Consider the following 56,486-nt stretch of genomic DNA (forward strand, 5'->3'; position numbering starts at 1 on the left):
ACGTGGTCGGGATCTTCCCCACCCGAGAAGCCATCACCAGGCTGGTCGGTGCCGTGCTGGCCGAGCAGAACGATGAATGGGCTGAAGGCCGCCGATACCTCGGCCTCGAGGTCCTGGCCCGCTGCCAGACCGCTACGGAGCACGACGACCACCACCACGACCTTCCCGAACTCGAAGCCGCATAACCATCCAGCAACTCGGAGAACCAGTTACACCACTACACGGGACTTGACCGCAAGATCACCTTTGAGCCTGTAGTTCACCCGTGTCGGGTCCCCAGGGGTACGGGTGAGGAAGTCCCACGCCTCCACCATCTGGTTACGGATCGTGCCCAGCAGGTCCTGCCATCCCTTCTGCGCGCCTACGGTGGCGAAGCGGATCTCGTACTCGGCCTTCTTCAGAGGGCGAGGGACCGGCTGCCTTCTCTTAGCCGCTGCCATGCTCAGGGACGCTCCACCGGGGCAGCATCGTCCTCGTCCAGCCATTCAGGCTCGATGTCGCCCAGACCAGCGGCAATCGCCGTGGCCGTCTCCTTCCAGCTCATCAGCTCGGAGAGCACCAGATGTGGCTGATCGGTGGAGAACGAAGCCCTGGCAGCATCGACGAGATCCTGGGCACAGGTCTGTCGATCATCTGGGGAGAGCGCCAGCATCCAGGGGAAAGCCTTGGCCATACGGGTGCTCAGAGACCCTTCGCCATCGAGAGTCACAGTGATCAGCTGTGCTGCGAAGTTCAGGAGCTCTCTGCGGCCCTCGGCCTCACGCTGGGACATCAGCACAAGGGCCTCGCCGTCACGGCGGGTGACCGTGACGGGATGATCCTCAGCCTCAGCGAAGACCTTGGCCGGGTTCCTGTTGAGCTCCGAGGAACGCAGCTTCTTCAGGCCCCCAGTGACGCGGCGCGTGGGGGAATCAGCGGTGAGCGGCATGTCTTCATGCTATTCGGATCGTGTTCTGAAGTCTAGAGGATCTCTGTCACTCGAGCCGATCCCCCACGGATCGATGAGGGGCACATCAAGAGCCTCGAAGTCGCAGACATTGCGCGTGACCACGGTGAGCTGGTGGACCATGACCGTGGCCGCAATCAGAGCATCGCGTAAGGGCCGCTGATCGGGGGCATGAATCACGGCAGATGATGCTAAAGCGTGCCCCGCCAGGTACTGGACAATCTCCAGAATGGGTCTACTGTGACGTTCAGAGAGTGCGCTGGCCCAGGCATTCATCGATTGTTCTTCCCAAAGATAGGAACAAGGGCATGCCTGGATCGACCTCACCACTGAGCGTGACCACCGCAGCGGGCCTCGCTGTGGCCATGGTGTTCACTGTGGGATTCTCACCGGCCCCGCCATCATCCGCGGACGGTGCCATCGAGGGCGGAGAAGTGATCCTCGACGAAGGTCTCACGGCTCCGGCCGAGGAGGCCGAGTCCATCAGCGAGGAGATCGCGTTCCTCGACGAGTCACCGGACCTGCCGGTCCTCACCGTCTATGACGTACGGCACCTGGAGGAATCCATCCCTGGTGAGCTGCAGGAACTCGACACAGCCACCGCGGCGTTCCCCTACCCCGAGGGCTGCGCCATGGTCGCCGAGACGGTCTTGGACTGTGACAGCGCCCGGATTCTCCTCGAAGGTGCCATCGTTGATGCCTACGGGCAGCTTCAGCCTGGCAGTCTCAGTGCCGCCTCCGGGGAGATTCTTCTCAGCACAGAGACCACCGCGCAGACCGCCTACCCCCTGACGTTCACGATGTTCCTCGCCGATGCCGAGGGCGCTGAGCTTGTCGAAGACGCCATCGAGGCCACCGCCTGGATGATCGCCACGGCAGATGAAGACCTCCCCGTGGCAGAGCTCGACGAAGAGGAACGGCTGCTCAACGAAGGGGTCGACGACGAGGATCTCGACCAGGAGCCCCACGAGGAACAGCCCCGGAGCGGATCTGCATCAGCACCGGTCGATGATGTGTCATCAGCCTCCTTGGGACTGCTGGGGCAGCCTGGCTTCGCCCTGATCGTGCCGGCCGGTTTCACCCGACCCTCGAAGGTGAGCATCCCCAGCGGCTATCGATACTGCCCGAACACCTGCAAGCCGAAGGCATTACACGACTACTGCACGTATTCTCCGGACTACTTCTACAAGGCCTCCTTCAAAGGCCCCTGTGCACGTCACGATATGAAGATCGACCAGATCAGGAAGAAGAACATCAGTCTCGCGTCGAAGAGGAGCCAGAGAGCTTCGGCCGACACCACGTTCAAGTCCCAGATGCGGCAGAACTGCGGCAATGCCTACTACCGCCGCGCCGAGACCCCCGACCGGAAGACCTGCTACAGCCGAGCCTCTGTCTACTACTCCATCGTCGACCTCAAGACGAAAGCCTGGAAGGGCAACTAGATGACACCAACAGGCTACCTACTGACCACCGTGGCGGGGCTGCTCTCCATGGGCCGCTACCTCTGGTTCTTGCTCGTCGTCGAGATTCTCAACGAGACGGAACCCGTCCTGTGGGACTTCTGGCTCTTCCTTCCGGATCTGATCATCTTCACCCTGGTCATCCTGGCTCTGGTGATCAACGGGGCGCGGATCGCTCTGCGGGTCGTCATCGGGGCGCTCTCAGCAGTGGCCGTGGGGCTCGCAGCCTTCGGGTACTTCTCCTCGACAGTCTCGATCGGCGGCGGGTTCGCAATGCTGCTGTCCTTTCCGGCGCATTTCATCGTCGGAGCGCTGCTCGTCGTCACGATCTTCATCACCCGGAAAGCCGCGGCTCAGAGGACTGCGAGTCCGCAGAGCGCCGCAGGCTCTTGAGTCGTCTCGCTCCTGGGGGCACAACAGCTTATTCCTGAAGCAGGCGATTCGACAGCAGACAAGGAAGCACCCGTGCTCGCAACTCGTCGTGCCGGACTCGCCCTGTGTGAGCTGGCAGTCCTTTTCAACCTCGGCGTCCTCGTCTTCGCCTGGGATTTCTTCGGCCTGTTCCACAGCGCCATGCCACCGGTGCTGGGCATCGCGGTCGTCACGATCTCGCTGCTGGCTCTGATCACCACCCTGGGTGCTGCGAGCCGACCTCGTGGCAGACCCTGGCTGCGAGGCAGCATCACTGCGCTCACCTGCATCGGGACATGGCTGACTGTCATAGGGGAACTGGTCCTACTGAGCAGTGAAGACGGCTATTTCGGTGGCGGGCTGCTACTTGTCGCAGGAGTGTTCCTTCACCTACTGGCCGCACTGCTGCTTGTCGCGCTGAGTCTGGCCTACCTCGAATCGAACCTGCCCACACGCCACAAACTGTGAGCAGACACCGCGCACACCTGCAGGATGTCACGCCACCTGAACGCGGACATCACCGACCACGTATTCGATCGCCATGTCGCCACCGACCGCTTGGCTGTAACCATGAACCGTTCCGATCCTGGCATTGTCGAGGTCCCCCTGTTCGGTCTTGGAGACCTGACGCTGGCCGACGCCGATGCGTGCAGCGAGCTCAGCCTGGGTCAGACCGGCCTGCTCGCGCAGCTCACGGAGACGATAGGCACGCACCTCGGCGAGCATGCGCTCCTTGTGGGCCTCGACGCGATCCCGATCCACGGGGTACTCAGCGATGAAGTGCTTGATTTTCATAGCCACGACGATCAGTCTCCTCTCAGCCTGCGCAGGTGGTGCTCGAACCGCTCGTCCGCCTCTGGGATGCTCTTTTGCACCAGCGTGTCCAGTTCGCGCGCTTGTCACCGGTGCGCAGCAGGATCGCGGGGCGATCCGGGTCGAAGGCGAACAGGGTGCGCACTATTGCCATTCCATCGATTGAGGCCGCTATCGCCGCGGGAAGAGATCAGCGCCCGAACTCTTCCTCCGGCGAACCTGCAGGGATTCCGTCAGCCGGGTCAACCCACTCGACGACCACATCCGTACGAGCCACCTCCGGGGGAGCGGGAACGATCTCGTAGTCGCTCATGTCGATGTAGGTCGCCTCCGTCGAGGGAGGGAGCAACGAGTGCGCCGCGTATGCCCCGAGTCCCGCCAAGGCCAGACCTCCGAGGATGCTGAATGCTGCGAGTTTGATCATGGGTCTGTGTCCTTTCGTCTGACGCCTGCGACGCACGTCGAACAGGCGTGCGGTCTGCGTCCAGCGGACGGACGCTGAGCGGCGGAGGATGCCGACAAGAAGGTCACCGCGCGTGAGGTTCAGCTCATTCGCGTGATCGAGATCGTGCGCCCACTCCTCGCGATAGCGCTCACGCGTCGCACGAGGCGCGGTCACGCTCGCGAGACTGAGAAGCATACGGATCCAGACTCCGTACTGAGCGACCCGATGCTGAGCAGGGGCCCTCATCGTCACGCAGGCCCCAGTTCGGGCGAACGTCGCCCCACCGCGTGCTGCCTCTTCTCGGCTTTGGCGACGTAGTGGCGCGCCGGCGTACGAGCTTCGGCAGCCAACAGGTAGAGACGTCTCCGCGGACCCCGACGCTTCTCATCGCTTTCCCAGTGGGACTCAACCCATCCCGCTGACTCCAGCTTCTCCAGGATCGGATACACGCTCCCGGCAGGACGGCCGGTCAGCTGAATGACCTTCAGGCCCCACAGCTCCTCCCCCAGCTGTTCTAGAAGCACGCGCAACACATCAGCCGTAGCCGGGGTGACCCTTCCAATATCCTCCATGCACTGAATCCTAGCTATATAGATTTATGGCGGCAATACAACAACCTCGCATGACGGTCACGATCGGATCACACCGGGCTGGAGGAAGAACTTCGCACTCTGCCACCCAGCGCAGCTCAGTCAGCGACCCCTTGAGGACCTACCCTTCGCGAGGGATGTGCTGATACAGGAGCCGCTGCCGCTTCTCCGCCGAGGAAACCGAAACGGCGCGGCACTCGGCAGGCCTACCCCAACCTCTAGGGTGGAAGCGGCTGCCGCTGACTCATTGCATGTGAAACTCGATCGCCAACCACACGGCGTCGGTTTCGGCCTTGTACTGATGCCATGGGAAGACTAGCCCGTCGTCCTGGCATCGCCCGAAGATGCTGGGCTGAGTCTGCCCCGGGGCAAGAGCCATGTCCTCGAACAAGCTGTGGTGGGTATGGTCTGAGAACTTCTGCATTCGGCCGATGCCCGCGACCTGTGTGTGCGTTTCGATGAACGCATGCTCACGATGAATGCCGCAGTCTGTGCCCGCAGGGCTGAACCACAGGTTCGTCTTGACGGCGTATCGCTACTTGCCCTGGGGAGCAGCAGGATCCTGGAGTGTCGGCCCGATATCGAGGTCAACGAGGCCGGCCACGGCCTGAAGATGGGAGAGCTCTACTGGCATGAGAATCCCACCGTCACCGCCAGTTTCGAAGGCCCCTGACCAGGGATTTCTGGTCGGGGGCCTTTGCTTTGTGGGGAGAACCGCCGCTGCGTCGGGAGAGTGCCCCGAGGCCCAGGACTGCGGCGCGGTCAGCCGAGTGCGAAGAAGCCGTCCTGGGTGTCGAAGAAGCCGACGCGGGCGCGGATCAGCCCCTGACCGTCGTCGGGGACTGCGATTGCGATGTTCCCTTCAGCAGTGCCGCCGGTGTAGAGCTCCTGCCAGGTATCCAGCTCATCGGGCGGGATCGCGATCGTGTCATAGCTGCTGTAGGTCTCCCCCGAATCGCTGACATAGGCGAAGTCCACGCCCATCATAATCATCTCCGAATCGGCACCCTCATAGGTCACCGACGCGTCGATGAGCAGGTAGGAAGTCCCTTCCGGCGCCGGATCGTTGAATTGATTCTCGGCAGCGATGAGGTCGTCGGCCTCCGGTGTGACGCCGTTGATAGTGACCTCCCAGTCGCCGTAGCCGAACGAGTCCCCCACGGAGAACGGATCGTCACGGCTGCCGGCAGGACCGTCAGGCTCGGCGCCACCGTCGCTCTCCGGCTCATCATCCGGATCCTCGTCTGCCTCCGCTTCGGAGTCTTCTTCTTCATCCTCACCTTCAGCGTCCTCACCTTCAGCGTCCTCGTCGAGGTCCTCATCAGGTCTTCCCTCGGGTTCATCATCGGGCCCATTGTGGCGCTCGTCATCGGCCGCGTCGTCGACCTGATCCTGGGCGTCGTCATCTCCAGGGTCGGCGGCCTCCTGCGAGACCTCCGGGGACGTCTCCGGCGGTGCTGTTTCTGACTCCTCCTCCGCGCTGCGCGGCTCTCCGAGCGTGACGCATCCTGTCAGGCCCACAGCGAGCATGGTGCAGGCGGCGGCCACTCCTGAACGGGTCCGGCGTGAAAGCATGGGTCCTCCTCGAGTGCGGCAGACCCACCCGCGCGGCAGGGCCGGAACCCTGCACCAGTCGGTCTGGAACGGTCCGCTCAGCGTATCTCCGAGGTGTGACACACGTCTCTGACGCGGGGCCGGTCCGGGGCGCCCCTGGCTCGGGGCCTGCTCCTGCCCTGGCCCTTCACTCCGGACGCCAGGACAGCCCCTTCTCCGCGAGCGCCTCGGTGAGGATCCGGACGGCCTTCGGCCCGAGGCCGTGGATGGCCAGCAGCTCCTTTGGGGTGTGCGCGGCGGCCTCGGCGAGGCTGCGCACGCCGTGATGCGACAGCTCGCGTGCGGCGGTCTTGCCGATGCTGTCCGGCAGGTCGCCGACGGGCCTGATGTCAGGTGTCGCCATGGGTCATCCCTCCGTGTCAGGTTCCTCTGCGTCAGGTATCGCGCAGTCGGGTGTCGTATAGAAGACGGTGGTGCGTCGGGCGGCGGCCTGGGCCATCTCCGGCGATGTTCCCGCGGCCTCGGAGGCCCGACCCCACGCATCGCTGCTGCCCGCGATGAACTCCGCCGCGGCCGGCGTGGTCACCCACAGGGACTGCTCGGCCGGCACCGTACTTCCGGTGCGCAGGTGATGAGCCAGACCCAGCAGGGCCAGATCCCACCCGACGCCACCGGCTCCAGGCCCGTAGGCTCGCCAGAAATCTAGGGTCACGATCCCACGATGCTCCAGCACCAGACGCGATGCCTGAGGAGGGCCGGCCCCGTCGGCTGACCCGGCGTCGCCGGCGCTCTCCGGCGCCCCCTCGCAGCGCAGCTCCACCTGGGAGACGTCCTCACCGAACTCCCAGCTCAGCTGCAGCTCGCCCGCGGCGCCGGCGCCAGGCGGCGCGCACCGCTCCACCGTGCCGGAGGCGTTGCCCTCCACGCTGAACCGTCCGCCCAGCCGAAGGTCTCCGCCCACGACACCGAACCATCGGCTCAGACGATCGGCCTCCGTACAGCACCGCCACAGCTCGCCGACCGGGACGGGGAACCCCTGGACCAGTCGCATGGCGGCCAGGATTCCGTCGTCGCACTGCCGGACGTCGAGCTCCCGGAAGACGGCGTCGAGCTGCCCGGCAGGCTCGATGATGACTTCCCCGGAGGCCCCCGCTGTGCTGTCGCTCATGAGGTCATTCATCCAGATTCCCAGCCGTCGAGGCAACCGATGAGTGCCCGATGACAGACCAGGTTCACCGGCAGGTCTGTCCCTGTTCGCCGAGATCTGTTTGGATGGACAACGATCCAAGCATCTGATTCGAGGGAGCCTCCATGCGCACAGCTGCGCCCACAGACCCCCAGGACCCACACCCGACGCGTGATCGCCGGCGCGGCAGATTCGCCGCCGGACTCGCGGCTGGCCTCGCCTCGGGCCTGGCGGCGACCCTCCTCACTCCGGCAGCCGCGAGCGCCGCACCCGACGCGTCGACCGATGAGGTCGACGCCGAGGCCAGCGCCGAGGCCGGCGGCGACGTCGTCGAGCTGAGCATCGTCGGGGTAAACGACTTCCACGGCCGCCTGGAGGCCTCCGGCAGCGTCCCGGGCGCCGCGGCGCTGGCCTGCGCCGTGGAGCAGGTCCGCGGGGAGAATCCCCACACTCTCTTCGTCTCCGCCGGTGACAACATCGGCGCCACCACCTTCACCTCCTTCATCCAACAGGACCAGCCCACCCTGGATGCCATGAGCACCATGGACCTGGAGGTCTCGGTGCTGGGCAACCACGAGTTCGACGCCGGCGCCGCCGACGTCGACGATCGGGTCATCCCGGAGGCCGGATTCCCCCACATCGGGGCCAACATCCGCGATGCCGACGGTGAGCACCTCTACGAGCCGTACCACCTCACCGAGGTGGGCGGAATCACCGTGGGCTTCATCGGCGTCATCACCGAAGACATGCCCGGGCTGGTCAACCCCGCCGGGATCGAGGGCATCGAGTGGACCTCCATGTCTGAGGAGGTGGACCGCTATGCCGAGCAGCTGACCAACGGCGACCCGGAGGACGGAGAGGCCGACGTCGTCGTCGTGCTCGCCCATGACGGCCTGCCGGGCACCGACCCGGGCAGCGCGCAGGGCCGCCCGTTCGGGGACCTGGTGGCCGATCCGCATCCCGCAGTGGACGCCGTCTTCAGCGGCCACACGCACCAGTCCTACGCGCACGACATGGACGGCCTGCAGCTGGTCCAGGGCGGTGAGTACGGCGAGCAGCTCTCCCGGGTGGACCTCTCTGTGGACACCTCCACCGGTGAGGTCGTCGAGGCCTCCTCCGAGACGATCGATCTCGTCGTGGACGACGCGCCGATCTGCGAGCCGGACGCTGAGGTGGCCGGGATCGTGGACGACGCCGTCGAGGTGGCCGACGAGCTCGGCTCGGAGGTGGTCGCGGAAACTGCCGGCGAGGTGCCGTTCCGGCGGGCGGAGAACGGTGACGGCTCGGAGGACCGCGGCGCTTCGTCCACCCTCGGCGAGCTGGTGGCCGACGCCCAGCTGTGGGCGGTCCGCCAGACTCGCCCCGAGGTGGACTTCGCGATCACCAACTCCGGCGGCCTGCGCGCCGATCTTCCCTCGGGCGAACTGACCTACCGAGACCTCGCCGACGTGCAGCCCTTCGCCAACACCCTGACCACTGTGGAGCTCAGCGGCACCCAGGTCCACGAGCTCTTCGAGCAGCAGTGGCGGGAGGACGGCCGGTTCTCCAAGCACGCCCAATCCGCCGAGGTCAGCTACACCTTCGACCCCCAGGCCGAGATCGGCCAGCGGATCACCGAGGTCCGGATCGACGGAGAGCCGGTGGACCCGGAGGGCAGCTACGAGGTGGCCATGAACTCCTATATGGCCACAGGAGGCGGCGGGGTCGACGTCGCCCTCGAGTCCGGCAGGACCCTGGACACCGGGATGAACGACCTCGAGGCGTTCGTCTCCTACGCCCAGGATCGGGGATCCCTGGACGCTGATCTCGAACGCCGCGCGGTCGCGGTGACCTGGGACGGGGACCCGGAACAGACCTACGGGCCCGGGGAGGAGATCTCGCTGCAGGTGGCCGGACTGGCCTACAGCTCCTCTGAGGTGCCGGCCGGGGATGTCGTGGAGGTCGAGCTGGGCGGGGTCGAGCTGGGTGAGTTCCCGCTGGACACCGGGATCGTGAACCACCAGGACCTCCGGGGCCAGGCCGAGATCGTCGCGGAGGTCCCCGACGGCGTGGAGACCGCCGACGGGATCGCCGAGCTGCTGCTCACGGAGCCGGTCACCGGAACCGACGTGGCCGTTCCCGTCCGGGTCACCGAAGATGTCGCAGAAGATGTCGCCGAGAAGGAGGAGGGCCCAGGCGATCGGGACGGCACCGATGAGGACGACAGGACCGGCGTCGTGGACCTGAACATCCTCTCCATCAACGACTTCCACGGTCGGCTCGAGCGCAGCGGTCCGGTGGCGGGCGCCGCGGTGCTGGCCTGCACCGTGGAGGAGATCCGCGCCGAGAACCCGAACACGCTGTTCGTCTCCGCCGGCGACGACGTCGGCGCCTCCACCTTCACCTCCTTCATCCAGGACGACGAGCCCACCCTGGAGGCGCTGAACCTGATGGGCCTGGATGTGGCTGCGCTCGGCAACCACGAATTCGACGGCGGCGCGGCCGACGTCGACGACCGCATCATCCCCACCACGGACTTCCCACATCTCGGGGCCAACATCCATGACACGGACGGCGAACCCCTCTATGACCCGTATTGGATCACCGAGGTCGACGGCGTGCGGGTCGGCTTCATCGGGGTGATCACCGAGGACATGCCCTCTCTGGTGAGCCCCTCCGGCATCGAAGGCATCGAATGGGCCGACATGTCTGAGGCCGCCAACCGGTACGCCGAGGAGCTGACCTCCCAGGACCTGGCCGACGTCGTCGTCGTGCTGGCCCACGACGGCATCGGCGGCACCACGCTGGAGGACGCCGAGGGGCCGTTCGGCACGCTCGTGGAAGAGGCCCACCCGGGGATCGACGCGATCATCTCCGGCCACACCCACCAGGAGTACCTGCTGCAGACGGACAGCGGCATGTGGGTCACTCAGGCTGGCCAGTACGGCGAGGCGCTGGGCCAGCTGGAGCTCAGCTACGACCTCGATGCCGACGAGCTGGTGGCCTCCGAGGCCTCTCTGCTGCGGCCCATCGACCCGGAGGACCCGGAGTCTGCCCGCTGCCAGGGTGACCCGGAGATCCAGCAGATCGTGGACGACGCCGTGGAGATCGCCGACGAGCTGGGCGCCGAGGTCATCGGCGAGGTCGACGGCGACGTGCCGTTCGTCCGGGCCACCGACGGCGACGGCGGCCAGAACCGCAGCGCCGACTCCACTCTGGGAGGCCTGGTGGCCGACGCCCAGGCATGGTCCGCGCGGCAGACCGCCCCGGAAGTGGACTTCGCGCTGATGAACCCGGGTGGCCTGCGTGATGACCTCAGCCTCGGCACCATCACCTACAGAGAACTGGCCACTGTCCAGCCCTTCGCCAACACACTGGTGGTCCTGGAGCTCGACGGCGCCCAGATCCGCGAGGTGCTGGAGCAGCAGTGGCGCAAGGACGGGGACATCAGGCTCTCCGGATCCACCGAACTGCGCTACACCTATGATCCTGCCGCGCCGCTGGGAGAACGCCTCCTGGAGGTGCTCATCGACGGCGTGCCGCTGGAGGACGCGGAGACCTATCAGGTCACGGCCAACAGCTTCCTGGCCGGCGGTGGAGACGGGTTCACCGCCTTCACCGAGGCGCAGTCCGCCACCGACACCGGCATGACCGACCTGGTCGGCATCATGGACTACGTCCGCGAGCACACTCCCCTGGCGCCCGAGCTGGCCCGCCGCACAGTGGCAGTCACCTGGGAGTCCGATCCTGGTGCGGTCTACGCCCCAGGAGACCAGGTGGCGCTGCAGCTGGGCGGCCTGGCGCACAGCCACCCGGACGTTCCTGCCGGTGAGACGGTGCAGACCCGGCTGGGCGCCGTCGACACCGGCGACTTCCCGCTGGATCTGGACTTTGTGCCGGGAGGTGATGAGCGGGGACGCGCCGACGTGGTGATCGAGGTGCCGGACACGCTGGAGACCGCGGAGCCCGGCGAGGCGCCGCTGGTCATCCACGAGCCGGTGACCGGCACGGAGCTGACCCTTCCGCTGACGGTGGAAGCCGGCGTGGGGGACGGGGCCGGACCAGACGGCTCTGGCGCCACCACTGACGGCGGTACGGATGGCAACCCGGACGGCGGCGGTGCCGGGAGCGATCCCGGCAGCGACGACGCCAGCGACAGCCCGCGCGCATCCGATGGCGACGGAACCGCCGATCCGGGCAGTCCGGAGGCCGGGAACGTCCGCTCCCCCGCGCATGAGGGGGCGCTGGCGAGCACCGGCGTCTCCTGGGCGCTGTGGCTCGGCCTGGGCACGCTCGTGTTACTGACCCTGGGCGCCGTGCTGGTCCTGCGTGCTCGGCGAGGAGGGAACGGATGAGTTCGACGGGACGGCCCAGGCGTTCGCGGCCCCGTGTCATAGGCCCGCCCTAGGCTTCCCCCACAGACCCGACCACCACCGATCCCTGCACGAACTGAGGATGAGGACACCACTGCCCCATGCACACACCAGGTGACACCACACCCCGATCACGCCGACCCCGCATGATCGCCGGTCTGGCCGCCGCGGGACTTGCCGTCTCGCTCATCGGCCCCGCCCCGGCCTCCGCCACGACCACCTCCGCCGACGCGTCCGAGGCCTCCGACGGCGAGCACGTCGTCATCAGCGAGGTCTACACCACCGGAGCCGGCGCCGACGCCGCGTTCAACGAGCGGTTCATCGAGCTGCACAACCCCGGTGACGAGGCCGTGGACCTCGACGGCTGGTCGGTCTCCTACCGGCCCGCCTCCCGCGGCGAGGAGAACCTCACGCCGTCGGGACATGTGGCCCTCTCAGGCACCATCGAGCCGGGTGGCCACTACCTGATCGCCAACCCCGGGCTCAGCGCGGGCGACGGCGCCGACCTCCCGGATCCCGACGCCCGCCTCTCGGGCGGCACGGCCATCCGCGACGGCGTGATCTGGCTGTCCTCCACTGAGGAACGTCTGGACGTCCCTCTCGGCGATGTGCAGGACCATGAGGACGTCGTCGACCTGATCGGCTACGGCGGAGCGAACACCTACGAGACGGCAGCCGCGCCGTCGCCGTCGAACGGGTCCGATGTGCGCTCCATCGCCCGGGCGGACGAGGCCGTGGACACCGACGACAACTCCGCCGACTTCGCGCTCTCGGAGACCATCACCCCCACCAACAGCGCCGGCGAGCAGGCCGTCCACGAGCCGGAGGAGAGCGAGCGCCAGGACCCGGCGGAGCTGGAGATCAATGAGATCCCGCGCAGCGTGGACCCGGCCGAGAACGAGCTGCTGGAGCAGCCGGTGACTGTGCGCGGCGTCGTGACCGCCGCCTACCCGACCGGCGGCTTCGACGGCTTCACCCTGCAGACCGAGGGCACCGGCGGCGACCTCGATCTGGACGCCCACGAGGCCTCCGACGGCATCTTCGTGTACTCCCCGTGGCGCGCGGACGACGTGGAGGTCGGCGACTTCGTGGAGATCACCGCCGATGTGACCACCTACTCCGGTCAGGTGCAGCTCTCCCTCTACCCGGGCTCCTCACAGACCCCCGAGCACGAGTTCGCGCTGATCGCCGACGAGCCCCACGAAGAGGTCAAGCCCGCCGTCGTCGAGATCCCCGAGACCGACGCCGAGCGGGAGTCCCTGTTGGGCATGCTGATCGACCCGCAGGGCACCTACACGGTCACCGACCACTACACGCTCAACCAGTTCGGTGAGATCGGGATCGTCCTCGGCGACGAGCCGCTGATCAACCCGACCTCCGCACACCGTCCCGGGCCTGAGGCGGACGCCCACGCAGAGGAGAACGCGCAGCGGATCATCTACCTCGACGACGCCGCGACCACGAACTTCAACCGGTCCCCGGGCTGGGATGAGGAGCTGCCGTACCTGACGGCCGAGGACCCGGTGCGCGTGGGGGCCGAGATGCTGTGGGAGAACACCGTCGTCATGGACCGTCGCTTCGATCAGTGGCGGCTGCAGCCCACCGGTCACCTGACCCCGGAGACCGCCGACGCCGTCCAGCCCGCCAGGTTCGAGGACACCCGTGTGGGTCGCGAGACTCCGATGGAGCGGGACGGTGATCTGCGCATCGCCGGGTTCAACGTGCTGAACTACTTCGTCACCCTCGGCGAGGATGAGGAGGACTGCGAGTACTACACCGACCGGCACGGCGAGCCCACCACCGCCGACTGGTGCGAGGTGCGCGGTGCCTGGTCCACCGAGTCCTTCGAACGCCAACAGGCGAAGATCGTGGACGCGATCAACGCCATGGACGCCGACGTCGTCGCCCTGCAGGAGATGGAGAACTCGGTGCACTTCACCGACGACGCCGACCGCGACCTCGCCCACGAGCGGCTCGTCGGGGCGTTGAACGACGACCTGGGCACCGGGTCCTGGGAGTTCGTCGCCAGCCCGGAGGCGACCCCCACCCCCGAGGACGAGGACGTGATCCGCAACGGATTCATCTACCGGGCGGACGCCGTCGAGCCGGTGGACGAGTCGGTGATCCTCTTCGAGGAAGGCGTCGCCGAGATCATGACTCCTGAGCTGGAGTCCTTCGACCTTGCCCAGGTCTACTCCAACGCCAGAGAACCGCTGGCCCAGCAGTTCCAGCCGGTGGACGGCGAGGATGAGGATCGGTTCATCGCCATCGTCAACCACTTCAAGTCCAAGGGCTCAGCCCCCGACGGCGGCCCCAACGCGGACTCCGGCGACGGCCAGGGAGCGTGGAACGCCGACCGCGTGGAGCAGGCCCGCGCCCTGGTGGCCTTCGCCGATGCCCTGACGGAGGACACCGGCACGGACAGCATCTTCCTGATGGGCGACTTCAACTCCTACGAGAAGGAGGACCCGCTGCAGGAGATCCTCGACGCCGGTTTCAGCAACATCTCGGCCGAGACCGGCCAGCACAGCTACATGTTCGACGGCCAGGTGGGCTCCCTGGACCATCTCTTCGCCTCGGAGGCGGCCGCCGAGTCCGTCTCGCAGGCCGAGATCTGGAACATCAACGCCGTGGAACCGATCGCCCTGGAGTACAGCCGCTACAACGGCAATGCCTCGGACCTGTTCCGGGCCGACCTGTGGCGCTCCTCCGACCATGACCCGATCGTGGCGGACCTGCGTCTCAGCGGCGCGGACGATCCCGAGGGCGGCGAGGACGGCTCCGGAGACGACGGCTCAGCCGGTCCTCCCCGGGGGCCTGGGAACTCCAACGGACAGGGCCACGGCCCCGGTGAGGGCCGGGGGCACGAACGGGTGGACCACCCCGGCAACGGCCCTGGGCAGAACAACGGGAACGGCAACGGCCGCCACAGCTGACCGTCCCAGGCGCTGAGTTGGTCCGGAGTGTGCGGTACTCAGCTCGATCGAGTCGAGTACCGCAGACTCCGGACCAACTGAACCAACTCGACCAGCTGGTCTAGGCAGGGCAGGCCCTCAGCGGGACTGCTGGCCCAGCGGGGAGACGATCGCGTCCACCCGCTGGAAGGACTTCAGGTCCGAGTAGCCCGTGGCGGCCATCGCGCGGCGCAGGCCGCCCATGAGGTTCGAAGAGCCGTCGGTGTGGTGGCTGGGACCCCAGAGGACCTCCTCCAGCGGACCGACAGTGCCCACCCGGGTGCGGTGACCGCGCGGGAAGTCCGGGTGCACCGCTTCCTGGCCCCAGTGCCAGCCGCGGCCCGGGGCCTCTTCGGCTCGGGCCAGCGTGGTCCCCAGCATGACGGCGTCGGCGCCCATGGCCAGCGCCTTGACGATGTCCCCGGAGGAGCCGAGGCCCCCGTCGGCGATCACGTGCACGTAGCGCCCGCCGGACTCGTCCAGGTAGTCACGCCGGGCGGCGGCGACGTCGGAGATGGCAGTCGCCATGGGCACCCGGATGCCCATGGCCCGGCGCGTGGTGGTCGAGGATCCCCCGCCGAAGCCCACCAGCACGCCAGCCGCACCGGTGCGCATCAGGTGCAGCGCGGGGGTGTAGCCCGCCGCCCCTCCCACGATCACCGGCACGTCGAGCTCGTAGATGAACTCCTTGAGGTTCAGCGGGTCTCCGTTCTGGGACACGTGTTCGGCCGACACCGTGGTGCCGCGGATGACGAACATGTCCACCCCGGCCTCCACCACAGTCTGGTAGAACTCCTGGGTGCGCTGCGGCGTCAGCGAGCCGGAGACCACGACGCCGGCCTCCCGGATCTCCGCCAGGCGGGCCTTGATCAGCTCCGCCTTGATCGGCTCGGAGTAGAGCTGCTGCAGGCGGCGCGTGTTCTCCGGGGACACCTCGTCATCGGCCAGGCGGGAGATCTCCTCCAGCACCGGCTGCGGGTCCTCGTAGCGGGTCCACAGGCCCTCCAGGTTGAGCACCCCGAGCCCGCCCAGCCGGCCCAGCTCGATCGCGGTCTCCGGAGACATCACGGAGTCCATGGGCGCCCCGATCACCGGGGTCTTGAACGTGTACGCATCGATCTGCCAGTCCAGGCTCACGTCCTGCGGGCTCCGGGTGCGGCGGCTCGGCACGACGGCGACGTCGTCCAGCGCCCAGGCGCGCCGTCCGCTCTTGGCCAGACCGATCGGGATCTCGTTGCTCAACTGGTGCTCCTTGCTCTCGCAGGGGTTGTCGGGTCGTGGTCGGCAGGACCGGGACGGTCCCAGAAATTCACAGGGCCTCCTGAGGCACGGGCTTCGTCCGTCAGCGGACCGCGCTCGTCAGCCGCGTGGCTCACAGGGCGTTCAGGCCCGCGCCCCCGAGGGCGGGGTGGCCCAGGACTCGCGGACATGCGCCGCCGCCCAGAAGCGGTGCTCATAGACGCAGCCCCGCTCGAAGGCGGCCATCATGCGGGCGCGGACGCCTGCGTCGGATGCGTCGACGAGCTCCTCGAAGATCCCGATCGCCTCCTCCACTGCGCGGTCGAAGGCCGGATCCGAGTACACCTCCACCCAGCTGCGGTACGGGTGCCGGTCCATGCCTTCCCCGATGCTCTCCACCAGGTGACGGCCCACCTCGGCGTACACCCAGAAGCAGGGCAGCACCGCGGCCACGGCCACCGCATGGTCATCGACGGCGGCGGTGGCCACCAGCCAGGAGGTGTAGCCCTGCGTGGTCGGCGAGGGACGCGGTGCGCCGTCGTCGTCCGCCATGCGGCGGGCCAGTGCGGAGAACTCCTCCGAGCCCATGAGCTCCGCCTGCATGGACTGCTCCTCAGCGATGGTGTCCGAGGTCGCCCGAGCCCAGAATCGGCGGTGCTCGGCCGACGGCGCGCGGGCCGCCAGCAGGGTCATCGCCTGGCCGTAGCCGGCCAGGTAGGCCGAGTCCTGCAGCAGATAGTGCACGAAGGTCTCCGCGGGAAGCGTGCCGTCGGCCAGCTCGGCCAGGAACTCGAGCTCGGAGATCGCGGCCAGGGCCTGCCGGGAACCGCGCCAGGCGGCCAGCCCGTGCTCCCCGGCCCGCAGTGCCGGAGAGTCCACGTACGAGGCCAGGCCTACGGCGGCGCCGGAGTGGGAGTCGGTGGTGCTCATCGCGTCCGCCGGTCAGCGACGCCGGTAGTTCGGCGATTCGACGGTCATCATCACGTCATGCGGGTGCGATTCCTTCAGCCCCGCCGAGGTGATGCGGACGAACCGACCCTTGGCCTTGAGCTCGCCGATGGTGTGCGCGCCGACGTAGAACATGGTCTGCCGCAGGCCGCCGGTGAGCTGGTGGACCACCGCGGAGAGCGGCCCGCGGTAGGGCACCTGGCCCTCGATGCCCTCCGGAATGAGCTTCTCGTCATCGGGGACGTCGGCCTGGAAGTAGCGGTCCTTGGAATAGGAGGTGTTCTTCCCGCGGGTCTGCATCGCGCCCAGCGAGCCCATGCCGCGGTAGGCCTTGAACTGCTTGCCGTTGTAGAACACCAGGTCGCCCGGGGACTCGGCGGCGCCGGCCAGCAGCGAGCCGAGCATCACTGAGCTCGCGCCGGCCACCAGCGCCTTGCCGATGTCTCCGGAGTGCTGCAGCCCACCGTCGGCGATCAGCGGCACACCCGCCGGGATGGCGGCCTTCGCCGCCTCATGGATGGCGGTGATCTGCGGGACGCCGACCCCGGCGACCACGCGGGTGGTGCAGATGGATCCGGGCCCGACTCCGACCTTCACGGCGTCCGCCCCGGCGTCGATGATCGCCTGGGCGCCTTCCCGGGTGGCCGCCTGGCCGCCGATGACGTCCACTCCTGCGGCGCGCGGCTCGGCCTTGAGCTTGCCGATCATGTCCAGGACCCCACGGGTGTGGCCGTTGGCGGTGTCGACCACGAGCACGTCCACACCGGCGTCGATCAGCGTCATGGCCCGCTCGAAGCCCTCGCCGAAGAACCCGACGGCCGCCCCGACGCGCAGCCGCCCCTCGGAGTCCTTGGTCGCCTGCGGGTACTTGTCCGCCTTGTCGAAGTCCTTGATGGTGATCAGCCCGGTGAGCCGGCCGTCGTCGTCCACCAGCGGCAGCTTCTCCACCCGGTGCTCCGAGAACAGTCGGATGACGTCCTCGCGCGCGATGCCCTCCTGGGCGGTGATCAGCGGCTGCGGGGTCATCTTCTCGTAGACCTTGGTGGTCAGGAAGTCCTCGGGCGCGACGAAGCGGGTGTCGCGATTGGTGATGATGCCCAGCAGCTTCTTCTCGGAGTCGACCACCGGCAGGCCGGAGACCCGGTAGTGGGCACAGAGGTCGTCCAGGTCCTTCAGGGTGGCGTCCGGGGTGATGGTCACCGGGTCGGAGATCATCCCGGACTCGGAGCGCTTGACCTGGTCCACCTGCTTGGCCTGATCGTCGATGGAGAGGTTGCGATGCAGGATGCCGACGCCGCCGAGCCGGGCGAGCGCGATCGCCATCGGCGCCTCAGTGACGGTGTCCATGGCGGCCGAAGCCACCGGCGTGTTCAGCGTGATGTTCCGGGTGAACTGCGTGGAGGTGTCGGCGTCGGACGGGATCACGTCGGTGGCGCCGGGCAGCAGGAGGACGTCGTCGTAGGTCAGCCCTACGAAGCCGAAGGGGTCGTGTTCCTCTGCGGTGGTCTCTGTCACGGGTGTCGCCTCTCCAGGGTGTCGTCGATGCGGGTCGCTTGAGGACCGGCGGCTGCGGCGTCGTCGGTGTTCGGGCCACAACAAGTCTACTGCCGCGAGGATTCCTGTGCGTCGCGGCCGGTTCCGCGGGATGACGCGGCCGCACGGACCCCACGGTGGCCCGCCGGCGTCCCTCAATGTGACAACGTATGAACTTATCTGTTCATATTTCTGAAGATATCCCGCATAGTGGTGTCAGGCACTTCTGCACCGGAAGCAGCACCACACAGACTCTCAAGCACCGCACAGACCCGCAGCGAAAGGCATCAGCACATCATGAGCACCGATGAGGCACCCTCCCCCGAGCAGACGTCGAGCTCCGGCCGACGATCCAGCGGCAAGCTGGCCATCGCCTTCGTGGCCGTGGCCGCCCTGGCCGCCACCGCCGGGGGCGTGGTCACCAACAGCATCAGCGGCGGAGACGACGGCGCCGCCACCAGCACCGACTCCGGCTCCGGGGGCGGCGAGCAGGCCACCACGGTGGCGAATGTTCAGGTTGCGGGTGAGCACCGCGGCTACGACGAGGTCCACCAGGGCGGCGACGAGGACCTGGAGAACGTCCTGGTCTCCACCGACTGGCTGGCCGACCGCCTCGACGAGGGCGACCTCGCCGAGCAGGGCATCGTCCTGATCGACGTCTCCGAGGAGCTTCCCACCTCCGAGCTGACCCCCTACTCCGAGGCCCACATCCCCCAGGCGCAGTACGTGAACTGGTCCACCGAGTTCACCCAGCCCAACACCCGCGAGTTCATCTCCCAGGACGAGTTCACCGAGCTGGCCCAGTCCCTGGGCATCGACGACGGCGACACCGTCGTGCTCTACGGCGACTCCAACAACTGGTTCGCCGCCTACGCCGCCTGGGTGTTCAAGCTCTACGGCGCCGAGGACGTCCGCCTGCTCGACGGCGGCCTGCACAAGTGGGAGGTCTACGACGAGCGCGAGCTGACCGAGGAGGTCCCCGACGTCGCCGAGGGCACCTGGGAGGCCCAGCCGCAGAACCTCGACATCCGGGCCCTGCAGCCGGAGGTCCTCGAGGTGGCCGAGGAGAACGTCGACGGCGAGTCCGCGACCACGCTGGTGGACATCCGCTCCGCCGACGAGCACGACGGCGCGATCGGCGTGGACCCGGAGATCTTTGAGGGCGAGTCCACCTCCATCTGGGGCCACATCCCCGGTTCGGTCAACGTCTCCTGGGGCACCATCGTGGACGAGGAGACCGGCCAGTTCCTGCCGGCCGACGAGATCCGGGCCATCTACGAGGACGCCGGCGTCGACCTCGACAGCCCGATCATCACCTACTGCCGCATCGGGGAGCGTGCCTCCCACACCTGGTTCGCCCTGAGCCAGATCCTGGGCGCCGACACCCAGGTCTACGACGGCTCCTGGACCGAATGGGGCAACTCGGTGGGCGTGCCGGTGGCCAACAACACCGACCAGCGTGCCGGCCTGTGGGGCAGCGGCGGCTCGTGAGCACCACCGCTGAGACCACCTCGACGGAGCCCGTCCGCCACTCCGGCGGACCGGGCTCCGTCTCGGTCCGTGCCGACCGTCCCCTGGGCTGGACCCGGGCGGACACGGTGCGCACGTCCGTCGCACTCGCCGTGGCCGCGCTGCTGCTCGGACTGGCCGGCTGGCTGACCATCACCGACGGCGAGGGCCTGGGCGGATCGAACGCCGCCTTCGCCCTGCTGATCGGTGCCGGCCTCGGCATCCTGTTCGAACGCGGCCGCTACTGCTTCTTCTGTGTGTTCCGTGACTTCTTCGAGAAGGGAGACTCGCGCGGGCTCTACGCCGTGCTGGTCTCCATCGCCGTGGGGATGATCGGTTACGCCGTCGTCTTCTCCATGCGTGTGTCCAACCCCACCGGGGGCACCATTCCCTCGGACGCCCACATCGCTCCGGTCTCCCTGGCGCTGGTGATCGCCGGCTTGGCCTTCGGACTCGGGATGGTGATCTCCGGGGGCTGCATCGCCGGGCACCTGTATCGGCTCCCGGAAGGGCACCTGCGCTCCCTGCCGGCGCTGGTCGGCGTCGTGCTGGGCTTCGGTGCGGGATTCCTCTCCTGGGACACCATGTACTCCGGGTTCATCGCCGGGGCGCCGGTCCCCTGGCTGCCCGCCGGCAGCGGCTACACCACCGCGGTCGTGCTGCAGCTGGGCGTGCTGGTCGGACTCGGGATCTGGCTGTTGCGGTGGAACCCGCCGGTGACGGGCCGCGGGGACCGCGTGGTCGACGCCACCGAGGTCCGCCGCCTCGTGTTCTTCAAGCGCTGGCCGGCGCTGGCCACCGGTGCCGCCGTCGGGATCCTGGCCGTGCTGGCCTACTACAAGGACCAGCCGCTGGGCGTGACCAGCCAGATCTCCTCACTGACCCGCACCGGCATGGACGCCGCCGGGCTGCTGCCGAACTTCATGCCAGGCCTGGACGAGCGCCTCGCCGGCTGCGTGGCGGTGGTGGTGCACACCATCACCACCAACGGGTGGCTGATCGCCGGCATCGTGCTGGCCTCGCTGGCCGCCGCGCTGCCGGGGCGCCGGGTCAAGGTGGAGCCGCTGACCGGCTGGAATTCGCTCACCGCGGTGATCGGCGGAGTCCTGCTGGGCTGGGGTTCGATGATCGGGCTGGGCTGCACCATCGGCGTACTGCTCTCCGGGACCCAGGCGATGGCGCTCTCCGGCTGGGTCTTCGGCGCGGCCGTGGTCGTCGCCGCCGGCGTCGGGTTCAAGCTTGGGCTGCATCGCCGCGCCAACCCTGGGGTGTACCGCTGAGCAGGTCCCTCAGGGAAGGCCACGGACCCGCAGTCCGGCACGTCACAGGGACGGCCTTAGCACTCTGCTTGACCGAGTGCTAAGGCCGTCCTAAAGTTTGTGTTGGCACTCGAGGCCATCGAGTGCTGATGCGGCGTCGGCGTCACCGGCGCCGAAGGCCTGAAGGGGCGCCGTCCGGCACCGCGACGACGGATCGGTCACTCCCAAGGCGCGCAACAACCCCGGCCTGGGGCACGGCGTCGGCGTCACACGACGCGCGGCCCGGGCCTGTGAACAGACCCGATTCGACATCACGCAAAGGAGAGTACTGACGTGTCAGTCTCCATCAAGCCCCTCGAGGATCGTATTGTTGTCCGCCCCCTGGAAGCTGAGCAGACCACCGCTTCCGGTCTGGTGATCCCGGACACCGCCAAGGAGAAGCCCCAGGAGGGCGAGGTCGTGGCCGTGGGCCCGGGCCGTGTCGACGACAAGGGCAACCGCGTGCCGGTCGACGTCGCCGAGGGCGACGTCGTCATCTACTCCAAGTTCGGCGGCACCGAGGTCAAGGTCGGCGGCGACGAGTTCCTCGTCCTCAACGCCCGCGACGTCCTGGCTGTCGTCGAGAAGTGATCGCGGATCCTCCGCACACCTCTCGAGACCCGCATCTGACTCGCAAAGGAAGCAACTCATATGGCAAAGCAGCTTGAGTTCGACGATGCCGCCCGGAAGGCACTCGAAGCCGGCATCGACAAGCTCGCCGACACCGTCAAGGTGACGCTGGGCCCCAAGGGCCGCAACGTCGTCCTGGACAAGTCCTGGGGCGCACCGACCATCACCAACGACGGCGTCACGATCGCCCGCGAGATCGAGGTCGAGGACTCCTACGAGAACCTCGGCGCTCAGCTCGCCAAGGAGGTCGCCACCAAGACCAACGACGTCGCCGGCGACGGCACCACCACCGCCACCGTGCTCGCCCAGGCCCTGGTCAAGGAAGGCCTGCGCAACGTGGCCGCCGGTGCCGCTCCGGGTGAGATCAAGCGCGGCATCGAGACCGCCGTCACCGCGGTGACCGAGCGTCTGAAGACCAACGCCCGCGACGTCGAGGGCCCCCAGGTGGCCCACGTCGCCGCGATCTCCGCCCAGAACGACGAGGTCGGCGAGCTCATCGCCCGCGCCTTCGACGCAGTGGGCACCGAGGGCGTGATCACCATCGAGGAGTCCTCCACGACGTCGACGGAGCTCGACATCACCGAGGGCATGCAGTTCGACAAGGGCTACCTCTCCCCGCACTTCGTCACTGACGCAGACCGTCAGGAGGCCGTGCTGGAGGACGCCCAGATCCTCATCCACCAGGGCAAGATCTCCAACATGCAGGAGTTCCTGCCGCTGCTGGAGAAGGTGCTGCAGTCCAAGAAGCCGCTGTTCATCATCGCCGAGGACGTCGAGGGCGAGGCGCTCTCCACCCTGGTGGTGAACAAGATCCGCGGCACCCTGAACGCTGTGGCTGTCAAGGCTCCGGGCTTCGGCGACCGCCGCAAGGCCATGCTGGAGGACATCGCGATCCTCACCGGCGCCCAGGTGGTCTCCCCCGACCTCGGTCTGAAGCTGGACCAGGTGGGCACCGAGGTGCTCGGCTCCGCACGCCGCGTGACCGTCACCAAGGACAACACCACCATCGTCGACGGCGCCGGCTCGAAGGAGGACGTCGAGGCCCGTGCCGCCACGATCAAGGCGCAGGCTGACGCGACCGACTCCGAGTGGGACCGTGAGAAGCTGCAGGAGCGGCTGGCCAAGCTGGCCGGCGGCATCGGCGTCATCAAGGTCGGTGCGGCCACCGAGGTGGAGCTCAAGGAGCGCAAGCACCGCATCGAGGACGCCGTGTCCTCCACGCGTGCCGCGCTCGAGGAGGGCATCGTCGCCGGCGGTGGCACCGCGCTGATCAACGCGCTGTCCGCCCTGGACGAGGACGCGAACGTCCAGGCGCTCGAGGGCGACGCCGCCGCTGCGGTGGGCATCGTCCGCCGGGCGCTGGTGCAGCCGCTGCGCTGGATCGCCCAGAACGCCGGCGAGGACGGCTTCGTCGTCGCCTCCAAGGTCGCGGACCTGGAGCCGAACCACGGCTTCAACGCCAAGACCGGCGTCTACGGCGACCTGATCGCCGACGGCGTCATCGACCCGGTCAAGGTCACCCGCTCTGCCCTGCAGAACGCCGCCTCCATCGCGGCGCTGGTGCTGACCACCGAGACGCTCGTCGTCGAGAAGAAGGACGACGAGGAGGAGTGATCTCCGCACGCTGAGATCCCTCTGCCGAGACAGGGGCCCTGGCCACGTCACCCGACGGGCCAGGGCCCCTGTCTCTGTCCACGGGCTCTCTGCGCTGAGTTGGTCTGGAGTTTTGGGTACTCGACTCGATCGAGTCGAGTACCCAAAACTCCAGACCAACTCACGGGAGAGTGGAGCGGCTCCTCCACAACCGCGCAGCCCACGACGACTCCGCGCCGCCCTCTCCACAGGACGCCCCTACCCCTACTCGTCTCCTGGACCTGCGCGGCATCCTCTGAGCATGCGCCCACCATCACCCCTTCCGGAGGAGCTCAGAGGCCGCACGTTCAGTCGCGCGGAAGCACGCGCCCTGGGAGTCCCCGACCACAGACTCCGCGCCCGCGACGTCGAGCATCGCAGTCGGGGCATCTACCGTCACCGTCCCGACCTCGGCCCAGGCGCCCTCTCGCCCCGCGCACCGGTCCCGCAATCGGTCCGTCGGCTGTTCCCACCGGGTTCCCCACCCGGCCGCCCGCAGGATCCGCACGCCCTCGACATAGACCTGTGTCGAGCCGCCTGCTCCCGGTCACGCGTGCTGTGGATCAGTCATCACTCCGCAGCCCGGTTCTACCGACTGCCGCTGCCAGCGAGGTCGGCACGGGATGCACGTCTGCACATCAGCGGACTGACCCGTCATGTGGCTCTCGATGCCGACGTCGACGTCGCCCATCACTGGCCGTGCCCCGCGGCGGGCGAGGTCGTGGAGACCCTCGGGATCCGTGTCTCGTCCCCAGAGCGTGTGTTCATCGACATGATGTCGAGTCTTGGTCGCGAGGAGCTCGTCGCCCTCGGCGACAGTCTGGTGCGCCACCCCCGGCCCCAGTACGAGGGCCGCGAGGAGCCATGGACCACGGTGCCCCGACTGCGGCGGACGGTGGACCAGCACAAGGGCGCCCGGGGTGTCGTCGTCGCGCGCGAGGCGCTCGAACTCATCCGCGTCGGATCGGATTCGCCAGCCGAGACGCGCATGAGATTGGCGCTCACGGAGGCCGGGCTGCCGGAGCCCGAGCTGCAGATCAGGCTCGATCCGACGGACCCGGACTCCCCCTCAGGGGATATGGGATATCGCAACGCCCGCATCCTGCTGCAGTACGAAGGGGCGCACCACTTCTCGGCTGAGCAGCAGCACCATGATCAGTACCGCGATGGCGCCTTCCGCGCGGAGGGATGGACGGTGCTGTCCGCCAACCGACTCGACCTCGCCGAGGGCTTCCGTGGCCTGTCGGGACGGGTCAGGGATCTGCTGATCGCCCCGTGAATGCGTCTGGAGTTGTGGAAACTCGACTCGATCGAGTGGAGTTTCCACAACTCCAGACCAACTCAGCGGAGGGGAGGGAGGGAGGGAGGGAGGGCGGGCTGGCCTCAGCGCACGGGCACCGGGGCCGGCTCGCCGCCGTCGCCGGGCTGCGGACCGGCGTCCGGGTGGGTGCCGTTCGCCATGGCGTCGGCCCGCTCCTCCCAGAACTCGGCGTTGCGCACGCCCACGGTCCGCGGGTCGAACTGCGGGTCCTTGCCGGCCTTCATCTGGGCCCGGTAGTCCTTCAGGGCCTTGAACGCCGGCTGCTGGATGAGCAGGATGCCCACGATGTTCAGCCAGGCCATGATGCCCACACCGATGTCGCCGATGGACCAGGCCCGGCCCTCGGCGCCCATGGCACCGTAGAAGACCACGATCAGGATGACCACCTGCAGCACGGCCAGCAGCGCCCGCTGGACGCTGATGCTGCGCACGTTGCGCATGGCGTAGGTCAGGTTCGTCTCCGCCATGTAGTAGTAGTACACCAGCGTGGAGAAGGCGAAGAAGGTCAGCGCGATGGCCACGAAGATCGTGCCCGCCCCGGCGAACACCGTGTCCAGGGCGAACTGGGTGTACGGAGCTCCAGCCTCGACACCGTCCGGCAGGTTGGAGGCGTGCTCGATCAGGCCGTCCTCGGTCTCCACCTGGAACATCCCGGTGGAGAGGATCAGGAACGCGGTGGCCGAGCAGACGATCAGCGTGTCGATGTAGACGGCGAAGGCCTGGACCAGACCCTGCTTGGCCGGGTGGGAGACCTCCGTGGCGGCGGCCGCGTGCGGCCCCGTGCCCTGACCGGCCTCGTTGGAGTAGATGCCGCGGCGCACACCCTGGTCCACGGCGTAGCCCAGGATGCCGCCGAAGACGGCGTGAGCCCCGAAGGCGGACTCGAAGATCAGGCGCAGCATGGCCGGGATCTCAGAGGCGTTGGCCAACAGCACGATGAGCGCGATGATGATGTAGCCGATCGCCATGATCGGCACCACCGTGGCGGTGAAGTGGGCGATGCGCTTCACACCGCCGATGATGATGATCCCCAGCACGATGGCCAGGAAGACGCCGATCATCCACCGGTCCAGTGCGGGGAAGGCACTGGTGAGCGCACCCGACATCGTGTCGGTCTGGATGCCGGGCAGGAACACGCCCAGCGCCACCACCGAGACGACGGCGAAGATCCAGGCGTAGATCTTCAGCGGGATGCCCGCCCACGTGTGCCGGTAGGCCCGCTCGAAGTAGAAGGCGGGACCGCCGCGGTACTCTCCGGTGCGTGGGTCGCGCTCCTTGAAGATCTGGCCGAGGGTGGACTCCACGAAGGAGGTGGCCGCACCGAGCAGCGCCACGATCCACATCCACATCACTGCACCGGGCCCGCCGGAGGCGATGGCCACGGCCACACCGGCGATGTTGCCGGCGCCCACGCGGCCCGACAGGGACATGGTCAGCGCCTGGAAGGAGGAGATCCCGTCCTTCGAGCTGCCTCCCCTCACCAGGGCTCGGATCATGTCCGGGATCCTCGTGAACTGCACCAGCTTGGCGCGGATGGTGAACAGCAAACCGGCGCCGAGGCACAGCCACACTAGATAGGGGCTCCAGACGACGTTGTCTGCCCATTCGATGAAAGCGTCCATGGGTTTCCTTCCCTCATCATCACACTCGTCGCAGCGGCGCACGGGGTGGTGTGGCCGGGCGCGGACCGTCGGCTCGGCGCGAGCACGGGTGTCACGGACGGTCTGTGAGTGTCGGAGCTCACGTCGAGCTCCGATCGCAAAGAGTAGCACCGTCCTGTTTCGACGGTATGTCTGCCAGGACGGCGCGGCGTGATGCCGCTCACATCATGCCACAGCGGCAGTGAGGTCGCCGCATCCGGTGCGCGCTCTCCGTCCTCCTGCCGGGCTGACCATGCCGGGCTGACTATGCTGTGCTGGGTGATCAGCCCGACTCCCCCGGCTCAGCCCTCCCCTGGCCCGCCCGCCCGCGTCCCCTCCCGCCGCTTCCTGGCCTGGGAGGTCGTCCTCGTGCTGGGCGTCTCGCTGGGGCGCAGCGCCGTCTACGCGATTCTGCAGCTGGCCGAGCGGCTGGCGGAGGCCCCGTTGGCGGAGCAGACGGCCACCGTCCACTCCAGCCGGTCCCGCCACGAGCTCTTCGACCTGACCTACCAGGTGCTGGACAGCATCTTCGCCCTCGTGCCGGTGGCACTGGTGCTCTACCTGATGTTCCTGCACGGGGTGAATCCGTTCCGTCGCTTCGGCTTGGACCTGCGCCGCCCCCGCCGAGACCTGGCCCTGGGGGCAGGCCTGTTCCTGCTGATCGGGGCGGGCACTCTGGTGGTCTATGTGGGCGGCCGCACCGCCGGGGTGACCATGGAGATCATCCCCGCCGACGTCACCGCGCACTGGTGGACCACTCCGACGCTGCTGATCGCCGCAGTCCGCCATGCCCTGGTGGAGGAGGTCATCATGGTCGCCTATCTGCTGGACCGGGCACGGAGGATCTGGCCGGGGCTGACGCCGTCGTGGGTCCGCCCCGAGAGCTCCCTGCAGGCCGCCCCCGCCCCGGCCGGCCACCGGGCCGAGCCCCGGGACGCCGCCCCGGCCGGACTGCCGCGGTTGGGCAGACTCTGGTGGGTGGTGGTGGCCGCGGCGCTCCTGCGCGGGGCCTACCACCTCTACCAGGGCTTCGGTCCAGGCCTGGGGAACGCGCTCATGGGCGTGGTCTTCGGCGCCGTCTACCTGCGGTACGGTCGCGTGATGCCACTGGTGATCGCCCACTTCCTGCTGGATGCGGTGGCGTTTCTGGCCTTCCCCCTGGTGCTGCGCCTGACCGGGGTGTCCGCACTCATCGGCGGGTGACTTCGGCCAGCACCTCGATCGGACCGATGATCTGCTGGAAGGACTCGTCGTAGACGTCGTCGGGCAGCATGTAGGGGTCCACGACGTCATCGTCCGGCCCCGGGCGTCCGGCATCCTGGCGCGCCCGGTCCAGCAGGGGCACGACGGCGGCGATCCGGTCCCGCTGCGTGGCCCCCTCCCCCACGACGTCGCGCAGCTGCGCGCGGACGGCCTCCCGTCCGAGGTGCTCCGCCAGCCGACCGAGCTCCCGGATGGTGAAGGTCCGCGCCCGCGCCCCCGGAACCTCGGCCGTGACGTCCTCCAGGTGCTCTCGGGTGGCGGTGAGGATGAGGTCAGCCTCCTCCACCATCGCGGCGGTGACCTGTCTGGCGGTGAAGTCGGCGGCGTCGGCGCCGTAGTCCGCGACCCGCTGCTTCATCGGCGGCTGCATGTCCTCGCCGTCGTGGGCGTAGGTGCCGCCCGAGTGCACCCGCAGACCCTCCTCGGCGGCGTCGGCGAACACGTGGACGAACAGCCGCTCCATGGCGGGTGAGCGGCAGATGTTGCCGGTGCAGACGGTCAGCACGGTGAAGTCCTGGGTCATGGTCCCCTCCTGACGAGGATTCGCGGGTCGGTCCTGCACAGGATCCTCTCACAGGGCCAGGGTCGCCTCGCAGCAGCGCAGGGTGGCGGCCGCGTAGCCGTCCCCGAAGAGCACCCAATGCCCCAGCAGGTAGAACAGCTGATGAACCGGCACACGTTCCTCCCACCCCGGCGCGAGAGGCCACTGGGCCTGATAGCCCGCCACCACGGCGTCCAGGTGGGGCAGGCCGAACAGCTGCATCATCGCCAGATCCGATTCCCGGTGGCCGGCGTGGGCGAAGGGATCGATGAGCACACCCTCGACGTCGGCGTCGCGGCCCGGTGAGCCTGCGGCGGCGGGCTCCTCCGGGAAGACGCGCCTCCACAGCAGGTTCCCGGACCAGAGGTCACCATGGAGGCGCGACGGCGGCTCCACAGGGTCCGTGGCCTGGCCAGTTCCGCGTGCGCCGCCTGCGTCACCGGTGCCACCGGTGCCACCGGTGCCACATGTCCCGCCGCCGTCGAGGTCGCCGGAGGAGATGCGGTCCCGGGCGGCGCGCAGCACCGGCGGGACTGCCGTCAGGCGCTCCAGCAACGGGTCCAGTCGCTCAGCGGCGAGGAAGGAGCCCCAACTGGGATGAGTCCCCGAGCCCATGGGGAGCAGCTGGCCGGCCGGGCCGAACAGGGGCGGCTCCCCGGGCGGGTGCCCCGGGGGCAGGGCGCCGAAGGCCGTGCCGGCAGGTAGGCTCCGGTGGGTGCGGGCCAGGGCTGCGCCGAAGGCCGCAGCTGACATCCGATCGGGCCGAGCCTCCACGACGGTCTCCACAGTGAGCGCGTCATCGTCGACGTCGAGCACGCGGACCACGGCGGCTCCCCCGTCCGGCACAGCTTCAGCCAGCCAGCGCAGACCCGCGGCCTCGATCCGCGGAGCCGCCGTCGTCCTGCTGGTCTTGCGAACGCTCATCGTGCCCACCCGAGGAGCTCCGCTGCGCACTCACGCTCCGTGCTCACGCTCGACACTCACCCTCCGTGCTCCCGGACCGGGCGCAGCGCGTCCGGGGCGGGGAAGGGCAGGGTGTACTCCCGAGGCCGAGAGCCCACCACGGAGGCCGCCCCCATCGCATCCTCGGCCACGCGAATACGGTCCGGACTGACTTCCACGATCCGGACGCGGACCTCTTCTCCGGCAGGCAGCCTCAGCAGCCAGGGATCCGCCAGGAAGGACAGGCCTCTCCCGTCCAGCGCCTCCTCAGCCTGGAGCCAGTCGACCTGTTCGGTGATCGGCCTGCCCAGGATGTCCACGGCGACGAGGCCGTCCCCGGACATACGGATCCAACCCACCCGCTCACCGTCGTTCCGATGATGGTCGATCCAATTCTCGTCCATGGCGCCACTCTACTCACAGCCTTCGACACCGTCGCTGGAGGGTGCGGCAATCTCGCCGAGCTCGGCCCTGACGATGTCGAGCGCCCACGCGGAGTCGGCCTCCGGCGGCTGATGGAAGAGGTGGAAGGCGAGTCCGTCGACCAACGCGTGGAGCCGCTGCGCCGTGACCACTGCTGCCGGAGACCCGGGCTCTGAGGTCAGCATCTCGACGATGCGCCCACAGAGCCCGGCCAGCCCCTGGTGCGCCTCGCCCCGGACCCGATGGAGCTCCGGCACCGCGGCGCGTTCGGCCAGGAGGGCGAGGTTGACCTCGAACTCCGCCCGGGTGTCCGGCGTGAGCGGAAGGACCTCTCCGATGAGGGCGAGGGCACGCGCCTCCGGGGCATGGGAGGCCGCCTCCGTGTAGGTGGCATGGAGACGATCCGTGGCGCGCTGCACCATGAGCTCGGCGGAGAACTGCACGAGCTCTGCTCGGCTCGGGAACACATGCCGGAGCGAGCCGACGGCGACGCCGGCCCGATCCGCGACAGTGCGTACAGAGACCGCGGAGATGCCCTGGTCGAGGATCACCTGCCATACCGCCTCCGCGAGCTGGTTCTTGCGTGCATCACGATCCATGGTCCGAGGCATGGACACACAGTAGCACGACCGTGCTACACTCGCGGCGTCGTCTATAGCACGACTGTGCTAGAACCACTGGGCGCCCTGTGACCGCCCTGCACCACGCCACTGCGACACACCCACCGACCCCTCGGGAGCACTCCATGGCAGACCCCCATCCGGCCACTCGGGCGCGCGGCGCTCTCCTTCGCACAGGCGGCGCCACCGCGGCGGCCCTCGCCCTGCTGACCCTGTCGGCCTGCACCACGGACGCCTCTGAGGCCGACCCGGAGTCCAAGACCTTCGACTACGACGGCGACGCCCTCTCCATCGAGACCCATGAGGTCGCCACCCACGTCGTCGCCGCCGATCGGGACGACATCCTGGTCACCCGCTGGTTCGCGAAGACGGCAGGCTTCGAGAAGCTCGTCTGGACCCTGGACGGCGACACCCTGGAGATCGACGCCGGCTGCCACGGCATCGCCGTCTGCGACGCCCGCTTCGACGTCGAGGTGCCCCACGGCATCGACGTCGAAGTCGACGGCGAGCCCATCGACCTCGCATCCCGCTGAGCCTCTCGCCAGGCCCCACAGCGGCACACCCCGATCACCCCTTCACGGAACAGGAGACCCTTCCATGCGCATCCTCATGGAGATCATCGGCATCATTCTGCTCATCAACGGCATCGGCGGCCTGTGGAACGACGACTTCGGCCTCCTGGGCCGCTTCGCCGACGGTGCCGCACTCACCGCACTCCAGGGAGCCGCCGTCCTGGCCGGCGCAGCACTGACGGGAGGAAGCCTCTGGGGGCGCCGGTCAGCGAAGGCGAGGCGGAAGTCGCCCGAGTCCTCCGACGACTGGACCGACGACGTCCTCGACGAACTGCTGTGACGGGCGATCGGCAGGAAGCTCACCCATGAGGCACTCCAGACATGAGGCGCCCCAGACATGAGGAGGCCCGGGCGGTCTGCGCATCCCCTCGATACGCAGACCGTCCGGGCTCCCCGGCTCAGTCCGTCACATGCTCAGTCCGTCACCGACTCAGTCGCGGCGCTTCTCGAACGATGTGCCGTACGGCTTGTCCTGCAGAAACTCCAGGATGGCCATCTCACGGGTGTCCGAGGGCAGCTCGTTCGGGTCCTCGAAGAGGCGTCCGGCGGCCCGGTCCGCGAGGTACTGCTTCATCTCCTCCTTGACCTTCGGCGCCAGGATCACGCAGCCGACGACGTTGATGAAGATGCACAGGAACAGGGCCGAGTCGGCGAAGTCGATGATGTTGCCGAAGGACACCATGCAGCCGATCACGATCATCACGCAGATGATGGAGCGGAAGATGAGGTCCTTGGTCTTCGACATGCCCACCAGGTAGCGCCAGGCCTGGATCCCGTAGTAGCTCCAGGTGATCAGGGTGGAGAACGCGAAGAGCGCCACACAGATCGCCAGGACCACGGAGAACCCGGGAAGGAAGGTCTCGAAGGAGGCGGCCGTCAGGCCCACCGGGTTGTCGTGACCGACACCGATGGCCTCCTCATAGTCGGCGGGCCAGGCGAAGATGATCACCAGGGCGGTCATGGTGCAGACCACCACAGTGTCGATGAACGGCTCCAGGATGGCGTTGAAGCCCTCCGAGACCGGGCGACGGGTCTTCACCGCGGAGTGGGCGATCGGGGCCGAGCCGATGCCCGCCTCGTTGGAGAATGCCGCACGCTGCACACCGATGATGATCACGCCGATGACACCACCGGTGATGCCCTCTGCGGTGAAGGCCCCGGAGATGATCGCGCCGAACGCGTCACCGATGTTGGTGATGTTCACCGCGATGACGATCAGGCAGGCCAGCACGTAGATGCCGGCCATCGTGGGCACGATCTTCGCCGTGGCGGAGCCGATCCGGCGGATGCCGCCGATGATGACCAGAGCCACCAGCCCTGCGAAGATCAGGCCGAAGATGAACGCCGAGGTGTCCGTGCCCAGGAAAGCGAACGCGGAGGTGCCGGTCATCTCGTCGAGCGTGCTGCCGGCGGACTCGATGGCCCCGTACGTCTGGTTGGCCTGGAACATGCCGCCGCCGATGATGCCGAACAGCATGATCGAGATCGCGAAGACGCCGGTGATGATGAGCACCGGCAGCCTGCCGAGCTTCCGGAACGCCACCGGCAGGTACTTGAACGGCCCGCCGTGGACGATGCCGTTCTCATCGATGTGGCGATACTTGACCCCCAAGGTGCACTCCACGAACTTGGTGCACATGCCGAACAGGCCGGCCAGGATCATCCAGAACGTGGCGCCGGGGCCACCCAGGGAGACCGCAGCGGCGACACCGGCGATGTTGCCGAGCCCCACGGTGCCGGAGACCGCAGCCGTCAGGGCCTGGAAGTGGGTGACCTCGCCAGGATCATCCTCGGTGGTCCATTTGCCGCGCACGATCTCAAAGGTCACCGGAGCGGTCCGGAACTGCACGAAGCCGAAATAGATGGTGAACCCGATGGCCGCGACGATGGCCCAGAGGACCACCAGCGGGCCGTCCCAGAGCGTGGTGCCCTCCGGGAACGGGGCACCGAGTGGAATCTCCACGTTGGTGCCGAAGATGAGATTGACGAAGAAGCCGGTGATCTCACCGAACCATTCGTCAATGGTGTCTGCGACGCCCTGCAGGCCGTTGCCGGTCTCTTCGACCTCGGCCATCGCCAAGACGTGTCCTCCTCTGGACATGTGTCGTCCCCCATCTGCATGTCGAGTGATGCTGATCACAACGATTGTGTGCCCTGAGAGTACTACCCGGTACGCACAACAATCTATATGCGAGATGTTTCAGGAGCTTTTCCGTACGCAATTCTGGTGTACCAGTTACGTTTCGAAGGATGCATTCTTTACTGACGCGCGTCTGATCTGGGGCCACAGGGACGACGACGGCCCCGCACCGCACCACAGGGGTGCAGCACGGGGCCGTCTCGGCGTGTCGCCTCAGCTGCTCTCGACGACCCGCCCCGGAGACGGAGCCGATTCCTCGGAGCCGTACTCCCCCACATATTCAGTGCGGACGTCGCGGATGAGGAAGAACAGGAAGACGAAGAGCAGGATGCAGATCACCAGCACCACGGGGTGCAGCCCCCGGCGCGGATCCCGTCCCGGCTGGTCCGAGGCTCCGCCGTCCTGCCCTTCGCCGCTCATCCCTCGATCCCGAGCTTGGCCAGCACGATCTCGCGGACCTTGCCGGCGTCAGCCTGACCGCGGGTCTCCTTCATGACCGGGCCGATGAGCGCCCCGATGGCCTTGAGCTTGCCGCCGGCCACCTTCTCCACCACATCCGGGTTCTCGGCCATGGCCTTCTCGACGGCGGCGGTGAGCGCACCGTCGTCGGAGACCACCTCCAGGCCGCGGGCGGAGACGATCTCCTCCGGCGAGCCCTCGCCGTCGAGATGGTGCTCCAGCACCTGACGGGCGATCTTGTCATTGATCTTCCCCGCGTCGATCAGACCGGCCAGCTCGATGATGGTCGCCGGGGTCACTCCCAGCGCCGCCGGTTCGAGATCGCGGGCGTTGGCCAGACGGGAGATCTCCCCCATCCACCACTTGCGGGCCACCGCCGGAGTGGCTCCGGAGTCCACGGTCTCCTCGATCTCGCTGAGCAGACCGGCGGCGACGACGTCACGGAACTCCGCGTCCGCATAGCCCCAAGCCTCACGCAGACGGCGGCGACGCTCCGCCGGAGGCTCCGGCAGCTCGGCGCGCAGCTTCTCGATCCACTCCTCCGTGGTGACGATCGGCAGCAGATCCGGCTCGGGGAAGTACCGATAGTCGTCCGCATCGGACTTCGGACGCCCGGAGCTGGTGGTGCGGGTGTCCTCCTTCCAGTGACGCGTCTCCTGGACGATGCTCCCCCCGGCGCTGAGCACCCCGGCGTGACGGCGGATCTCGTAGGTCACCGCGTGCTCCACCGCGCGCAGGGAGTTCACGTTCTTGGTCTCCGAGCGGGTGCCGAACTCGCTGGCGCCCTTGGGCATCAGGGAGACGTTGGCGTCGCAGCGGACGTTGCCCCGCTCCATGCGGGCGTCCGAGATGTCCAACGCCTTGACGATGTCCCGGATGGCCGAGACATAGGCCCGAGCGATCTCCGGGGCCCGCTCGCCGGCCCCGACGATCGGCTTGGTGACGATCTCGATCAGCGGCACCCCGGAGCGGTTGTAGTCCACCAGGGAGTAGTCCGCGCCCTGGATGCGGCCGGAGCCGCCAGCGTGGGTGAGCTTGCCGGCGTCCTCTTCCATGTGGGCGCGCTCGATCTCCACGCGGAAGATCTCACCGTCGTCGAGCTCCACGTCGAGGTGACCGTCGAAGGCGATCGGCTCGTCGTACTGGGAGGTCTGCCAGTTCTTCGGGGTGTCCGGGTAGAAGTACTGTTTGCGGGCGAAGCGGCAGGTCTCCGCGATCCGGCAGTTCAGTGCGAGGCCGAGCTTGATGGCGTCCTCCACCGCCTGCCGGTTGACCACCGGCAGGGTGCCGGGCAGACCCAGACAGACCGGGTTGACGTTGGTGTTCGGCTCGTCGCCGAAGGCGTTCGGCGCGGAGGAGAACATCTTCGTCTTCGTGTTGAGCTCCACATGGACCTCGAAGCCGAGGACCGGGTCGAAGCGGACCATCGCCTCCTCGTAGGACAGCGGCGATGCCTCGGTGAGCGTCTCAGTCATAGGTGTCCTCACTCTCCTGCAGTCTGGGCCGTGACGGCGGGCTCGGCGGCCAGCTCGGGGATCTGGGCCCACAGCGGTTCGGCGTCGGCGGTGAGCAGACGCTCCAGGGCCGCACCGGCGTGGTAGACCCGGGCGTCCTCACGGGCGGGCGCGAGGAACTGGATGCCCACCGGCAGCTGGCCCCCGGCGCCGTCGTCGGCCAGCCCGCCGGGCACCGAGATGCCCGGGACACCGGCCAGGTTCGCCGGGATGGTGGCCACGTCGTTGAGGTACATGGCCAGCGGGTCGTCGAGCTTCTCCCCCAGCGGGAACGCCACGGTGGGCGAGGTCGGGGAGATCAGCACGTCGGCCTGCTCGAAGGCGGCGTCGAAGTCCCGCTGGATGAGGGTGCGGACCTTCTGCGCCGAGCCGTAGTAGGCGTCGTAGTAGCCGGCCGACAGGGCATAGGTGCCCAGCACGATGCGGCGCTTGACCTCGTCCCCGAAGCCGGCGGCGCGGGTCGCCCCCATGACGCGTTCGATCGTGAGCGGCCCGTCCTCGGGCAGCACACGGTGGCCGTAGCGCACGCCGTCGTAGCGGGCGAGGTTGGAAGAGGCCTCCGAGGGCATGATGAGGTAGTAGGCGCTCAGCGCATGTTCGAAGCTGGGGCAGTCGACCTCCACGATCTCCGCACCGGCCTCACGCAGCGCGTCCAGGGCCTCCTGGAAGCGGGCGAGCACGCCCTGCTGGTAGCCCTCCCCCTGCAGCTGACGGATGACGCCGACCTTGAGGCCGGTCACGTCCACCCGGCGGGCCGCCTGGGCGAAGTCCGGCACCTCATCCGTCAGGGAGGTGGAGTCCTTCGGGTCGTGGCCGGCGATGAGCGCGTGCAGCAGCGCGGCGTCCTCGGTGGTCCGGGCCACCGGGCCGATCTGGTCCAGCGAGGACGCCATGGCGATGGCCCCGTAGCGGGAGACCGAGCCGTAGGTGGGCTTGGTGCCCACGGTGCCGGTCACCGCCCCGGGCTGCCGGATGGAACCGCCGGTGTCGGTGCCCAGGGCCAGCGGTGCCTCGAAGGCGGCGACGGCGGCCGCGGAGCCTCCGCCGGAGCCGCCCGGGATGCGGTCCAGGTCCCACGGGTTGCGGGTCACACCGTAGGCGGAGTGCTCCGTGGAGGAGCCCATCGCGAACTCGTCGAGGTTGGTCTTGCCCAGGATCGGCAGCCGGGCGGCCCGGATCTTCTCGATCACGGTGGCGTCGTAGGGGCTCATCCAGCCCTCGAGCATCTTCGAACCGGCCGTGGTGGGCTGCCCGACGGTCACGATCAGGTCCTTGATCGCAATGGGTACCCCGGCCAGCGGGTGCAGCGCCTCGGCGTCGCCACCTCCGGCGGCGCGGATCTTGTCCACCTCGGCGGCGGTGTCCAGCGCCTCCTCGGCGGAGACGTGGAGGAAGGCGTGGATACCGCGGTCACCGCCGTCGACGGCGGTGATGCGGTCCAGGTGGGCCTGCACGAGCTCGGTGGAGGTGATCTCCCCGGCGCGCAGCTTCTCCGCCATCTGGGCGGCGGTCAGTCGGATCAGCTCGGTCATGGTCAGCCTCACTCCTCGTCCAGGATCGCCGGAACCTTGAATCGCCCGTCCTCGGCGTCGGGGGCGTTGAGCAGAGACTGCTCCTCGGTGAAGACCTCGCCGACGACGTCCTCACGGAAGACGTTGGTCAGCGGCAGCGGGTGGCTGGTGGCGGGCACGTCCTCGGAGACCGCCTCGGACACCTTCTTCACGGAGTCCACGATGACGGCCAGCTCGCCGGCCATCGTCGTCAGCTCCTCCTCGGTCATGCTGATATGTGCAAGTGTGGCCAGATGCTCGACGTCGGCGCGCGAGATCTCAGACATGCAGCTCCTACGGGGTCGTGGGGTTCACACGTGGATTTCGAAGTCCCCGACAGTCTAGTCGAGGCACCTGACGGGGACGGTCGGACTCCGTGCCCGGTCCAGGCCAGGTTCAGGGCGATCTCAGGCGGCCTACGGGGCGCCGGAAGAACGGGAAGCGGGCGTCCTTGCCGTGCTGCTCCCGGGTGATCACCAGGTCCCGGCTGGGGTCCTCGACGAATCCTTCGGAGCGGTACAGCCGGTGGGCCGCGGTCATGGAGGCCAGGCTGCACAGCACGATGCCCTCCGCACCGGCCTGCTCCGCCCGGCCGATGAGGTGCCGCACCATGGTCCGGGCGATCCCCCGGCCCTGGAACGCGGGCGCCACCGAGAGCATGCGGAACTCCATCTCGGTGCCGCGGGCGAGCTCGGCGAGCGCGTCGCCGGGCCAAGCGATGACGGCGGAGGCGGCGACCACGCCGTCGACCTCGGCCACGATCAGCTCGCCATGCTCCGCTCGGTAGGCGACGTCGGCCAGCTGCGAGATGTAGGGATCATCCGCCGACAGATGACCGCCGTCGACATAGGCTGCGACGGTGAGCTCGCCGATACGGGCATGATCGTCGGGCCGGGCCGGACGGATCACCACCTCCGGGAGAGTGGAAGAACGCTCCGGCGCGGCACCGTCTTCGAGGAACTGGCCGGTCATCGGGCAGCGCCTTCTCCCGGCACCTTCCCGTCCTGCGCCCGCTCGTCCTGCGCCCGCTCGTCGTCCGCCTGCCCGTCCTGTACCTGCTCCTCGGCGAGGCCGATGGGCAGCGGACGCAGCCGCGTATGGGGGATGCCGATGTCTCCGATGAGACACCAGTCTCCCCGCACCGAGCTGTCCGCCACGGCCGGGCGCCGCACCGGCACCCCGGCCTCCTCGGCGATCAGTGCGGCGGCGGACCAGTCGTGCTCCTGGATACCGAACTCCGCGAAGGCCTCCACCGTGCCGTCAGCGACCATGCATATGTCCAGGGCCGCTGCCCCGAGGCGCCGCAGATTGCCGAAGCTGTCGAGCATGGCGGCGACGGCGGCGGTCTGCTGAGCGCGCCGTTCGGGGTCGTAGCCGAAGCCGGTCGAGAGCAGACCCGCGGACAGGCTGCCCCGCGGGCCGCGCAGACGCACCGGATCCCCGATCGGCCACCCGGGTCCCTCCCCGTCGAGACGAGAGGTGAACGCCCCGCCGTCGCGCGAGGCCCACCAGAGGCGGCGCAGCCCGGGAGCATGGACGACGCCGACCAGCCACTGACCGTCGGGGCCCTGCACCGCCACCGAGGTGCCGTAGTAGAGGATGCCGCGCACGAAGTTGGTGGTTCCGTCGAGCGGGTCGATCGACCAGCGGTAGCCGGTGGCGCCGTCGGGGGCGACGGTGCCGTACTCCTCCCCCGTGACCGTGTCCTCAGGGCGCCGACGCCGCAGCACCGTGCGCACGGCCTGCTCGGCACGACGGTCGAAGTCGGTCACCAGGTCGGACTCCGAGCTCTTGGTCTCAACCCCGTCACCGCCCAGGGCCAGTCCGGAGGGCGCGACGTCGTCCCGCCCGGCCAGCACGGCGGCCCCGGCGGCGGCGGCCTCGCGGGCGATGTCCAGCAGCTGATGCGCAGCGGTCACGATGTGGTCTCCCAACCCTCGTCGATGATGTGTGGTGCACGTGATGTGACTCCTGATGAGCCGGGCGTCGTGCCGGGTCTCAGGACTCGAGGCCCTCCGGCCCCCTCTGCAGCAGGACGCCGAACTGCTCCTCGTCCAGCACCGGCACCCCCAGCGATGCGGCCTTGTCCAGCTTGGAGCCGGCGTTGGCTCCGGCCACGACGTAGGCGGTCTTCTTCGACACGGAGCCGGCGGCCCGGCCTCCGCGGGCGATGATCGCCTCTTTGGACTCGTCCCGGGACCAGTTCTCCAGACTGCCGGTGACCACCACCGTCAGGCCTTCGAGGGTGCGCGGCGTCTCCTCGTCGACGTCGTCGACCATGCGGACCCCGGCCTCCGCCCAACGCTCCACGATCCGCCGGTGCCAGTCGAGCGAGAACCACTCGTGCACCGCCGCCGCGATGGTGGGGCCCACTCCGTCGATGCCGGCGAGCTCCTCCTCGTCGGCGGCCTGGATCTTCTCCAGCGAGCCGTAGGCGGCGGCCAGGGCCCGCGAGGCCGTGGGGCCGACGTGCCGGATGGACAGCGCCACCAGCACACGCCACAGCGGCTGCTCCTTGGCCTTCTCCAGCTCGGAGAACAGCGTGCGGCAACGGTCGTTGGGATCCCCGTCCTGCTTGGCGAAGTACCGCTCCACGGTCCACAGCCCGGTCTTCGTCCACGTGCGCGAGGCGGCGTCGTAGTGCCGCTCCTCCCGCCAGACGTAGACGTCCTTGAGGTCCTCCGGGGAGAGGTGGAAGAGATCGGCCTCGTTGCGCAGCACCGGCGTCTGGGGCTCCGGCATCCCGTCCTCGCCGAAGGTCACCATGACCCCCGACTCTGCGACGGCCTCGCGGCTGACCAGCTCGGGGAGGTCCGGGCGGCGGAAGTCCGGATCCGTCAGCGCACGACCGCCCTCCTCTCCGAGGCCCTCGATGTCCAAGGCGCCCCGGGAGCCGACGTGGATGACCCGTTCGGCCAGCTGGGCGGGACACGACTCCGCATTGGGGCAGCGATAGTCGACGTCGCCCTCCTTCGCGGGACGCAGCTCGGTCCCGCAGGCCGGACACTTCACCGGGAAGACGAACTCGTGGAGCTCCTCCTCCCGTCCCTCGCGGGAGGGAAGCACCGGGCCCAGCACCTCAGGGATGACGTCGCCGGCCTTGCGCACGATCACGTCGTCGCCGATCAGCACGCCCTTGGCCCGGACCACGTCCTGATTGTGCAGAGTGGCGCGGGAGACCACTGAGCCGGCGACCTTCTGGGGCTCCAGCACGGCGAAGGGCGTGACCCGGCCGGTGCGGCCCACCTGCACCTGGATGTCCACCAGGCGCGTGTGGACCTCCTCCGGCGGGTACTTGTAGGCGGCCGCCCAGCGCGGGACCCGCGAGGTGTGGCCCAGCGCGCGCTGCTGGTCGAAGTCGTCCACCTTGATCACGACGCCGTCGATCTCATGGACCAGCTCGTGGCGCCTGGACTGGTGCTCGTCCAGGTAGGCCTCGATGTCCTCATAGCTGCGCAGCAGCTTCGTGTAGGGACTGACCGGCAGGCCCCAGGAGGCCAGCAGCTCATAGGCCTCATGCTGCGAGCCCAGGTCGAGGCCCTCTCGGGCGCCGAGTCCGTGGACGAACATGCTCAGCGGGCGCTCGGCGGTCTTGGCGGGGTCCTTCTGCCGCAGCGAGCCCGCCGCGGCGTTGCGGGGGTTCGCCAGCGGCGGCTTCCCGGCGGCGGTGAGCCGCTCGTTGAAGGCGTGGAACTGCTCGGTGGGCATGAAGATCTCTCCGCGGACCTCCAGCTCCGCAGGGTGACCCTCACCGGAGAGCCGCTGCGGGATGTCCTCGATGGTCAGCACGTTGTGGGTGACGTCCTCGCCGGTGGTGCCGTCGCCTCGGGTGGCCGCGCGGACCAGGCGGCCCTCCCGGTAGAGCAGGTTGATGGCCAGCCCGTCGATCTTGACCTCGGTGAGCCAGGTGGGCGTCGCGTCGGGGCGCACCTCGGCCAGAGAGGCGACGGCGCGGTCATACCAGGCGCGCAGCTCGGAGCGGGAGAAGACGTCCTCCAGGGAATACATGCGCTGCAGATGGGTAACCGGGGAGAACGCCTCGGAGACCTCGCCGCCGACCTCCTGCGTGGGTGAGTCCGCCGAGACGATCTCCGGATGCTCGGCCTCAATGCGCTGCAGCCGGGAGTAGAGCTCATCGAACTCCGCGTCAGAGATCAGCGGGGCGTCCTCCTGGTAGTACGCCACCCGATGGCGACGCACCTCCTCCACGAGCTGCTCGTACTCCTCACGCAGCGCCGTCGGCGGAGCGGATGGCTCGGCCGACGGCGCTGAGGCGGGCTCTGCGGTGGGTTCGGGAGCGGGCTCGACGGCGTCGCGGTCAGCAGTCTCGGTCACGCGCACCAGTCTATGACCTCCCCCGGACATGATCAGAGGCCCCGCGCATCCGAGCCACGAGACCTCGGCCACGGCAGGCCCCATGCGTGGCCGCTCGACCCCGCGCCGCCCGGCGACGAGGATGGAGCCATGACTTCCGGACCTGCCGACGACGGCGCACGACGCGCCCAGGGCAGCCTGCTGGTGCTCCTCGGGCTCGGCTGTCAGCAGGTGGGGGCGGCCCTGGCGGTCCTCGTCTTCCCCGCTGCGGGGCCTGTGGGCATGGTGGCCCTGCGCCTGGTGCTCTCCGCCGGCGTCTTGTGGGCCCTGGTCCGGCCCCGGGTCCGCGGCCTGTCCGCCCGGTCCTGGGGCGTGGCCGCCGGGTACGGACTCGTGCTGGCCGGTATGAATATCGCCTTCTACCTGGCGCTGGATCGCCTGCCGCTGGGCACCACGGTCACCCTGGAGATCCTGGGGCCGCTCACCCTGAGCGTCCTCGCGTCACGCCGGTGGCTCAGCGCACTGTGGGCCGGGACCGCCTTCGCCGGCGTCGCGATGATCGGCTGGGACCCCGCCACGGAGCTGGATCCCGTCGGCGTGGTCTTCGCTCTGCTGGCCGCGGCGCTGTGGGCCGCCTACATCATGATGACCAGGCGCACCGGTCAGGAGTTCACCGGACTGATCGGTCTGACCCTGGGCATGACCGTCGGCGGGCTGGCGGTCGCGCCCGTCGCCGTCGTCACCAGCGGTTCCGCGCTGTTCCAGCCGCACATCCTGCTGATCGGCCTGGGGGTGGCGCTGCTGTCCTCCACGGTGCCCTATGCGTTGGAGATGCTGGCGCTGCGGCGGCTGCCGCCCAGCGCCTTCGCGATCCTTCTGGCCCTGGCCCCGGCGATCGCGGCGGGCGCCGGATTCCTCCTGCTCGGCCAGCAGCTCTCGGTCCATGCGCTGCTGGGCATGGGACTGGTGGTGGTCGCCGCGATGGGATCGGTGCGCGGATGAGGCGCGCGGTGCGGCACCTTCCGGATCCGCGAGCAGGATCCGCGAGCAGGATCCGCGGGATTCAGCCCTCGCGGACGTCCACCACGATCACGGTGACGTTGTCCCGGCCGCCTTCGCGCAGCGCCTGGTGGATCAGCCAGTCCACGGTGTCCTGGGGGGAGCGTCCGGCGTCGAGGATGTCGGCGATCTGCTGGTCGGTCAGCTCTCCGGTGAGCCCGTCGGAGCAGATCAGCAGCCGCTGGCCGGCCTCCACCGGCGCCATCGTGTAGTCGCCGCTGAACAGGTCGCCGGCACCGAGGGCGCGGGTGATGACGTTGCGGTTCGGGTGGTCGCGGAGCTCCTCGGCGGTGATCATCCCGGACTCGAACATCTCCTGGACCTGCGAGTGGTCGCGCGTCAGCTGACGCAGCCGCCCGTCCTGGTGCAGATAGGTGCGCGAGTCACCGATGTTGAACACCAGCCACTGCAGCCGCTGGCCGGCCTCCACCAGCACCGCGCCGGTCAGCGTGGTGCCGGCCTTGGCGTCGGTGGCCTCGCGGATCCGCTCGTCGGCGTCGTCCAGGCAGGCCTGCAGCTCCACCCGGGTGATCGGCCCCGGAGCGGCGTCCCAGCCCTCGGCGAGCGCCTGCACCGCCAGGGCGGAGGCCACCTCGCCGGCCTCGTGGCCGCCCATGCCGTCCGCGACGGCGAACAGCGAGTCGGTGACCACCGACGCGTCCTCGTTGAGCTCACGGCGCAGACCGACGTGCGAGCCGTACCCGTAGTCCAGGTAGAGCCCGTGGTCCGGGCGCGGCTGCTGCTCGTCGTCCATGGTCGTCTGGTGCCCTTCGGTCAGTGGGTGCGGGAGATCCGTGCGGCGCGAGGGTGCGCCGGGTCACCAGACCATCATGTCACGATGAGGTCACGTTCCACAGCCGCGACGAGAGCTCAGGAGTTCTCCAGGACGATCCCCGTGCCGCCGGCGCGCAGCAGCATGTGCGGCTGCACCTCCCCGAACCCGCGCACGATCCGCGGCGGCTGCGGGACCAGCAGGTAGTCGTCCTCGGACTCCAGAGCCCGGGCCGTGACGGAGTCCACCAGGATGGTGCCGGGATCGGCCAGTGCCGTGAGCCGGGCCGCGAGGTTCACGGTGGGCCCATAGATGTCGCCCATCCGGGACAGCACGCGCCCCCAGACCACGGACACCCGGGCCTGGGGCAGGACGTCGTCGGCGGCGATCGTCTCGGCCAGGGCCAGTGCGATCTCCGCACCGGCCTCCGGGGTCTCGGCGTTGAACAGGACTTCGTCGCCGACGGTCTTGACGAGCCGACCGCCGCCGATGGAGATGATCTCCGCGCAGCGGGACTCGAAACGCTGCACGGTCTGCGCCAGAGTGCGTTCGTTCATGGTGCGGGACAGCGAGGTGTAGGAGACGAGGTCCGCGAAGCCGACGGCACGGGCCAGCGGCAGCGGAGAGTCGTGCTCGGAGCCGTCCCGGCCCTGGGCGGTGGCGGCCAGCCCGGACTCCACTCGCACAGTGAGCCGCTGCAGCGCCGCGGAGAGCTGCCGGCGCCAGGCGTAGCTCATGAGGCTCTCGATCGGCGCGATCAGCTCCGGCAGGGTCTCCACCACCTGGGTCCGTGCCGTGGCGTCGGAGAGCTGCTGGTTGGCGATCTTGTCCTCCACCAGCGCCTCGATCTGCCAGACCACCATGCGGTCGGTCATCTGGCCCACCGAACGGGTCAGCGAGATCGCGGTCTCCTCGTTGAGGTGGCCGTCGCGCACCAGCGAGATCATCGTGGACAGCGCCTCGACGTCGGCGTCGGTGAACGCCTTGACGTCATCGTCCAGGTTGGGGAAGCCCAGGGCGCGCCACAGCTTGCGGGCGGCGTGGGTGGAGACGCCGAGCTCGCGGGCCATCTCCCGGTAGGTCAGGGTGCGCTCGGCACCGAGCAGCCGGCGTTCCAGGTCCCGGATGCCGCGGTGCCAGTCCTGCTGCTCCACCGTGGGGATCGGGATCGCAGCAGTCTCCGGCGCCCGCTCCCAGCCGTCCGGCGCGGATCCCGACGACGACGCCGCGGCACCGGCCGGGGCCGGGGCCGCTGAGGCCGCTGAGGCCGCTGAGGCCGCTGAGGCCGCTGACCGTGCGGCCGAACGGGCCTCAGCGCGGGTCCGGCCCGCGGGACGTCCCGACCTCTCGTCTCCGGGGTCATGCGGGGTGTGCGCCACCGGCGCCGGCTCGGACGACGGATCGCCCTCCCGGGCACGTCCCTCACCAGCTCCGCCCTCACCAGAACTGTGTGGGCCGGCGTCCGGAGCAGGGGGAGCCGGAGGCGTGGGGGCAGTGGCGGCGGGTGAGTCCCCGGGCGCGCGCCGCACCCCACCGGGCACGGCCGCCGCGGGGCGGGGCAGGGCGATCTCTCCGGTGTGCAGGCTCGGCGTGGTGACGGGCCGCGGGGACGGGAAGTCGGACCAGTCGGACCGGGCGGCGGCGAGCTGCTCGTCGGTGTACCCGACGGCGTCGCGGTCGATCTCCCCGGTCTCACCGGTCAGACTGTGGGCCCCGGGATCCGCGTCGACGTCCTCGGCGGGGGGTCCCTCCGGGGGCGTGGACGCGTCTCCGGAATCGCCTTCCGGGGCGCCGAAGCCGCGCCGGCGGGCCCGCTCCCAGGCGAGCCGCCCATGCTCGGCCGGGCTCTCCTGGGGACCGGTCTGACGCCGGGCGGACTCGTCTCGAGACTCATCGACCATGGTCACACCGCCTGTCCCGGAGACTGTCCGAATCGTGGCTGCTGCCGGGGCGCCGCAGTGCCCGGCGGGGAGGAGTGCCCCTGAGGATGGGGGGACTGCTGGGCGGCGTGCTGCCGGGCGGCGGCCTGCCGGTAGGTGCTCAGCTCCTCGGCCATGACCGTGTGGAAGTGCTCGACGTCCGGCATGTCTGTCAGCACCGTGCGCTGCTGCTGACCGTAGGCGCCGTGCAGCAGCACCAGATCGCCGGCTCCCTGGACGGCCTGCAGCCGCGACTGCTTCAGCTGCACCTCGGACATCAGCCCCAGCGGCACCACCACCGGCTGAGGGGCGCCGAGGATGTTCTTCTGCACCACCCGCAACGTGGTGAGGTAGGTGTGCCGCAGCGCCCACCGCAGCAGGGGGCGGAGCGTACCGAGCACCAGGACCAGACCGCCGGCCACCCAGATCAGGAACACGCCGATGTGGCTGTAGTACCGGATGAACTCCGGCTGCGAACCGCGGGACACGTAGCCGAGGAGGAAGCTCATCACGGTGACCGTGACGAGCAGGTTCACCAGGGCCGGGATCAGCGCACGAAGATGAGCGCGTGTGCGCACGACGACCTGTTCGCCGTCCACGAGCTTCAGCTTCATCGCGTGCCCTCGTCCTCCGCTCTGATCAGGTCAGACCTGTGCCGCCGGTCCGGCGAGGTCCGCGGCCAGTCTACCCGTGGGTCTCAGGCCTGCGCCCGCCGCAGGTGGATGACGTCTCCGGCGGAGAACGGCCGTCGCCGCTGCACCGCCGAGCCCTCCACCGCCTCCCACGGCGCCTCCGGCGCGCTCCGACGCCGGGTGACCTCCACCTGCAGGGAGCCGTCGTCCTGCAGCCCGACCGCGGTGCCGCTTTCGGCTCCCCCACCGGGCAGCTCCACACGCACCTCCTGGCCGAGGGTGTCCATGACCTCCTGCACGCGGGCACCCAGCGCACTGTCCCGCACGGAGCCGCGGGCCGCAACGCCCTCCAGGTCGGCGAGGTTCTGCGCCAGACGCTCCAACAGTGCGGCGAGCACCTCGGTGCGCAGCGTCGCGAGGTCGGGCGACCCCGCCCCGGCCGCCGACGCCCGTCCCTCGCCCAGTCGATCCAGCTCCAGCAGCACCGAGGTGGACGTCGGCGTCGGCAGGTCCTCGGCGCGCAGCAGCACGTTGATCCCGATCCCCAGCACCACGGTCACCCCACCGGCGGCGCCCGCAGGGACGGGCGCCAGCACCGCCAGGATTCCGGAGATCTTGCGCCCGTCGATGTGCACGTCGTTGGGCCATTTCAGCTGCGCCGGGATGCCGTGGCGCTCCCGGAGAACCTCTACGAGGCTCAGGCCGGCCACCAAAGAGATCCAGGGCAGCTGGCGCGTGGGGTCGACGCCGTCGCGTCCCGGACGCAGCACCACGGAGGTGGACAGCGAGGTCCGCGGAGGCGAGGACCAGCCGCGGCCGAGCCGACCGGTGGCCCCCGTCTGCTCCTCCGCGGTGAGCACGGACAGATGCGGCCAGGTCTCGGCGAAGCCCGGCTCCCCGGCCGCCCGAGAGAGCTGCAGGTTGGTGGAGTCGACAGCCTCGACCACCCGCAGCCGGGAGTACGGGCCCTCGGCGACCAGCTGCTGACGCAGCCACGCGGCGTCCAGGGGCGACGCCGTCGTCGGCTGCTGCTCGCCGCCGGTGTTCACTGTGCCGCCGAGGGCCTCGGTGCTCGCTGTGCTTCCTGTGCTGTCCTGTGTCATGCGGCTCCTCCGCCTCCTGCAGCTGCGCGGTGCCGTAGGAGGGCACCTGATGACCGGGCGCCGAGACCCGGCCGGAGCGACCGGAGGTCAGCGGCTCAGAGGAAGATGTCCGGGATGAGCTCGCGCCCGTGCTCCACAGCGTAGTCGGAGAGGTCCTCCACGCCCGCGGCGGCCAGCACCTTCTCGTCGGTGAGGAATTCTCCGGTGCGGCGTCCGGCGGCACCGGAGAGCAGCGCGAGCGCCGCATCCGCGACCACTCCCGGGGTGCGGGCCGAACGGATCATCTCCTCCCCTCCGGGCATCGCCCGGATGGCCGCGGTGTCGATGAGGGTGGCGGGCCACAGGGAGTTCACGTCCACGCCGTCGGCGGCCAGCTCCTGAGCCAGGCCGGCGGTCGTCATGGACATGCCGTACTTGGCCATCGTGTAGCCCAGGTGGCGGCCGAACCACTGCGGGTCCAGGCGCCCGTCGGCGCCGGTCAGCGGCGGAGACAGGGTGAGGATCTGCGCGTGGCGGCCGTCGGCGGCGGCCTGACGCAGATGCGGCATCGCCGTCTTGGACAGGTGGAAGGTGCCGCGGACGTTGATGTCGTGCATCAGGTCGTAGCGCTTCATGTCCAGGGCCTCGGTGGTGGACAGATCGATGGCCGACGCGTTGTTGATGACGATGTCCACGCCACCGAACTCGCTGACCGTGGTGTCCACGGCGCGGAGCACGTCGGCGTCCTCGCGCAGATCCCCGACGATCGCCAGGCCGCGGCCTCCGGCGGCCTCGACGTCGGCCACGGCGGTGTGGACGGTGCCGGCGAGCTTGGGATGCGGGGTGTCGGTCTTGGCGAGCATGGCGATGTGGGCACCGCGCCCGGCGAGCGCGACGGCGATGGCGTGCCCGATGCCGCGGCTTCCGCCGGACATCAGCACGCGGGCGCCGTGGAGATCCCGGGGGCCGATCAGCTGGGTGGGCGTCGTGGCGGGGGTGGGTGCTGCTGGCTCAGTCATGCCCTCAATTCTACTCATGAGTAACCCCCATCTGTCATCTGCGTCACATCGACATCCGACCCCCGGGCCAGCCTTGTAGGGTTCCTACAGTCGTCAGACCCCTGCCCCGGGCTAGACTGGCCGCTGGATTGTAGAGTTCCTGAAGGATCCGGCAGTGACCCCGATGACGCCCCGCGCGTCCCGCGGCGCCGCCGTCCACCCGACCGCCGGAGAAAAGGGTTCCCCACGGACGATGAGCACCTCCCCCCGCACTGACGCCAGCGCCAGCACCGACGGCCGCACCGCCCCGAAGCCGGGCGCGGAGCATGATCTGGCGACCACCGCCGGGAAGCTGGCCGAGTTCCGCCGCCGTCGGGACCAGACCCACGCTCCCGCCGGGGAGGCAGCCGTGGAGAAGCAGCACTCCCGCGGCAAGCACACGGCCCGCGAGCGCATCGAGATGCTGCTGGACCCCGACTCCTTCGTGGAGCTCGACGCCCTGGCCGTCCACCGGTCCACCTCCTTCGGCATGGAGAAGAAGAAGCTGCTCGGCGACGGCGTCGTCTCCGGCTACGGCACCATCGACGGTCGTCTGGTCGCCGTCTACTCCCAGGACTTCACCGTCTTCGGCGGCTCCCTCTCCGCGGTCAACGGGGAGAAGATCGTCAAGGTCCAGGAGTTCGCCGCCCGCAACGGATGCCCGGTGATCGGCATCAACGACGGCGGCGGCGCCCGCATCCAGGAGGGCGTGGCCTCCCTGGCCATGTTCGCCGACATCTTCCGGAACAACGTCCACTCCTCCGGCGTGGTTCCCCAGATCACCCTGATCATGGGCCCCTCGGCCGGCGGGGCGGCCTACTCCCCGGCTCTGACCGACTTCGTGATCATGGTGGACAAGTCCTCCCACATGTTCATCACCGGCCCCGATGTCATCAAGTCGGTCACCGGCGAGGACGTGGACATGGAGACCCTCGGCGGGGCGCGGCAGCACAACACCACCACCGGCACCGCCGCCTACCTGGCCTCCGACGAGGAGGACGCCCTCGAGTTCGTCAAGGAGCTGCTGGAGTTCCTGCCGCTGAACAACCTCGCCGAAGCCCCCGTGGAGCCGGCCGAGGAGCGGGCGAAGATCGAGGCCGAGGACGAGGCGCTGAACACCCTCATCCCCGACTCCGCCAACCAGCCCTATGACATGCACGTCGTCATCGAGCAGATCCTCGACGACGGCCACTTCCTGGAGCTGCAGGCCCTCTACGCCCCCAACGTGGTGATCGGACTGGGCCGGGTGGAGGGCCGCAGCGTCGGCGTCGTCGCCAACCAGCCCTCCCAGTTCGCCGGAACCCTGGACATCGCGGCCAGCGAGAAGGCCGCCCGCTTCGTCCGCTTCTGCGACGCGTTCAACATCCCGATCCTCACCCTGGTGGACGTGCCCGGCTTCCTCCCCGGCACCGACCAGGAGTTCAACGGCATCATCCGCCGCGGGGCCAAGCTGCTCTACGCCTACGCCGAGGCCACCGTCCCCAAGATCACGGTGATCACCCGCAAGGCCTTCGGCGGGGCCTACATCGTCATGGGCTCCAAGAAGCTCGGCGCCGATGTGAACCTCGCCTGGCCCACCGCGCAGATCGGTGTGATGGGCGCCCAGGGTGCGGTCAACATCCTGCACCGTCGGGAGCTGGCCGCCGTGGAGAGGGAAGGCGGAGACGTCGAGGCCCGGCGCGCCGAGCTCATCGACGACTACGAGACCGAGCTGCTCAACCCCTACCAGTCCGCCGAGCTGGGCTACATCGACGCCGTCATCGAGCCGGCCGAGACGCGCTGGCAGGTCACCAAGGCACTGCGGGCGACCTTCCACAAGCGGGAGGCACGGCCGGCCAAGAAGCACGGCAACATCCCGCTGTGACCCGCCGCACCTGCAGCACCGAGACCGCCGCTGGGCCCCGCCGGGCCCGACGTCCAGGAAGGAGGCGACGCCGATGACCGAGACCACCCAGGGCCCGACCGAGGGGGACTCCCCGGAGGCACCCGTCCTGCAGCTCACCGGCACCCCGCTGGGCGCGGAGGAGCTCGCCGCGGTGGCCGCCGTCGTCGGGCGCCTCGCCACCGCGGAGCCTGTGGAGGACGCCGACGCCGGAGGGACCGGCCCGCGGGACCGTACTCTGCAGCGGCGCCGCCATCTGGGCCTGTGGGGCCGCCCCGGCACGGACTCCTGGCAGCACGCGGCAGGACTGAGGTGACCCGGTGAGCGCACATCATGACAAGACTCCCCGACTGATCCTCGCCTCCGCCTCCCCCAGCCGCCGTCAGATCCTCGAGGAGGCCGGCCTCGACTTCGAGGTCGTCGTCTCCGAGGTGGACGAGCCCGCCGTCGTGGCCTCCGCCGTCGAGGCACTCGGACCGCTGACCCCCGCCGAGGAGGCGCTGTTGCTGGCCCGCACCAAGGCCGAGGACGTCGCCTCCCGAGGCGCGGCCCGCGGCGCCCTGGTGCTGGGCTGCGACTCCGTCTTCGAGCTCGACGGCGTCGCCTACGGCAAGCCCTATGAGGTGGAGGTGGCGGTGCAGCGCTGGCGGCAGATGCGGGGCGCCACCGGCATCCTGCACACGGGCCACTGGCTGGTGGACGCCTCGAGCGCCACACGCACCACCGGCTCCAGCTGGCTGGGCCAGAAGCCCGGCCACGACGGCGAGCTGAAGGCCGCCGGCGAGACGGTCTCCACTCGCATCACCTTCGGCCGGCCCACCGATGAGCAGATCCGCGACTACGCCGAGTCCGGGGAGCCCCTGCACTGCGCGGGGGCCTTCACCCTGGAGGGCGCGGCCGCGGAGTTCATCGAGCACGTCGACGGCGACCGGGAGTCGGTCATCGGCGTCTCGCCTGCCGCGTTGGCCCGGCTGCGCGCCCAGCTGGCGCCTGAGGCCCCTCCCGTGTCGAGCGGCCGTGAATGACGGGATCTCCGGCGATGCGGCGGCGTGTCGCCGGGCAGATGCCGTCAGAATCGGCCACCAGATGAAGAATTCGCAGCGTCCACCCCGACTACCAGGAGTGCAGAAGAGACCATGACCCAGTTCAGCAAGGTGCTGATCGCCAACCGCGGCGAGATCGCGGTGCGGGTGATCCGTGCGGCCCGTGACGAGGGGCTGTCGACCGTCGCCGTCTACGCCGACCCGGACCGCGACGCCGTCCACGTCACCATGGCCGACGAGGCCTACTCCCTGGGCGGAGCCACCGCGGCGGACAGCTACCTGGTGGTCGAGAAGATCCTGGAGGCCGCCCGCGCCACCGGTGCGGACGCCGTGCACCCCGGCTACGGCTTCCTCTCCGAGAACGCCGACTTCGCCCGTGCCGTGCGCCTGGCCGGACTGACCTGGATCGGCCCCTCCCCCGAGGCCATCGAGACGCTGGGCGACAAGGTCTCCGCCCGCCAGCTGGCCGAGAAGGTCGGCGCCCCGCTGGCGCCCGGCACCAAGCAGCCGGTCAAGGACGCCAAGGAGGTCATCAGGTTCGCGGACAAGCAGGGTCTGCCCATCGCCATCAAGGCCGCCCACGGCGGCGGCGGGCGCGGCATCAAGGTGGTCCGCGAGCATGAGGAGATCACCGAGCTCTACGAGTCCGCCGTCCGCGAGGCCACCGCGGCCTTCGGGCGGGGCGAGTGCTTCATCGAGCGCTACCTGGACGCGCCGCGGCACGTGGAGACCCAGTGCCTGGCCGACGAGCACGGCACCGTGGTGGTGGTCTCCACCCGTGACTGCTCCCTGCAGCGGCGCAACCAGAAGCTCGTGGAGGAGGCTCCCGCGCCGTTCTTGAGCCGCCAGCAGAACCGGCAGCTCTATCGCGCCTCGAAGGCGATCCTCCGCGAGGCCGGCTACACCGGCGCCGGGACCTGCGAGTTCCTGGTGGGCCGCGACGGCACCATCAGCTTCCTGGAGGTCAACACCCGCCTGCAGGTGGAGCACCCGGTCTCCGAAGAGGTCACCGGCATCGACCTGGTCCGAGAGCAGTTCAGGATCGCCCGCGGCGAGCGGCTGGGCTACGACGACCCGGAGGTCCGCGGCCACAGCATCGAGTTCCGCATCAACGGCGAGGACGCCGGACGGAACTTCATGCCCGCCCCCGGCAAGCTCGAGCGCTTCGACCTGCCCAGCGGGCCGGGCGTGCGCGTGGACTCCGGCGTGCGCGCCGGGGAGACGATCTCCGGGGCCTTCGACTCCATGATCGCCAAGCTGATCGTCACCGGCGCCACCCGGGAGCAGGCCGTCCAGCGGGCCCGCCGCGCCCTGGCGGAGATGACCGTCGAGGGCATGCCCACGGTGATCCCCTTCCACCGCCAGGTCCTCGAGGATCCGGCGTTCGTCCCCGAGCTGGCCGAGCACGACGGCGGCCACGGCCACCGGAAGGCGCCGACGTCGTTCTCGGTGCACACCCGGTGGATCGAGACCGAGTTCGACAACACGATCCAGCCGTTCAACATGCTGGCCGCTCACGCCGATCCCGAGCACGAGGAGGAGCGCGCCTCCGTGGTCATGGAGGTCAACGGCAAACGCGTCACCGTCGGACTGCCTGCCTCTCTGGCGGCCGGCAAACTCGCCACCCAGGCGGGCAAGAAGCGACGCCGCAAGCGCACCGCCGCAGCCACCGGCGCCTCCGGGGACCAGCTGACTTCGCCCATGCAGGGCACCATCGTGAAGGTCCACGCCAAGAACGGGGACAAGGTGGCCGAGGGCGACCTGATCCTGGTGCTGGAGGCCATGAAGATGGAGCAGCCGCTGACCGCCCACAAGGCCGGCAAGCTCAAAGGGCTCAAGGCGGAGGCCGGCGCCTCGGTGAGCGCGGGAGAGGTGCTCGCCACGATCGAGGGCTGAGCAGCCGCACTCCGGGATGGCCCCGGAGGGATTGTCGCCGGACGTCGTCTCAGTGCGCGTCGTCCGACGATCCCTCCGGGGTCATCGTGCGTCCGGGGCAGGATCTCACCATGCGGACAGTTGCTGTTGCGCTATACCAGGACCGCACCGACCGGCGTAATGTGTCGATGCCTTCGCACACGACTCACCTCCCCGAGGAGACCTGTCCCATGTCCACCACGACTCGCCCTGACCTGGACCCGGCTGAACCCGCCGGTCCCAGGGATGGCTCCGCCGCCTCCGCGTCCGGCCTCGTCGACGACACCTCCGATCCGAACAGCACGGTGCCGCGCCGACGGATCATCTTCGCCTCGCTCATCGGCACCACCATCGAGTTCTACGACTTCTACATCTATGCGACGGCGGCCGTCTCGATCTTCCCCCTGCTGTTCTTCTTCGGTGATGAAGGCACCGCCCTGCTGGCCTCGATGGCCACCTTCGGCGCCGCCTTCGTGGCACGTCCCGTCGGCTCCATCATCTTCGGCCACTTCGGCGACATCGTGGGGCGCAAGGCCACGTTGGTCGGCGCCCTGCTGACCATGGGCATCGCCACGTTCATCATCGGACTGCTGCCCACATACCACCAGATCGGGATCTGGGCACCCGCAATGCTGACCATCCTGCGTTTCTGTCAGGGTCTGGGTCTGGGCGGGGAGTGGTCGGGCGCCGCCCTGCTGGCGTCCGAGACCGCACGCCCCGGCAAGCGGGCCCAGGCCGCCATGTGGCCGCAGCTGGGCGCCCCCTTCGGCTTCATCCTCGCCAACGGCCTCTTCCTGCTGCTGGCCACCCTCTTCGACTATCAGTCCACCGCGACCGACCTCACCGACCCGTTCCTGGTGTGGGGCTGGCGTCTGCCGTTCATCCTGTCCATCGTGATGGTCGCCGTCGGGCTCTACGTGCGACTGCGCATCGAGGAGACTCCGGTCTTCGCCCGGGCGATGAAGAACAACGAGCGGGTCAAGGCCCCCATCGGCGAGGTGTTCCGCAAGAACTGGTGGGAGATCATCCTCGGCACGTTCATCATGCTGGCCACCTACGGCCTCTTCTACATCATGACCACCTGGGTCCTGTCCTACGCCATCGGCTCCGCGGGCACCGGCGGCCTCCACTACGACTACCAGTCGTTCCTCGTCCTCCAGGTGCTGGCGATCCTGTTCTTCGCGGCGTTCGTGCCGGTGGCCGGCCACCTCGCCGACCGCTTCGGACGGCGACCGATGCTCATCACGGTGACCGCGGCGATCATGGTCTTCGGGACCACGTTCGGCATCTGGCTCGACGCCGGCTCCATGGGCACGGGCGACGACCTCAACATTTGGCAGATGCTGCTGTTCCTCAGCGTGGGCATGGCCCTGATGGGCCTGACCTTCGGACCGATGTCCGCCGTCCTGCCGGAGCTGTTCCCCACGAACACCCGGTACACCGGCTCCGGGGTCGCCTACAACGCCTCCTCCATCCTGGGCGCGGCGCTGACCCCCTTAGCCGCGACCTGGCTGGTCCAGAACTACGGAGTCCACGCCGTCGGCCTCTACCTGGCAGGGCTCGGGGCACTCACGCTGATCGCCCTGGTGCTGTCTCCGGAGACGAAGACCAAGTCCCTCTACACCCCCGGGACGGAATGAGCTGAGCGCTCCGCCCACCGTCGAGGTGCGGTCTCATCGTTCCTCACCGTTGACCCCGGAGGGATTGTCGCTAAACGCCGCTTCAGCGCGTGCATTCCGACAATCCCTCCGGAGTCAACGCTGTGTCCAGGCCCTCAGTAGTACACCGCCAGGGGCCCGTTCGGTCCCTGCACCACCTGCACCTCGGTATTGAACACTCGGGTCAGGACGTCGTCGCGCATGATCTCGGCCGGAGTGCCGTGCTCCACCACCTGCCCGTCCTTCATGGCCAGGATCCTGTCCGAGTAGTGGGCGGCGAAGTTGATGTCGTGCAGCACGATGACCACGGTCCGGTCGAGCTCGTCGGCAGCACGGCGCAGCTGCTTCATCATCGCCACCGCGTGCTGCATGTCCAGGTTGTTCAGCGGCTCGTCCAGCAGCACGTAGTCGGTGTTCTGCGCCAGCACCATGGCTACATACGCCCGCTGTCGCTGCCCGCCGGAGAGCTGGTCCAGATACCGGTCCTCCAGGTCGGTGAGGTCCAGGAAGTCGATCGCCTCGGAGATGTACTTCTCGTCCCCCAGCGTCAGCCTGCCCTTCGAATAGGGGAAGCGCCCGAAGCTGACCAGCTGCCGCACCGTGAGCCGGGTGACGAAGTGGTTCTCCTGGCGCAGCACGGAGATGATCTTCGCGATCGCCTTCGAGGGCGTGTTGACGACGTCGTGGCCGGCCACCTCGATGCGCCCAGAGTCCAGGCTCAGCAGCCGGCCGATCATCGTGAGGATCGTGGACTTTCCCGCCCCGTTGGGGCCCACCAGGGCGGTGATCCCGCCGGCGTCGATGTCGACGCTGACCGGCCCGATCGACACGGACGAGGAGTAGGCCTTGCTGACATCGGTCAGGGAGATCACAGGCGTCCCTTTCGCAGGAGGAAGAACAGGAAGACGAGCCCGCCGACGAGCTCCACGATCACCGTCACCGCTCCCCCCGCGTCCCAGACGTGGCGCAGGACGAAGTAGCTCGCGGAGAGGACCGCGTAGCCGCACAGGAACCCGAGCGGGAAGAGGTGCCGGTGCGAGTAGGTGTCGCCGAACTGGTAGGCCAGGGCGGCGGTGAGGAAGCCCAGGAACATCATCGGACCCACCAGCGCGGTGGCCAGGGAGACCAGGATGGAGACCAGCAGCAGGATCTTGATGACCTCCCGCTTGTGGTTCAGCCCCAGGTTGGTGGCATTGTCCTTCCCCAGCGCGATGACGTTGAGCTTCGGCGCCCACAGCCACAGCACGACGGCGACGGCGAGCGCGATCGGGATCGCGTAGGGCAGGTACTCGGCCCGGGCGTTGGAGAGGTTGCCGAAGAGCCGTGCGGTGAGCACGTCGAACTCGGAGGGGGTGAGCATCCGCTGCATGAAGGTGGACAGCGAACCCAACGTGCCGCCGAGCACCACACCCACCAGCAGCATGATGTGGATATTGGAGAACTTCCCGGACAGCAGCCACGTGTAGAGGCCGGTGGCCAGCAGCATCATGACCGCCATCTGCAGGAAGAACTGCGGAACGCCCACCAGCATGACGACCCCGGTGATGCCGAAGAGGTAGACGAATCCGGTCTGGATGGCGGTGTAGAGGGAGCCGAAGCCCATGATGCCGGGGGTGATGATCCGGTTGTTGACCGCCGTCTGGAAGGCGATGGTGGCCATGGCGTGGCACAGGGCGACGACGGCGATGGTCAGCAGGGAGTCCCGCCGCATCCCGGCGATGAGCCACCACCCGTCGGAGCCCACGGGCATGGGGTTGTTGTAGAACAGGATCCCGGCCGTGGAGCCCAGCGAGATGAGGATCAGCACAGCGGTGACCAGTGCGTAGACCCGACGGTGCCGCCGGCCGGTGAGGGGCCCGGAGCGGCGCGACTGCTGCGGCGCCTGTTGCGTCCCCCTCTGCGCGGGCGCGTCCTGCGCGGTCTTGAGCATCACGTGACGAGTCCTCCCTTGCGGCGCTGCCTCAGCAGCAGCCCGATGAACACGATCCCACCGACCAGGCCCAGCACCATGGAGACGGGGACCTCGAAGGGAGCGATGATGACCCGGCCGATGAGGTCGCACAGGGTCACAGTGGAGATCCCGACCAGACACACCCAGGGAAGGTTGCTGCGCAGGTCGTCGCCGCGGAACAGGGCCACGATGTTGGGCACCACCAGGCCCAGGAACGGCAGGGTCCCCACCACGGTGGCGGTGACCCCGGTGGCGACGGCGACCATGGCGGTGCCCATGAACAGCACGAGCGTGTAGTTCAGCCCCACATTGGTGGCCATGTCCTTGCCGAGCCCGGCGGCGGTGAACTGATCGGCCACCAGAAACACCAGCACGGTGACGGCCAGCACGATCCACATCAGCTCATAGCGGCCCTGGATCACGCCGGTGAAGGATCCCTGGAACCAGATGCCGAGCGTCTGGAGGGTGTCGGTCATCAATGCCAGATAGGTGGTGAAGGAGCTGACCACCGCACCGAGCATGATCCCGATGATGGGCACGATGAGGCTGGACTTCAGCGAGACCCGGCGCAGGAACAGGAAGAACACCATGGTGCCCAGGAACGCCATCGCCACGGCAGCGGACATCCGGGCCAGCAACGAGGCGGTGGGGGCCAGCCACATGACCAGGATGAGACCGAGTCCTGCCCATTCGGTGGTCCCGGTGGTGGTGGGCTCCACGAAGCGGTTCTGCGTCAGC

At 68.9% G+C, this 56,486-nt stretch carries 53 protein-coding genes (1 of these 53 running past the window's edge); 21 read left to right on the plus strand and 32 right to left on the minus strand.

Annotated elements, in window-relative coordinates; translation table 11 throughout:
• A partial coding sequence (locus ABD658_RS06260) for a transposase (protein ID WP_344744105.1) occupies positions 1 to 185 on the plus strand: 185 nt, incomplete at its 5' end.
• A gap of 24 nt (positions 186 to 209) precedes the next feature.
• Here the strand turns inward: ABD658_RS06260 and ABD658_RS06265 are convergent.
• The gene (locus ABD658_RS06265; RefSeq protein WP_344684079.1) at positions 210 to 440 is read right to left on the minus strand and encodes a hypothetical protein; all 231 of its coding nucleotides are present in this window, start codon (positions 438 to 440) and stop codon (positions 210 to 212) included.
• Positions 441 to 442: 2 nt separating this feature from the next.
• Complete coding sequence (locus tag ABD658_RS06270; RefSeq protein WP_344684077.1) at positions 443 to 928, minus strand: hypothetical protein; 486 nt, start codon at positions 926 to 928, stop codon at positions 443 to 445.
• Between the two features lie 272 nt (positions 929 to 1,200).
• On the opposite strand from ABD658_RS06270, the gene ABD658_RS06275 reads away from it, so the two are divergent.
• The 3 genes from ABD658_RS06275 (at position 1,201) to ABD658_RS06285 (ending at position 3,285) form a co-directional block, all read left to right on the plus strand.
• Positions 1,201 to 2,388 (plus strand): phospholipase A2, encoded by a 1,188-nt coding sequence (locus tag ABD658_RS06275; protein ID WP_344684075.1) that lies wholly within the window; start codon positions 1,201 to 1,203, stop codon positions 2,386 to 2,388.
• Entirely contained in the window at positions 2,389 to 2,799 is a 411-nt protein-coding gene (locus ABD658_RS06280; protein ID WP_344684072.1) for a hypothetical protein, read from the plus strand.
• Between the two features lie 72 nt (positions 2,800 to 2,871).
• A complete protein-coding gene (locus ABD658_RS06285) occupies positions 2,872 to 3,285 on the plus strand; it encodes a hypothetical protein (protein WP_344684069.1) in 414 nt (137 codons plus the stop codon).
• A 27-nt stretch (positions 3,286 to 3,312) separates the two neighbouring features.
• On the opposite strand, the gene ABD658_RS06290 is transcribed toward ABD658_RS06285, so the two are convergent.
• From ABD658_RS06290 to ABD658_RS06300, 3 genes are all read right to left on the minus strand, one after another.
• The gene (locus ABD658_RS06290; RefSeq protein ID WP_344684067.1) at positions 3,313 to 3,612 is read right to left on the minus strand and encodes a helix-turn-helix domain-containing protein; all 300 of its coding nucleotides are present in this window, start codon (positions 3,610 to 3,612) and stop codon (positions 3,313 to 3,315) included.
• A 208-nt stretch (positions 3,613 to 3,820) separates the two neighbouring features.
• Positions 3,821 to 4,249 (minus strand): hypothetical protein, encoded by a 429-nt coding sequence (locus ABD658_RS06295; RefSeq protein ID WP_344684065.1) that lies wholly within the window; start codon positions 4,247 to 4,249, stop codon positions 3,821 to 3,823.
• Positions 4,250 to 4,323: 74 nt separating this feature from the next.
• Positions 4,324 to 4,647: a helix-turn-helix transcriptional regulator gene (locus tag ABD658_RS06300; RefSeq protein ID WP_344684063.1), complete on the minus strand. Its 324-nt coding sequence runs from the start codon at positions 4,645 to 4,647 to the stop codon at positions 4,324 to 4,326.
• 484 nt (positions 4,648 to 5,131) lie between these two features.
• Here ABD658_RS06300 and ABD658_RS06305 point away from each other — a divergent pair, with 484 nt between their 5' ends.
• Positions 5,132 to 5,338, plus strand: a complete 207-nt coding sequence (locus ABD658_RS06305; protein ID WP_344684061.1) for a hypothetical protein — start codon at positions 5,132 to 5,134, stop codon at positions 5,336 to 5,338.
• A gap of 89 nt (positions 5,339 to 5,427) precedes the next feature.
• On the opposite strand, the gene ABD658_RS06310 is transcribed toward ABD658_RS06305, so the two are convergent.
• The 3 genes from ABD658_RS06310 to ABD658_RS06320 form a co-directional block, all read right to left on the minus strand.
• A complete protein-coding gene (locus ABD658_RS06310) occupies positions 5,428 to 6,240 on the minus strand; it encodes a hypothetical protein (protein ID WP_344684058.1) in 813 nt (270 codons plus the stop codon).
• 166 nt (positions 6,241 to 6,406) lie between these two features.
• Entirely contained in the window at positions 6,407 to 6,622 is a 216-nt protein-coding gene (locus ABD658_RS06315; RefSeq protein ID WP_344684056.1) for a helix-hairpin-helix domain-containing protein, read from the minus strand.
• A 3-nt stretch (positions 6,623 to 6,625) separates the two neighbouring features.
• Positions 6,626 to 7,387 (minus strand): SRPBCC family protein, encoded by a 762-nt coding sequence (locus ABD658_RS06320; RefSeq protein WP_344684053.1) that lies wholly within the window; start codon positions 7,385 to 7,387, stop codon positions 6,626 to 6,628.
• A gap of 143 nt (positions 7,388 to 7,530) precedes the next feature.
• Between ABD658_RS06320 and ABD658_RS06325 the strand changes: the two genes are divergently transcribed.
• On the plus strand, positions 7,531 to 11,739 hold the full coding sequence (locus tag ABD658_RS06325; RefSeq protein ID WP_344744111.1) for a bifunctional metallophosphatase/5'-nucleotidase: 4,209 nt from the start codon (positions 7,531 to 7,533) through the stop codon (positions 11,737 to 11,739).
• Between the two features lie 119 nt (positions 11,740 to 11,858).
• Entirely contained in the window at positions 11,859 to 14,693 is a 2,835-nt protein-coding gene (locus ABD658_RS06330; protein ID WP_344684049.1) for an ExeM/NucH family extracellular endonuclease, read from the plus strand.
• Positions 14,694 to 14,810: 117 nt separating this feature from the next.
• Here the strand turns inward: ABD658_RS06330 and ABD658_RS06335 are convergent, their stop codons facing one another.
• The 3 genes from ABD658_RS06335 to guaB form a co-directional block, all read right to left on the minus strand.
• Complete coding sequence (locus ABD658_RS06335) at positions 14,811 to 15,953, minus strand: GuaB3 family IMP dehydrogenase-related protein (RefSeq protein WP_311025791.1); 1,143 nt, start codon at positions 15,951 to 15,953, stop codon at positions 14,811 to 14,813.
• A gap of 141 nt (positions 15,954 to 16,094) precedes the next feature.
• Positions 16,095 to 16,880, minus strand: a complete 786-nt coding sequence (locus ABD658_RS06340; protein ID WP_311025790.1) for a TenA family protein — start codon at positions 16,878 to 16,880, stop codon at positions 16,095 to 16,097.
• A gap of 12 nt (positions 16,881 to 16,892) precedes the next feature.
• Positions 16,893 to 18,413, minus strand: coding sequence for an IMP dehydrogenase (guaB, locus tag ABD658_RS06345; RefSeq protein WP_344684046.1), 1,521 nt, complete (start codon positions 18,411 to 18,413; stop codon positions 16,893 to 16,895).
• Positions 18,414 to 18,728: 315 nt separating this feature from the next.
• On the opposite strand from guaB, the gene ABD658_RS06350 reads away from it, so the two are divergent.
• From ABD658_RS06350 to ABD658_RS06370, 5 genes are all read left to right on the plus strand, one after another.
• A complete protein-coding gene (locus ABD658_RS06350) occupies positions 18,729 to 19,922 on the plus strand; it encodes a sulfurtransferase (protein WP_083277562.1) in 1,194 nt (397 codons plus the stop codon).
• Entirely contained in the window at positions 19,919 to 21,220 is a 1,302-nt protein-coding gene (locus ABD658_RS06355; protein WP_344684043.1) for a YeeE/YedE family protein, read from the plus strand. Before ABD658_RS06350 ends, ABD658_RS06355 begins: the two co-directional genes overlap by 4 nt.
• Positions 21,221 to 21,532: 312 nt before the next feature.
• Positions 21,533 to 21,829 (plus strand): co-chaperone GroES, encoded by a 297-nt coding sequence (gene groES, locus ABD658_RS06360; RefSeq protein ID WP_070160649.1) that lies wholly within the window; start codon positions 21,533 to 21,535, stop codon positions 21,827 to 21,829.
• A gap of 60 nt (positions 21,830 to 21,889) precedes the next feature.
• Entirely contained in the window at positions 21,890 to 23,482 is a 1,593-nt protein-coding gene (gene groL / locus ABD658_RS06365) for a chaperonin GroEL (RefSeq protein ID WP_311025786.1), read from the plus strand.
• Positions 23,483 to 24,158: 676 nt separating this feature from the next.
• Positions 24,159 to 24,779, plus strand: a complete 621-nt coding sequence (locus ABD658_RS06370; protein WP_311024452.1) for a hypothetical protein — start codon at positions 24,159 to 24,161, stop codon at positions 24,777 to 24,779.
• 104 nt (positions 24,780 to 24,883) lie between these two features.
• On the opposite strand, the gene ABD658_RS06375 is transcribed toward ABD658_RS06370, so the two are convergent.
• The gene (locus tag ABD658_RS06375) at positions 24,884 to 26,443 is read right to left on the minus strand and encodes an alanine/glycine:cation symporter family protein (RefSeq protein WP_344684039.1); all 1,560 of its coding nucleotides are present in this window, start codon (positions 26,441 to 26,443) and stop codon (positions 24,884 to 24,886) included.
• Positions 26,444 to 26,740: 297 nt separating this feature from the next.
• Here ABD658_RS06375 and ABD658_RS06380 point away from each other — a divergent pair, with 297 nt between their 5' ends.
• Positions 26,741 to 27,664, plus strand: a complete 924-nt coding sequence (locus ABD658_RS06380) for a CPBP family intramembrane glutamic endopeptidase (RefSeq protein WP_344684036.1) — start codon at positions 26,741 to 26,743, stop codon at positions 27,662 to 27,664.
• Here the strand turns inward: ABD658_RS06380 and ABD658_RS06385 are convergent.
• Genes ABD658_RS06385 through ABD658_RS06400 form a run of 4 tightly spaced genes read right to left on the minus strand, consistent with a single transcriptional unit; the run spans position 27,651 to position 30,229 of the window.
• On the minus strand, positions 27,651 to 28,247 hold the full coding sequence (locus ABD658_RS06385) for an arsenate reductase/protein-tyrosine-phosphatase family protein (protein WP_344684034.1): 597 nt from the start codon (positions 28,245 to 28,247) through the stop codon (positions 27,651 to 27,653). The two genes, ABD658_RS06380 and ABD658_RS06385, sit on opposite strands and share 14 nt — an antisense overlap.
• A 48-nt stretch (positions 28,248 to 28,295) precedes the next feature.
• On the minus strand, positions 28,296 to 29,189 hold the full coding sequence (locus tag ABD658_RS06390) for a fructosamine kinase family protein (protein ID WP_344684032.1): 894 nt from the start codon (positions 29,187 to 29,189) through the stop codon (positions 28,296 to 28,298).
• A 56-nt stretch (positions 29,190 to 29,245) separates the two neighbouring features.
• Positions 29,246 to 29,611, minus strand: a complete 366-nt coding sequence (locus ABD658_RS06395) for a hypothetical protein (protein ID WP_344684030.1) — start codon at positions 29,609 to 29,611, stop codon at positions 29,246 to 29,248.
• A gap of 9 nt (positions 29,612 to 29,620) precedes the next feature.
• Positions 29,621 to 30,229 carry a TetR/AcrR family transcriptional regulator gene (locus ABD658_RS06400; RefSeq protein ID WP_344684028.1) on the minus strand — a complete coding sequence of 203 codons (609 nt, stop codon included), beginning with the start codon at positions 30,227 to 30,229 and terminating at the stop codon, positions 29,621 to 29,623.
• A gap of 146 nt (positions 30,230 to 30,375) precedes the next feature.
• Between ABD658_RS06400 and ABD658_RS06405 the strand changes: the two genes are divergently transcribed.
• Positions 30,376 to 30,783 (plus strand): hypothetical protein, encoded by a 408-nt coding sequence (locus tag ABD658_RS06405; protein ID WP_085437423.1) that lies wholly within the window; start codon positions 30,376 to 30,378, stop codon positions 30,781 to 30,783.
• 64 nt (positions 30,784 to 30,847) lie between these two features.
• Complete coding sequence (locus tag ABD658_RS06410) at positions 30,848 to 31,102, plus strand: hypothetical protein (RefSeq protein WP_344684024.1); 255 nt, start codon at positions 30,848 to 30,850, stop codon at positions 31,100 to 31,102.
• Positions 31,103 to 31,252: 150 nt separating this feature from the next.
• Here the strand turns inward: ABD658_RS06410 and ABD658_RS06415 are convergent, their stop codons facing one another.
• From ABD658_RS06415 to ligA, 8 genes are all read right to left on the minus strand, one after another.
• On the minus strand, positions 31,253 to 32,896 hold the full coding sequence (locus ABD658_RS06415; RefSeq protein ID WP_344684022.1) for an alanine/glycine:cation symporter family protein: 1,644 nt from the start codon (positions 32,894 to 32,896) through the stop codon (positions 31,253 to 31,255).
• 279 nt (positions 32,897 to 33,175) lie between these two features.
• The gene (locus ABD658_RS06420) at positions 33,176 to 33,382 is read right to left on the minus strand and encodes a hypothetical protein (protein ID WP_344684020.1); all 207 of its coding nucleotides are present in this window, start codon (positions 33,380 to 33,382) and stop codon (positions 33,176 to 33,178) included.
• Positions 33,379 to 34,896 carry an Asp-tRNA(Asn)/Glu-tRNA(Gln) amidotransferase subunit GatB gene (gene gatB, locus ABD658_RS06425; protein ID WP_344684018.1) on the minus strand — a complete coding sequence of 506 codons (1,518 nt, stop codon included), beginning with the start codon at positions 34,894 to 34,896 and terminating at the stop codon, positions 33,379 to 33,381. Before gatB ends, ABD658_RS06420 begins: the two co-directional genes overlap by 4 nt.
• 8 nt (positions 34,897 to 34,904) lie before the next feature.
• A complete protein-coding gene (gatA, locus tag ABD658_RS06430) occupies positions 34,905 to 36,467 on the minus strand; it encodes an Asp-tRNA(Asn)/Glu-tRNA(Gln) amidotransferase subunit GatA (RefSeq protein WP_344684016.1) in 1,563 nt (520 codons plus the stop codon).
• An 8-nt stretch (positions 36,468 to 36,475) separates the two neighbouring features.
• Entirely contained in the window at positions 36,476 to 36,772 is a 297-nt protein-coding gene (gene gatC, locus ABD658_RS06435; protein ID WP_070162280.1) for an Asp-tRNA(Asn)/Glu-tRNA(Gln) amidotransferase subunit GatC, read from the minus strand.
• Between the two features lie 109 nt (positions 36,773 to 36,881).
• Positions 36,882 to 37,457 carry a GNAT family N-acetyltransferase gene (locus ABD658_RS06440; protein WP_344684014.1) on the minus strand — a complete coding sequence of 192 codons (576 nt, stop codon included), beginning with the start codon at positions 37,455 to 37,457 and terminating at the stop codon, positions 36,882 to 36,884.
• Positions 37,454 to 38,404 (minus strand): inositol monophosphatase family protein, encoded by a 951-nt coding sequence (locus ABD658_RS06445; protein WP_344684011.1) that lies wholly within the window; start codon positions 38,402 to 38,404, stop codon positions 37,454 to 37,456. The genes ABD658_RS06440 and ABD658_RS06445 overlap by 4 nt, the downstream gene beginning before the upstream one ends.
• Positions 38,405 to 38,483: 79 nt before the next feature.
• On the minus strand, positions 38,484 to 40,820 hold the full coding sequence (gene ligA / locus ABD658_RS06450; protein ID WP_344684009.1) for an NAD-dependent DNA ligase LigA: 2,337 nt from the start codon (positions 40,818 to 40,820) through the stop codon (positions 38,484 to 38,486).
• Positions 40,821 to 40,949: 129 nt separating this feature from the next.
• On the opposite strand from ligA, the gene ABD658_RS06455 reads away from it, so the two are divergent.
• Positions 40,950 to 41,801, plus strand: coding sequence for an EamA family transporter (locus tag ABD658_RS06455; protein ID WP_070162285.1), 852 nt, complete (start codon positions 40,950 to 40,952; stop codon positions 41,799 to 41,801).
• A 61-nt stretch (positions 41,802 to 41,862) separates the two neighbouring features.
• On the opposite strand, the gene ABD658_RS06460 is transcribed toward ABD658_RS06455, so the two are convergent.
• The 5 genes from ABD658_RS06460 to ABD658_RS06480 form a co-directional block, all read right to left on the minus strand.
• Positions 41,863 to 42,612, minus strand: a complete 750-nt coding sequence (locus ABD658_RS06460; protein WP_344684006.1) for a PP2C family protein-serine/threonine phosphatase — start codon at positions 42,610 to 42,612, stop codon at positions 41,863 to 41,865.
• Positions 42,613 to 42,728: 116 nt separating this feature from the next.
• A complete protein-coding gene (locus tag ABD658_RS06465) occupies positions 42,729 to 43,799 on the minus strand; it encodes an adenylate/guanylate cyclase domain-containing protein (protein ID WP_070162290.1) in 1,071 nt (356 codons plus the stop codon).
• 734 nt (positions 43,800 to 44,533) lie between these two features.
• Positions 44,534 to 45,163, minus strand: coding sequence for a hypothetical protein (locus tag ABD658_RS06470; protein ID WP_070159435.1), 630 nt, complete (start codon positions 45,161 to 45,163; stop codon positions 44,534 to 44,536).
• Positions 45,164 to 45,246: 83 nt separating this feature from the next.
• The gene (locus ABD658_RS06475; protein WP_344684001.1) at positions 45,247 to 46,284 is read right to left on the minus strand and encodes a biotin--[acetyl-CoA-carboxylase] ligase; all 1,038 of its coding nucleotides are present in this window, start codon (positions 46,282 to 46,284) and stop codon (positions 45,247 to 45,249) included.
• Positions 46,285 to 46,379: 95 nt separating this feature from the next.
• Complete coding sequence (locus ABD658_RS06480; protein WP_344683999.1) at positions 46,380 to 47,282, minus strand: SDR family oxidoreductase; 903 nt, start codon at positions 47,280 to 47,282, stop codon at positions 46,380 to 46,382.
• A gap of 232 nt (positions 47,283 to 47,514) precedes the next feature.
• Here ABD658_RS06480 and ABD658_RS06485 point away from each other — a divergent pair, with 232 nt between their 5' ends.
• From ABD658_RS06485 to ABD658_RS06505, 5 genes are all read left to right on the plus strand, one after another.
• Entirely contained in the window at positions 47,515 to 49,164 is a 1,650-nt protein-coding gene (locus tag ABD658_RS06485; RefSeq protein WP_344683997.1) for an acyl-CoA carboxylase subunit beta, read from the plus strand.
• A 73-nt stretch (positions 49,165 to 49,237) separates the two neighbouring features.
• Entirely contained in the window at positions 49,238 to 49,498 is a 261-nt protein-coding gene (locus ABD658_RS06490; protein ID WP_344683995.1) for a hypothetical protein, read from the plus strand.
• Between the two features lie 4 nt (positions 49,499 to 49,502).
• Complete coding sequence (locus tag ABD658_RS06495) at positions 49,503 to 50,207, plus strand: Maf family protein (protein WP_344683993.1); 705 nt, start codon at positions 49,503 to 49,505, stop codon at positions 50,205 to 50,207.
• 111 nt (positions 50,208 to 50,318) lie between these two features.
• On the plus strand, positions 50,319 to 52,121 hold the full coding sequence (locus ABD658_RS06500; protein WP_311024472.1) for an acetyl/propionyl/methylcrotonyl-CoA carboxylase subunit alpha: 1,803 nt from the start codon (positions 50,319 to 50,321) through the stop codon (positions 52,119 to 52,121).
• Between the two features lie 209 nt (positions 52,122 to 52,330).
• Entirely contained in the window at positions 52,331 to 53,779 is a 1,449-nt protein-coding gene (locus ABD658_RS06505) for an MFS transporter (RefSeq protein ID WP_344683990.1), read from the plus strand.
• 134 nt (positions 53,780 to 53,913) lie between these two features.
• On the opposite strand, the gene ABD658_RS06510 is transcribed toward ABD658_RS06505, so the two are convergent.
• The 3 genes in view from ABD658_RS06510 to ABD658_RS06520 are tightly spaced (each overlapping or abutting the next) and all read right to left on the minus strand, a layout consistent with a single transcriptional unit that may run on beyond the window.
• Positions 53,914 to 54,669, minus strand: a complete 756-nt coding sequence (locus tag ABD658_RS06510) for an iron ABC transporter ATP-binding protein (protein WP_311024474.1) — start codon at positions 54,667 to 54,669, stop codon at positions 53,914 to 53,916.
• Positions 54,666 to 55,727 carry an iron chelate uptake ABC transporter family permease subunit gene (locus ABD658_RS06515; protein WP_344684085.1) on the minus strand — a complete coding sequence of 354 codons (1,062 nt, stop codon included), beginning with the start codon at positions 55,725 to 55,727 and terminating at the stop codon, positions 54,666 to 54,668. Before ABD658_RS06515 ends, ABD658_RS06510 begins: the two co-directional genes overlap by 4 nt.
• Positions 55,727 to 56,486, minus strand: the 3' portion of a protein-coding gene (locus ABD658_RS06520; RefSeq protein ID WP_344683986.1) for an ABC transporter permease. Its footprint extends 272 nt past the window's final position; 760 of the gene's 1,032 nt are visible here — the last part of the coding sequence; its start codon lies beyond the right edge, outside the window — the gene reads right to left on this strand; it ends in the stop codon at positions 55,727 to 55,729. Before ABD658_RS06520 ends, ABD658_RS06515 begins: the two co-directional genes overlap by 1 nt.

It is taken from the genome of Nesterenkonia aethiopica (assembly GCF_039534665.1).
Classification (GTDB): domain Bacteria; phylum Actinomycetota; class Actinomycetes; order Actinomycetales; family Micrococcaceae; genus Nesterenkonia; species Nesterenkonia aethiopica.

Excerpts from the sequence above, each read along its gene's own strand:
- ABD658_RS06265 (WP_344684079.1), bottom strand. The coding sequence starts at position 440 with ATGGCAGCGGCTAAGAGAAGGCAGCCGGTCCCTCGCCCTCTGAAGAAG.
- ABD658_RS06270 (WP_344684077.1), bottom strand. The coding sequence starts at position 928 with ATGCCGCTCACCGCTGATTCCCCCACGCGCCGCGTCACTGGGGGCCTG.
- ABD658_RS06280 (WP_344684072.1), top strand. The coding sequence starts at position 2,389 with ATGACACCAACAGGCTACCTACTGACCACCGTGGCGGGGCTGCTCTCC.
- ABD658_RS06290 (WP_344684067.1), bottom strand. The coding sequence starts at position 3,612 with ATGAAAATCAAGCACTTCATCGCTGAGTACCCCGTGGATCGGGATCGC.
- ABD658_RS06300 (WP_344684063.1), bottom strand. The coding sequence starts at position 4,647 with ATGGAGGATATTGGAAGGGTCACCCCGGCTACGGCTGATGTGTTGCGC.
- ABD658_RS06305 (WP_344684061.1), top strand. The coding sequence starts at position 5,132 with ATGCTCACGATGAATGCCGCAGTCTGTGCCCGCAGGGCTGAACCACAG.
- ABD658_RS06310 (WP_344684058.1), bottom strand. The coding sequence starts at position 6,240 with ATGCTTTCACGCCGGACCCGTTCAGGAGTGGCCGCCGCCTGCACCATG.
- ABD658_RS06315 (WP_344684056.1), bottom strand. The coding sequence starts at position 6,622 with ATGGCGACACCTGACATCAGGCCCGTCGGCGACCTGCCGGACAGCATC.
- ABD658_RS06320 (WP_344684053.1), bottom strand. The coding sequence starts at position 7,387 with ATGAGCGACAGCACAGCGGGGGCCTCCGGGGAAGTCATCATCGAGCCT.
- ABD658_RS06325 (WP_344744111.1), top strand. The coding sequence starts at position 7,531 with ATGCGCACAGCTGCGCCCACAGACCCCCAGGACCCACACCCGACGCGT.
- ABD658_RS06330 (WP_344684049.1), top strand. The coding sequence starts at position 11,859 with ATGCACACACCAGGTGACACCACACCCCGATCACGCCGACCCCGCATG.
- ABD658_RS06340 (WP_311025790.1), bottom strand. The coding sequence starts at position 16,880 with ATGAGCACCACCGACTCCCACTCCGGCGCCGCCGTAGGCCTGGCCTCG.
- ABD658_RS06350 (WP_083277562.1), top strand. The coding sequence starts at position 18,729 with ATGAGCACCGATGAGGCACCCTCCCCCGAGCAGACGTCGAGCTCCGGC.
- groL (WP_311025786.1), top strand. The coding sequence starts at position 21,890 with ATGGCAAAGCAGCTTGAGTTCGACGATGCCGCCCGGAAGGCACTCGAA.
- ABD658_RS06375 (WP_344684039.1), bottom strand. The coding sequence starts at position 26,443 with ATGGACGCTTTCATCGAATGGGCAGACAACGTCGTCTGGAGCCCCTAT.
- ABD658_RS06385 (WP_344684034.1), bottom strand. The coding sequence starts at position 28,247 with ATGACCCAGGACTTCACCGTGCTGACCGTCTGCACCGGCAACATCTGC.
- ABD658_RS06390 (WP_344684032.1), bottom strand. The coding sequence starts at position 29,189 with ATGAGCGTTCGCAAGACCAGCAGGACGACGGCGGCTCCGCGGATCGAG.
- ABD658_RS06395 (WP_344684030.1), bottom strand. The coding sequence starts at position 29,611 with ATGGACGAGAATTGGATCGACCATCATCGGAACGACGGTGAGCGGGTG.
- ABD658_RS06400 (WP_344684028.1), bottom strand. The coding sequence starts at position 30,229 with ATGGATCGTGATGCACGCAAGAACCAGCTCGCGGAGGCGGTATGGCAG.
- ABD658_RS06405 (WP_085437423.1), top strand. The coding sequence starts at position 30,376 with ATGGCAGACCCCCATCCGGCCACTCGGGCGCGCGGCGCTCTCCTTCGC.
- ABD658_RS06410 (WP_344684024.1), top strand. The coding sequence starts at position 30,848 with ATGCGCATCCTCATGGAGATCATCGGCATCATTCTGCTCATCAACGGC.
- ABD658_RS06415 (WP_344684022.1), bottom strand. The coding sequence starts at position 32,896 with ATGGCCGAGGTCGAAGAGACCGGCAACGGCCTGCAGGGCGTCGCAGAC.
- ABD658_RS06420 (WP_344684020.1), bottom strand. The coding sequence starts at position 33,382 with ATGAGCGGCGAAGGGCAGGACGGCGGAGCCTCGGACCAGCCGGGACGG.
- gatB (WP_344684018.1), bottom strand. The coding sequence starts at position 34,896 with ATGACTGAGACGCTCACCGAGGCATCGCCGCTGTCCTACGAGGAGGCG.
- gatA (WP_344684016.1), bottom strand. The coding sequence starts at position 36,467 with ATGACCGAGCTGATCCGACTGACCGCCGCCCAGATGGCGGAGAAGCTG.
- gatC (WP_070162280.1), bottom strand. The coding sequence starts at position 36,772 with ATGTCTGAGATCTCGCGCGCCGACGTCGAGCATCTGGCCACACTTGCA.
- ABD658_RS06440 (WP_344684014.1), bottom strand. The coding sequence starts at position 37,457 with ATGACCGGCCAGTTCCTCGAAGACGGTGCCGCGCCGGAGCGTTCTTCC.
- ABD658_RS06455 (WP_070162285.1), top strand. The coding sequence starts at position 40,950 with ATGACTTCCGGACCTGCCGACGACGGCGCACGACGCGCCCAGGGCAGC.
- ABD658_RS06460 (WP_344684006.1), bottom strand. The coding sequence starts at position 42,612 with ATGGACGACGAGCAGCAGCCGCGCCCGGACCACGGGCTCTACCTGGAC.
- ABD658_RS06470 (WP_070159435.1), bottom strand. The coding sequence starts at position 45,163 with ATGAAGCTGAAGCTCGTGGACGGCGAACAGGTCGTCGTGCGCACACGC.
- ABD658_RS06475 (WP_344684001.1), bottom strand. The coding sequence starts at position 46,284 with ATGACACAGGACAGCACAGGAAGCACAGCGAGCACCGAGGCCCTCGGC.
- ABD658_RS06480 (WP_344683999.1), bottom strand. The coding sequence starts at position 47,282 with ATGACTGAGCCAGCAGCACCCACCCCCGCCACGACGCCCACCCAGCTG.
- ABD658_RS06485 (WP_344683997.1), top strand. The coding sequence starts at position 47,515 with ATGAGCACCTCCCCCCGCACTGACGCCAGCGCCAGCACCGACGGCCGC.
- ABD658_RS06490 (WP_344683995.1), top strand. The coding sequence starts at position 49,238 with ATGACCGAGACCACCCAGGGCCCGACCGAGGGGGACTCCCCGGAGGCA.
- ABD658_RS06500 (WP_311024472.1), top strand. The coding sequence starts at position 50,319 with ATGACCCAGTTCAGCAAGGTGCTGATCGCCAACCGCGGCGAGATCGCG.
- ABD658_RS06505 (WP_344683990.1), top strand. The coding sequence starts at position 52,331 with ATGTCCACCACGACTCGCCCTGACCTGGACCCGGCTGAACCCGCCGGT.
- ABD658_RS06515 (WP_344684085.1), bottom strand. The coding sequence starts at position 55,727 with ATGCTCAAGACCGCGCAGGACGCGCCCGCGCAGAGGGGGACGCAACAG.